General features: G+C 69.0%; 52 protein-coding genes and 5 pseudogenes (1 of these 57 only partly in view). 24 read left to right on the top strand and 33 right to left on the bottom strand.

The window, feature by feature from the left end:
• Window positions 1-23 precede the first annotated feature (23 nt).
• The 4 genes from P3G67_RS26350 (at window position 24) to P3G67_RS26335 (ending at window position 3,271) form a co-directional block, all read left to right on the top strand.
• Complete coding sequence (locus tag P3G67_RS26350) at window positions 24-569, top strand: hypothetical protein (protein ID WP_276095732.1); 546 nt, start codon at window positions 24-26, stop codon at window positions 567-569.
• A gap of 78 nt (window positions 570-647) precedes the next feature.
• The gene (locus tag P3G67_RS26345; protein ID WP_276095763.1) at window positions 648-1,601 is read left to right on the top strand and encodes a serine/threonine-protein kinase; all 954 of its coding nucleotides are present in this window, start codon (window positions 648-650) and stop codon (window positions 1,599-1,601) included.
• Window positions 1,602-1,902: 301 nt separating this feature from the next.
• Window positions 1,903-2,805, top strand: a complete 903-nt coding sequence (locus P3G67_RS26340; RefSeq protein ID WP_276095731.1) for a DUF6777 domain-containing protein — start codon at window positions 1,903-1,905, stop codon at window positions 2,803-2,805.
• A 157-nt stretch (window positions 2,806-2,962) separates the two neighbouring features.
• Window positions 2,963-3,271, top strand: coding sequence for a hypothetical protein (locus P3G67_RS26335; protein WP_276095730.1), 309 nt, complete (start codon window positions 2,963-2,965; stop codon window positions 3,269-3,271).
• Between the two features lie 315 nt (window positions 3,272-3,586).
• On the opposite strand, the gene P3G67_RS26330 is transcribed toward P3G67_RS26335, so the two are convergent.
• From P3G67_RS26330 to P3G67_RS26315, 4 genes and pseudogenes are all read right to left on the bottom strand, one after another.
• Complete coding sequence (locus tag P3G67_RS26330) at window positions 3,587-5,035, bottom strand: multicopper oxidase family protein (protein WP_276095729.1); 1,449 nt, start codon at window positions 5,033-5,035, stop codon at window positions 3,587-3,589.
• 885 nt (window positions 5,036-5,920) lie between these two features.
• A pseudogene (locus tag P3G67_RS26325) lies at window positions 5,921-6,142 on the bottom strand (transposase); the annotation flags it as partial.
• A gap of 430 nt (window positions 6,143-6,572) precedes the next feature.
• Window positions 6,573-6,968 carry a hypothetical protein gene (locus tag P3G67_RS26320; protein ID WP_276095728.1) on the bottom strand — a complete coding sequence of 132 codons (396 nt, stop codon included), beginning with the start codon at window positions 6,966-6,968 and terminating at the stop codon, window positions 6,573-6,575.
• A gap of 324 nt (window positions 6,969-7,292) precedes the next feature.
• The gene (locus tag P3G67_RS26315) at window positions 7,293-7,934 is read right to left on the bottom strand and encodes a carbonic anhydrase (protein WP_276095727.1); all 642 of its coding nucleotides are present in this window, start codon (window positions 7,932-7,934) and stop codon (window positions 7,293-7,295) included.
• Window positions 7,935-8,445: 511 nt separating this feature from the next.
• Between P3G67_RS26315 and P3G67_RS26310 the strand changes: the two genes are divergently transcribed.
• The 7 genes from P3G67_RS26310 to P3G67_RS26280 all read left to right on the top strand — a co-directional run bounded on the left by P3G67_RS26310 (window position 8,446) and on the right by P3G67_RS26280 (window position 15,810).
• Window positions 8,446-8,718 (top strand): acyl carrier protein, encoded by a 273-nt coding sequence (locus P3G67_RS26310; RefSeq protein WP_276095726.1) that lies wholly within the window; start codon window positions 8,446-8,448, stop codon window positions 8,716-8,718.
• A 330-nt stretch (window positions 8,719-9,048) separates the two neighbouring features.
• Window positions 9,049-10,326, top strand: a complete 1,278-nt coding sequence (locus P3G67_RS26305; RefSeq protein WP_276095725.1) for an MATE family efflux transporter — start codon at window positions 9,049-9,051, stop codon at window positions 10,324-10,326.
• 329 nt (window positions 10,327-10,655) lie between these two features.
• Entirely contained in the window at window positions 10,656-11,963 is a 1,308-nt protein-coding gene (locus tag P3G67_RS26300; protein WP_276095762.1) for a preATP grasp domain-containing protein, read from the top strand.
• A gap of 31 nt (window positions 11,964-11,994) precedes the next feature.
• Window positions 11,995-13,281 carry a type III PLP-dependent enzyme gene (locus P3G67_RS26295; RefSeq protein ID WP_276095761.1) on the top strand — a complete coding sequence of 429 codons (1,287 nt, stop codon included), beginning with the start codon at window positions 11,995-11,997 and terminating at the stop codon, window positions 13,279-13,281.
• An 8-nt stretch (window positions 13,282-13,289) separates the two neighbouring features.
• The gene (locus P3G67_RS26290) at window positions 13,290-13,544 is read left to right on the top strand and encodes an acyl carrier protein (protein ID WP_276095724.1); all 255 of its coding nucleotides are present in this window, start codon (window positions 13,290-13,292) and stop codon (window positions 13,542-13,544) included.
• Between the two features lie 98 nt (window positions 13,545-13,642).
• Entirely contained in the window at window positions 13,643-14,506 is an 864-nt protein-coding gene (locus tag P3G67_RS26285; RefSeq protein WP_276095723.1) for an alpha/beta fold hydrolase, read from the top strand.
• 50 nt (window positions 14,507-14,556) lie between these two features.
• A complete protein-coding gene (locus tag P3G67_RS26280; protein WP_276095722.1) occupies window positions 14,557-15,810 on the top strand; it encodes an ATP-grasp domain-containing protein in 1,254 nt (417 codons plus the stop codon).
• Here P3G67_RS26280 and P3G67_RS26275 read toward each other — a convergent pair whose 3' ends face one another.
• The 8 genes from P3G67_RS26275 to P3G67_RS26240 all read right to left on the bottom strand — a co-directional run bounded on the left by P3G67_RS26275 (window position 15,811) and on the right by P3G67_RS26240 (window position 23,630).
• Window positions 15,811-17,517 (bottom strand): amino acid adenylation domain-containing protein, encoded by a 1,707-nt coding sequence (locus tag P3G67_RS26275; RefSeq protein ID WP_276095721.1) that lies wholly within the window; start codon window positions 17,515-17,517, stop codon window positions 15,811-15,813. It abuts the gene before it with no gap.
• A 37-nt stretch (window positions 17,518-17,554) separates the two neighbouring features.
• Complete coding sequence (gene sbnB / locus P3G67_RS26270) at window positions 17,555-18,616, bottom strand: 2,3-diaminopropionate biosynthesis protein SbnB (RefSeq protein WP_391858350.1); 1,062 nt, start codon at window positions 18,614-18,616, stop codon at window positions 17,555-17,557.
• Window positions 18,610-19,596 carry a 2,3-diaminopropionate biosynthesis protein SbnA gene (sbnA, locus tag P3G67_RS26265; protein WP_276095720.1) on the bottom strand — a complete coding sequence of 329 codons (987 nt, stop codon included), beginning with the start codon at window positions 19,594-19,596 and terminating at the stop codon, window positions 18,610-18,612. Before sbnA ends, sbnB begins: the two co-directional genes overlap by 7 nt.
• 101 nt (window positions 19,597-19,697) lie before the next feature.
• Window positions 19,698-19,958, bottom strand: a complete 261-nt coding sequence (locus P3G67_RS26260) for an acyl carrier protein (protein WP_276095719.1) — start codon at window positions 19,956-19,958, stop codon at window positions 19,698-19,700.
• Between the two features lie 69 nt (window positions 19,959-20,027).
• Window positions 20,028-21,176, bottom strand: a complete 1,149-nt coding sequence (locus tag P3G67_RS26255) for an acyl-CoA dehydrogenase family protein (RefSeq protein WP_276095718.1) — start codon at window positions 21,174-21,176, stop codon at window positions 20,028-20,030.
• Window positions 21,173-21,826 (bottom strand): hypothetical protein, encoded by a 654-nt coding sequence (locus tag P3G67_RS26250; RefSeq protein WP_276095717.1) that lies wholly within the window; start codon window positions 21,824-21,826, stop codon window positions 21,173-21,175. The genes P3G67_RS26255 and P3G67_RS26250 overlap by 4 nt, the downstream gene beginning before the upstream one ends.
• Window positions 21,823-22,674, bottom strand: a complete 852-nt coding sequence (locus P3G67_RS26245; RefSeq protein WP_276095716.1) for a hypothetical protein — start codon at window positions 22,672-22,674, stop codon at window positions 21,823-21,825. The genes P3G67_RS26250 and P3G67_RS26245 overlap by 4 nt, the downstream gene beginning before the upstream one ends.
• 20 nt (window positions 22,675-22,694) lie before the next feature.
• Window positions 22,695-23,630, bottom strand: a complete 936-nt coding sequence (locus P3G67_RS26240; RefSeq protein WP_276095715.1) for a 3-oxoacyl-[acyl-carrier-protein] synthase III C-terminal domain-containing protein — start codon at window positions 23,628-23,630, stop codon at window positions 22,695-22,697.
• A gap of 314 nt (window positions 23,631-23,944) precedes the next feature.
• Between P3G67_RS26240 and P3G67_RS26235 the strand changes: the two genes are divergently transcribed.
• On the top strand, window positions 23,945-25,348 hold the full coding sequence (locus P3G67_RS26235; RefSeq protein WP_276095714.1) for an aldehyde dehydrogenase family protein: 1,404 nt from the start codon (window positions 23,945-23,947) through the stop codon (window positions 25,346-25,348).
• 51 nt (window positions 25,349-25,399) lie between these two features.
• Here the strand turns inward: P3G67_RS26235 and P3G67_RS26230 are convergent, their stop codons facing one another.
• Entirely contained in the window at window positions 25,400-26,455 is a 1,056-nt protein-coding gene (locus tag P3G67_RS26230; protein WP_276095713.1) for an alcohol dehydrogenase catalytic domain-containing protein, read from the bottom strand.
• Window positions 26,452-28,350, bottom strand: coding sequence for a cellulase family glycosylhydrolase (locus tag P3G67_RS26225; RefSeq protein WP_276095712.1), 1,899 nt, complete (start codon window positions 28,348-28,350; stop codon window positions 26,452-26,454). Before P3G67_RS26225 ends, P3G67_RS26230 begins: the two co-directional genes overlap by 4 nt.
• Window positions 28,351-28,583: 233 nt before the next feature.
• Here P3G67_RS26225 and P3G67_RS26220 point away from each other — a divergent pair, with 233 nt between their 5' ends.
• Window positions 28,584-29,828 carry an IS110 family transposase gene (locus tag P3G67_RS26220; protein ID WP_276095711.1) on the top strand — a complete coding sequence of 415 codons (1,245 nt, stop codon included), beginning with the start codon at window positions 28,584-28,586 and terminating at the stop codon, window positions 29,826-29,828.
• Window positions 29,829-29,845: 17 nt separating this feature from the next.
• Here P3G67_RS26220 and P3G67_RS26215 read toward each other — a convergent pair whose 3' ends face one another.
• Genes P3G67_RS26215 through P3G67_RS26190 form a run of 6 tightly spaced genes read right to left on the bottom strand, consistent with a single transcriptional unit; the run spans window position 29,846 to window position 36,489 of the window.
• Window positions 29,846-31,045, bottom strand: coding sequence for a DegT/DnrJ/EryC1/StrS family aminotransferase (locus tag P3G67_RS26215; RefSeq protein WP_276095710.1), 1,200 nt, complete (start codon window positions 31,043-31,045; stop codon window positions 29,846-29,848).
• On the bottom strand, window positions 31,032-32,024 hold the full coding sequence (locus tag P3G67_RS26210) for a glycosyltransferase family 4 protein (RefSeq protein WP_276095709.1): 993 nt from the start codon (window positions 32,022-32,024) through the stop codon (window positions 31,032-31,034). Before P3G67_RS26210 ends, P3G67_RS26215 begins: the two co-directional genes overlap by 14 nt.
• Entirely contained in the window at window positions 32,021-32,983 is a 963-nt protein-coding gene (locus P3G67_RS26205; protein ID WP_276095708.1) for an NAD-dependent epimerase/dehydratase family protein, read from the bottom strand. Before P3G67_RS26205 ends, P3G67_RS26210 begins: the two co-directional genes overlap by 4 nt.
• Window positions 32,976-34,280 (bottom strand): nucleotide sugar dehydrogenase, encoded by a 1,305-nt coding sequence (locus P3G67_RS26200; protein WP_276095707.1) that lies wholly within the window; start codon window positions 34,278-34,280, stop codon window positions 32,976-32,978. Before P3G67_RS26200 ends, P3G67_RS26205 begins: the two co-directional genes overlap by 8 nt.
• 23 nt (window positions 34,281-34,303) lie before the next feature.
• Window positions 34,304-35,755 (bottom strand): class I adenylate-forming enzyme family protein, encoded by a 1,452-nt coding sequence (locus P3G67_RS26195; RefSeq protein ID WP_276095706.1) that lies wholly within the window; start codon window positions 35,753-35,755, stop codon window positions 34,304-34,306.
• On the bottom strand, window positions 35,752-36,489 hold the full coding sequence (locus P3G67_RS26190; RefSeq protein WP_276095705.1) for a sugar phosphate nucleotidyltransferase: 738 nt from the start codon (window positions 36,487-36,489) through the stop codon (window positions 35,752-35,754). The genes P3G67_RS26195 and P3G67_RS26190 overlap by 4 nt, the downstream gene beginning before the upstream one ends.
• A gap of 159 nt (window positions 36,490-36,648) precedes the next feature.
• Here P3G67_RS26190 and P3G67_RS26185 point away from each other — a divergent pair, with 159 nt between their 5' ends.
• On the top strand, window positions 36,649-37,326 hold the full coding sequence (locus P3G67_RS26185) for a 4'-phosphopantetheinyl transferase family protein (protein WP_276095704.1): 678 nt from the start codon (window positions 36,649-36,651) through the stop codon (window positions 37,324-37,326).
• Between the two features lie 131 nt (window positions 37,327-37,457).
• Here P3G67_RS26185 and P3G67_RS26180 read toward each other — a convergent pair whose 3' ends face one another.
• Together P3G67_RS26180 and P3G67_RS26175 are read right to left on the bottom strand one after the other, a co-directional pair.
• Window positions 37,458-38,123: a helix-turn-helix transcriptional regulator gene (locus tag P3G67_RS26180; RefSeq protein ID WP_276095703.1), complete on the bottom strand. Its 666-nt coding sequence runs from the start codon at window positions 38,121-38,123 to the stop codon at window positions 37,458-37,460.
• Window positions 38,124-38,172: 49 nt separating this feature from the next.
• A complete protein-coding gene (locus tag P3G67_RS26175) occupies window positions 38,173-38,397 on the bottom strand; it encodes a hypothetical protein (RefSeq protein WP_276095702.1) in 225 nt (74 codons plus the stop codon).
• Window positions 38,398-38,676: 279 nt separating this feature from the next.
• On the opposite strand from P3G67_RS26175, the gene P3G67_RS26170 reads away from it, so the two are divergent.
• From P3G67_RS26170 to P3G67_RS26160, 3 genes are read left to right on the top strand one after another with little or no spacing between them, the layout of a single operon-like run.
• Window positions 38,677-39,099, top strand: coding sequence for a GntR family transcriptional regulator (locus P3G67_RS26170; RefSeq protein ID WP_276095701.1), 423 nt, complete (start codon window positions 38,677-38,679; stop codon window positions 39,097-39,099).
• On the top strand, window positions 39,096-40,094 hold the full coding sequence (locus P3G67_RS26165) for an ABC transporter ATP-binding protein (protein ID WP_276095700.1): 999 nt from the start codon (window positions 39,096-39,098) through the stop codon (window positions 40,092-40,094). Before P3G67_RS26170 ends, P3G67_RS26165 begins: the two co-directional genes overlap by 4 nt.
• Window positions 40,091-41,206 (top strand): hypothetical protein, encoded by a 1,116-nt coding sequence (locus P3G67_RS26160; protein ID WP_276095699.1) that lies wholly within the window; start codon window positions 40,091-40,093, stop codon window positions 41,204-41,206. Before P3G67_RS26165 ends, P3G67_RS26160 begins: the two co-directional genes overlap by 4 nt.
• A gap of 34 nt (window positions 41,207-41,240) precedes the next feature.
• Here the strand turns inward: P3G67_RS26160 and P3G67_RS26155 are convergent, their stop codons facing one another.
• The 5 genes and pseudogenes from P3G67_RS26155 to P3G67_RS36155 all read right to left on the bottom strand — a co-directional run.
• A complete protein-coding gene (locus tag P3G67_RS26155; protein WP_276095698.1) occupies window positions 41,241-42,239 on the bottom strand; it encodes an ABC transporter permease subunit in 999 nt (332 codons plus the stop codon).
• A complete protein-coding gene (locus P3G67_RS35895) occupies window positions 42,236-42,406 on the bottom strand; it encodes a hypothetical protein (RefSeq protein ID WP_313881321.1) in 171 nt (56 codons plus the stop codon). Before P3G67_RS35895 ends, P3G67_RS26155 begins: the two co-directional genes overlap by 4 nt.
• Window positions 42,403-42,897, bottom strand: a complete 495-nt coding sequence (locus P3G67_RS26150; protein ID WP_313881319.1) for a hypothetical protein — start codon at window positions 42,895-42,897, stop codon at window positions 42,403-42,405. The genes P3G67_RS35895 and P3G67_RS26150 overlap by 4 nt, the downstream gene beginning before the upstream one ends.
• A gap of 337 nt (window positions 42,898-43,234) precedes the next feature.
• Window positions 43,235-43,342: pseudogene (locus P3G67_RS36160) on the bottom strand (integrase); the annotation flags it as partial.
• A 35-nt stretch (window positions 43,343-43,377) separates the two neighbouring features.
• A pseudogene (locus tag P3G67_RS36155) lies at window positions 43,378-43,512 on the bottom strand (hypothetical protein); the annotation flags it as partial.
• A gap of 261 nt (window positions 43,513-43,773) precedes the next feature.
• Between P3G67_RS36155 and P3G67_RS26135 the strand changes: the two are divergent.
• The 7 genes and pseudogenes from P3G67_RS26135 to P3G67_RS26110 all read left to right on the top strand — a co-directional run.
• Window positions 43,774-44,640, top strand: a complete 867-nt coding sequence (locus P3G67_RS26135) for a helix-turn-helix domain-containing protein (protein ID WP_276095696.1) — start codon at window positions 43,774-43,776, stop codon at window positions 44,638-44,640.
• Window positions 44,637-45,536, top strand: a complete 900-nt coding sequence (locus P3G67_RS26130) for an aldo/keto reductase (RefSeq protein WP_276095695.1) — start codon at window positions 44,637-44,639, stop codon at window positions 45,534-45,536. Before P3G67_RS26135 ends, P3G67_RS26130 begins: the two co-directional genes overlap by 4 nt.
• 106 nt (window positions 45,537-45,642) lie before the next feature.
• On the top strand, window positions 45,643-46,419 hold the full coding sequence (locus P3G67_RS26125; protein ID WP_276095694.1) for an alpha/beta fold hydrolase: 777 nt from the start codon (window positions 45,643-45,645) through the stop codon (window positions 46,417-46,419).
• 171 nt (window positions 46,420-46,590) lie between these two features.
• Window positions 46,591-46,721 (top strand): annotated as a pseudogene (locus P3G67_RS36150) (IS110 family transposase); the annotation flags it as partial.
• Entirely contained in the window at window positions 46,721-47,029 is a 309-nt protein-coding gene (locus tag P3G67_RS26120) for a hypothetical protein (protein ID WP_391858349.1), read from the top strand. The pseudogene P3G67_RS36150 and the gene P3G67_RS26120, both read left to right, overlap by 1 nt.
• Before the next feature lie 48 nt (window positions 47,030-47,077).
• Complete coding sequence (locus P3G67_RS26115; RefSeq protein ID WP_276095692.1) at window positions 47,078-47,539, top strand: CBS domain-containing protein; 462 nt, start codon at window positions 47,078-47,080, stop codon at window positions 47,537-47,539.
• Between the two features lie 53 nt (window positions 47,540-47,592).
• Window positions 47,593-47,850: pseudogene (locus P3G67_RS26110) on the top strand (cytochrome P450); the annotation flags it as partial.
• Window positions 47,851-47,884: 34 nt separating this feature from the next.
• On the opposite strand, the gene P3G67_RS26105 reads toward P3G67_RS26110, so the two are convergent.
• From P3G67_RS26105 to P3G67_RS26080, 6 genes are all read right to left on the bottom strand, one after another.
• Window positions 47,885-50,230 carry a glycoside hydrolase family 65 protein gene (locus tag P3G67_RS26105; protein WP_276095691.1) on the bottom strand — a complete coding sequence of 782 codons (2,346 nt, stop codon included), beginning with the start codon at window positions 50,228-50,230 and terminating at the stop codon, window positions 47,885-47,887.
• Between the two features lie 102 nt (window positions 50,231-50,332).
• The gene (locus P3G67_RS26100) at window positions 50,333-51,577 is read right to left on the bottom strand and encodes a CaiB/BaiF CoA transferase family protein (RefSeq protein ID WP_276095690.1); all 1,245 of its coding nucleotides are present in this window, start codon (window positions 51,575-51,577) and stop codon (window positions 50,333-50,335) included.
• Between the two features lie 120 nt (window positions 51,578-51,697).
• Window positions 51,698-53,149, bottom strand: coding sequence for an HAD-IB family hydrolase (locus P3G67_RS26095; protein ID WP_276095689.1), 1,452 nt, complete (start codon window positions 53,147-53,149; stop codon window positions 51,698-51,700).
• Complete coding sequence (locus P3G67_RS26090; protein ID WP_276095688.1) at window positions 53,146-55,104, bottom strand: glycerol-3-phosphate 1-O-acyltransferase; 1,959 nt, start codon at window positions 55,102-55,104, stop codon at window positions 53,146-53,148. The genes P3G67_RS26095 and P3G67_RS26090 overlap by 4 nt, the downstream gene beginning before the upstream one ends.
• A complete protein-coding gene (locus P3G67_RS26085; RefSeq protein ID WP_276095687.1) occupies window positions 55,101-56,588 on the bottom strand; it encodes a wax ester/triacylglycerol synthase domain-containing protein in 1,488 nt (495 codons plus the stop codon). Before P3G67_RS26085 ends, P3G67_RS26090 begins: the two co-directional genes overlap by 4 nt.
• Before the next feature lies 1 nt (window position 56,589).
• Window positions 56,590-57,341, bottom strand: the 3' portion of a protein-coding gene (locus tag P3G67_RS26080; RefSeq protein ID WP_276095686.1) for an NAD(P)H-dependent glycerol-3-phosphate dehydrogenase. The gene runs 253 nt beyond the window's last position; 752 of the gene's 1,005 nt are visible here — the last part of the coding sequence; its start codon lies off the right edge, out of view — the gene reads right to left on this strand; it ends in the stop codon at window positions 56,590-56,592.

Here is a 57,341-nt window from a genome sequence, read left to right as displayed (position 1 = left end):
GGAAGAGTAGCGGGAGCACCGCCATGTACGAGAGCGAGTTCCGTCCGACACATGTCACCCCGAGGCACGCCGTACCCGCCTGGGCGGAGACCAGCCGGGGCCAGGAGGCCCCGTCGGCATGGCTCGATCCGCTGCTGCCGGTGCGGGTTACCGACCGCAGGGGCGACTGGTGCCGGATCGAGTGCTCCAACGGATGGATCGCGTGGGTGGACGGTCGCCCCTTGATCTCCATCCCGGACGAACCGCCCACCGCCGGACCCCCGCTCGGCCGTACCAGTGACCCGCGTCCGCTGCTGGCGCGGGTGGACCAAGCGGTCGGGGGCTACCGCCGAAAGCTGGAGGAGCTGATGGCGGGCCGTACGGACGACGCGACCTTCCGGGCCAGCACCAGGGGCGTGCGTCTCGGGGTGGTCCTCAACGGCGACGAGGTGTGGCTGTTCGACGCGGAAACCGACCGCTGGTACTACTGCGACGGACCCGCCCTGGCGACCTTCGCGGCCACCAGTGGACCCTCGGCCGCCGAACCCCCCGCGTCGGACCAGCCCACCCGGCAGGACGGCGGACCGTGATGGCGCCCGGCCACCCGCAGCCGCGAAGGGGCCGCCGTGGCCGATGACCGGGGTCCGACGGCGGAGCGCCCGTCCGGGATGGTCGGGCGGGAGATCGCCGCGTACCGGATAGAGGCCGAGATCGGGCGTGGTGGGATGGCGGCCGTCTACCGGGCCAGGGATCTGCGTCTCGACCGTACGGTGGCACTCAAACTCCTGTCCCCCGGGCTCACGCGCAACGCGGTCTTCCGTGAACGGTTCATCCGCGAGTCACGGCTTGCCGCCGGGCTCGACCATCCGCATATCGTCCCGGTCTTCGAGGCCGGGGAAGCCGACGGGGTCCTCTACATCGCCATGCGGTACGTGCCCGGAGGGGACCTGCGGGCACTGCTCGACCGCCAGGGCCAGCTCTCCGTCGATGCCACCGCGCGCATCGCCGCACAGGTGGCCTCCGCACTGGACACCGCCCATGCCCACGGCCTGGTCCACCGGGATGTCAAGCCGGGCAACATCCTGGTGGGCCAGGGCATCGACACGGACCATCCCGAGCATGTGTACCTCGCCGACTTCGGACTGATGAAGAGGTCACTGTCGCTGACCGGGCTGACCTCGGCCGGACAGTTCGTCGGAACCGTGGACTACGTGGCCCCCGAACAGATCTCAGGCAAGCCAGTGGACGGGCGCTGCGACGTGTACAGCCTGGCGTGCGTGGTGTACGAGGCGCTCGCCGGCACGCCGCCCTTCCGGCGCGATGACGACCTGGCGCAGCTGTGGGCACATCTCAACGAGCCCGCGCCACCGCTGAGTTCACACCGTACGGACCTGTCCACGACGGTCGACGACGTGCTGGCGAAGGGGCTCGCCAAGTCGCCGGACGACCGCTACGGCAGCTGTGTGGCGTTCGTGGCGGCGCTACGGGACGCGGGCGAGGTGGTACAGGAGGTCGTAGCGCACCCCGCGACCCAGGTGGACCACGGCCTGCCGGCGCCCGCGACGCGGCCGCCCATGCCCCCGGCGTGGGCCATGCCGGTGTTCGCGCCACGCGTGCGGTAGCCACCGGCGCCGGACGCCTGCGCCGAGTTGCGGAAGGTACGGAGCACCCGCACACAATGCGGGAAGGGGCGGACACGAAACGTAGACCCTCGACGCCGTACGGGAGGAAGCGCCGGTGAGTTCGCCCCCTCCGTCCGACCGCTCAGGCGGACCCCCGACCGGGCCGCCCGCAGGCCCGCTGTCCGGGCAGCCTTCCGGCCCACGCCCCCCGGGGCCTCCTCCGCCGCCCGCCCCGCCCGGCGGTGGTGGTGCGGGGGGTCGCCCAGGGCCGCCAGGACCGTGGTGGCGGTCGCCCCGGAAGGTGGGGCTGGCGGCCGGTGTCGCGGTGCTGGCCGCGGTGGTGGGGTTGGTGCTCAGCAGTGTGCTGGGGGCATCGCCCCACAAGGAGGTGCTGCTCCAGTCGGCCGCGTCGACCGGCCCCGACCCGTTCACTCCATCGGCGGGCCAGGCTGCCACCGCGACCCCGTCTCCGGCCGCCACCATGCCGTCGCCCACCGCGAACGGCATCCGGGGCGTCCCCGGATCGACCGCGGGGCTGTACGGCGGCTCGATGCACACCTCAAGCTGCGATGTCGGCCGGCTGGTCAGGTTTCTGACCGCGAACCGGGACAAGGAGCGCGCGTGGGCCGGGGTGGAAGGCATCGACGCCGCCGCGGTGCCGTCGTACATCCACTCGCTCACCCCCGTGCTGCTGCGGGCCGACACCCGGGTGACCAACCACGGCTACCGGAACGGGGCCGCCACCAGCTTCCAATCCGTCCTCCAGGCGGGCACCGCCGTCCTGGTCGACGACCGAGGGCTGCCCCGGGTGCGCTGCGCCTGCGGCAACCCGCTCACGCCCCCGGCGCTGGTGGCCAACCCCCGGTACACCGGCCAGGCCTGGCCTTCCTACCAGCCCTCGAACCTCGTCGTGGTCACCGCGGCCCCGCGGCCCATGGTCACGATCATCGTCGTCAACATCCAGGACGGCAGCTGGTTCGAACGGTTCGTCGGCGACAAAGGAGGCCAGGACAAGCCGGTCCCGCCGCCAACCAACCAGCCGTCCGGGTCACCGTCGCCGTCCCCCAGCGCTTCCGCCTCATCCTCGGCCTCCTCGTCGCCGCCCCCTCCGCCATCGACGGCCACCACCTCTCCGAGCAGCGGACCGTCCACCCCGACCACACCTGTGACCAGCCCACCGGCCTCCTCGCCCCCGCCTCCGTAAGCCCGGCCGCTGACGGCGGACCGCGTATCCTGGCACCGTCAACTCATCTCCCGTAAGCGGACGTTGTGGGGGTGCCGAGAAGTTCATTCGTGCAGGTCAGAAAGCAATCGTCCTGTTCACCACCGGCTGTCGGCGTTGCCGGGCATGATGATCTATCGTGCTGCTTCGCTTGGCCCACGTGACGATGACGAACGCCTTCGCCGCGCTGCGGCTGCTGCCGATGAGCGACCGGGACAAGGACATCGAGATCCTGGCGCTGCGGCACCAACTCGCCGAGCTGGAAATCCAGTTCCACGGAACGCGCCCCCGCTTCGTGCCCGCAGACCGGGCCTTCCTGGCCGCACTCCTCCACCCCCTCCTCCAGCAAACACTGCGCAGAATGCGACTGCTGGTGAGACCGGACACCGTGCTGCGCTGGCACCGCAAGCTCCTCGGCCGCCCGCACGCCGAACGCTCACGCCCCTAGCGCATGGGGTGTGTGAGTGCCCGAAACTCGGCCACCGCTGTTGGCCTGGGACTTGCCGTCGGGGGGAGATGGGGCGGGATGCTTACGCATGACTCTACGACTGCTGTACCTGACCCTCCTGAAGGTCATGGAGTGGATTGCGTTGCTGGCGCGATCGGAGGCTTCAAATAACGCCGAGATTCTCGTACTACGACACCAACTCGCCGTGTTGCGTCGTCAGATCGGCCGGCCACGATGGCAAGGTCGTGGCGATCTGGGACTTCAACATCGAGCTGGACTGACGGGATGGACCCGCCCGGTGGCGTCCGTTGCCCCTCAAGGTGAGGCGGATTCGGGTGAGCTGACGCGGTACGGTCGCATCATCTCGTTGTCCTCGTGGTCGAGCATGTGGCAGTGCCACACGTACCGCCCGGCTTGGTCGAATTTCGCCTTGACCCGAGTGACGGCGTGAGGGTACGCGACCGCGGTGTCCTTGAAGCCACTTTCCCACGGCTCGGGAGGCGCGGCCTTTTGCCCGGCAGCCTGCCGTTCGACGACCTGGAACTGCACTTCGTGGATGTGGATCGGGTGGGCATCCCCTGTGGTGTTGTGGATTTCCCAGATCTCCGTCGCGCCCACGGCCGGGTTCTCCGTGATGGGATCACCCCATCCCATGGGGACCGGATTCCCCTTCGGGCCCAGCGTGCCGAGCAGCACTGTGCGCGGCCCGATGCCTGGCAGGACCGCGGAGGCCTTCTCGTTCAAAGAAACCCGCCGGATGCGGCTCGCTGCACCCAATGGCTCGAAAGGGGGGAGCCTGAGGTGCTCAGGCGGTATCGTGGCGTCGGGCGTGGTCAGTGGCTGTACCACGAACTTCATGACCTGCCCGGTAGTGCCAGGATCGGCGGGCTGGAAGTCCTTGCCCGCTACGCCGCCTCCGAACGCCGTGTCAGGGCCCTCGTTGATGAGGTACAGCTCGGTGCCGACCGCGACCGAGGTGAAGTCGACGATGACGTCGGCGCGTTCGGCAGGTGCGGTAAGCATCTGGTCAAGTCGCACGGGTGCTGGTAGGAAGCCTCCTTCGGAGCCGACCTGCCAGAAAGGAAGTGCGGAAGGCGCCGGTCGGGGCGCCAGCGGATCGGTGACGATCTTCAGGATCAAAAAGCGCACGTTACAGCCATTGAGGAACCGGAACCGGTAGCGGCGCGGCTCGACCGGCAGAACCGGCCAGGTTCTGCCGTTGGCCACCATTGTGTTGCCGAAGAACTCCGGATTCGCAATCGGGGAGATGTCGCTGTCCGGAATGTACGGCCCGGTGAACCCGTCGAAGAACGCGCGGCTCGCGGGGAAGAAGAGGCTGCCGTCGGTGTTGAACGACCGGTCCTGGATGACAACGGGTACCTCGTAGTACCTCTTCCCCGGTCGGTCGCCCAGTTTCGGCGCGGGGCCCGGCAGCATGCCCTCCGCAAGGTCCGCTGGGCCGCCGCGCATGAGGTAGAAGCCCGCCAGCCCGGCGTAGACGTTCAGCCGGGTGATCCCCAGGGCGTGGTCGTGGAACCAGAAGGTGGAGGCCCGGTCGCGGTTGGCGTACTGGAACACGGCGCTGCCCTTGCTCCAAGACGTGGCGTAGCGCGTCTCGAACTTGTCCTTGAACTCCTGATAGAAGGATCCAACCTCCGCGTAGTGCACGGGGATATCGGCAGCTGCGGGCAGGTACCACGCCTCGGGGTAGCCGTCGCTCTCCTCCGCGTTATGCCCGCCGTGCAGGTGGGTCACGATCGGCACCGGTCCGGCGTAGGGACCAGGCGTGGCGGCGAAGGCGGGGCGAGAGTCCCGACCCGATATTCCGCCCGCAGGGTTGGCCCAGTGCAGTGTGGGGTCCAACGGCAGCAGGTGGGGTAGGTGGTTGCCCCGGCGGTCGAGCAGTTGGTTCACCCACCTGACCCGCACCGCTCGGCCGAACTCCGCCTCGATGGTGAATGCCGGGTAGCTGAAGGTTCCGTGATGCCGGGTCGAGCCGTATCCCCACACCGTGGTGGCTGGCCTGTCGGGGGGCAGAACCTGCTGCCGGAACTGCCGAACCCCGACCGTGTAATGGTCCAGGCCCTTCCCCTCGTCCCGCTCGTCCCATGGCATCACCGGGGGAATCGGGAGCTGGGTGACGTACTTGTCGATCGTCCTGGGGTCCAGGGTGCCGCCACGGATCGCGGCCCAAACGCGACTGGCGGCAACTTCAGGGGGCAAGAGGAGCGAGCCTGCGCCGATGACCCCGGCCGCTATGAGACGCCGCCTTGAGACCATGTAGGTCCTCCCGCGTATCGCCCCCAAGGAGTGGAGATCCACGGAAGGTTTCCAAGACGCGATGGAACATACTCTCGCGAGCCCCGTCGACCACTCAATCGACGGCTGAAAACCACTCGACTGACGCAACAGCGAGGGCCGTCATGACCACTGCGTCACGCGCCGGTCGAAAACGGATACCTAGCACGTCCCTCATACTCGGGGGCCGGTCGACCACCGGCGCCACGACCAGATGCCAGGCAGAAGCGCAGACCACTGTGCCGAAGACGGTTGACATGCCCGGCGCGCCGCCGATCATCGAGCTGCCGAACTCCGGGGTAAGGCCCTGCGGCTTCCCAGCGCGTCCGGCCGGTGGAACTTCATCCACGAGTACATGCCGTCCGCCGACCAGCGTCTGTGTCGCTCGTAGAGGGTCTTCCGTGGCCCGAAACGCGCAGGTAGATCCCGTCACGGGACGCCCGTCCGCTCGCGGAAGGAGATCCCGTTGATCACCCTGCGATGGCTGGCCCAACGTCCGCCCCGCTGCCCGCTCTTGGGTAGATGCGGCTTCAGTCGAGCCCCCTCGGCATTCGTCAGATCGCCTCGGCCCATGCCCAACACACGGCCACGAGTACCGAACGGCTCAAAGATCCGCCCGACAGACCCTAGGCCCACCACAGAGCAGGGGTGGCGGGTCACCGCCGACCCTGTGACCTCAGCAATAAGCCCCAACCCGCCGGAGGTTCTCGGCTCGAACCCCCCTCGGAGTCCTTGACGACGTCGAAGATCACCCTGTCGCCGGCCGTCGGTCCACGGACGCGGCAGCACCCCTTGACAGCCAAGGAGTCCACGATGGCGTCCGGCTCTCCGTCGTCGTCTCGCGTGATGACGCCATGCCCCTTCTCCGGGCTGAACCACTTCACAGTGCCACTGGGCACTCCCTCTCCCCTCTCAAGAGCAGGATGTGAATCGTGCCGTGCCTTGGACAAGCTGTTTCCGGGCTGCGGCTGCAGGAGATGTCGGCCTGGGTGGTTGCGTGGGGTCAGGGTGCGGGAGGGACGGCGCGGGCCAGGGGTTCCAGGTCTCCGTACAGGGCGGCGTGGAGTGCGGCGGCGAGTTCGCGGGCTCGTTCTTCGCTCCGCACGCCGTGCATCATGAAGTAGATCGGTCCCGTGTAGGCGTCCAGGTCGACCTCGCGGCTTTGGATCAGGCGGGTGATCGCGTCCCGGAGTGCGTCGTTGACGGTGTCGGCGACAGCGTGGCCGGGGCCGGCGGTGAGCGTGTCCGCCTTCACGCTCCACAGTCGGCGTTTTTCGGATTCGATGGCGACGAATACAGCGTTGTGCGCCATGGCGTTGCGGTAGACGTCGTGGAAAGCGTCGGTCCCGGTGGCGTCCGGGATGAGGTGGGCGGGGCAGGGAACCGGCAGTGGTTGCACCGGTGCATTCTGCCAAGAGGTGACGTCAATGCGCGCCCGCGACGCGATGGCGGGTCACCTTGAATGATCATTTCTGCTTCGAACCAGCGGCTTTCGCCTTCTTGCGGCCCCTGACGCGACGCCGGTGCACGGTCAGGGGCCGCTCCGTGAGCGCCATGTCGCCTCCTCCAACGTCACCGCGACGGGCAGGACACGCTGCCGTCAACCGCGTCACGCTGCCGGGGAGGCAGTCTCCACAGCCGGAGCCTGCGGCAGGCACCCCGTTGTTCCTCCGACCGCGGCACATCACGCTGATCAGCCGCGGCCGGGAGCGGTCAGGAGCGGTCAGGATGCGGCGACGACCGCCGCATCGAGGCCACGAGAGGCGACGAGCTGTGCACTGCCGTCGGCCAGGCGGTAGCACAGGCCCACCACGGCAGCCTGGCCGGCGGCGACCTTCTCGGCGAGGACCCGGGAGCGATCCAGCAGCAGGTCGACGGTGTGCCTTATGTGCTCGGCGAGGATCTCCTCGGGCTCGACCTGTCCGGCGGCCCGTGCTGCCAGCACGCTGGGAGTCACCCGTTCGACGACATCCCGGATGTATCCGGCCGGTGTCATGCCGTTCTCCAAAGCGGCGCACGCTGCGCCGACCGCGCCGCACGAGTCGTGGCCGAGGACCACGACCAGCGGGCAGCCCAGGACGTCCACGCCGTACTCGATGCTGCCCAGCACCTCCGGGCCCATGACGTGGCCGGCGGTGCGGACCACGAACAGGTCGCCCAGGCCGCGGTCGAAGATGATCTCGGCCGCCAGCCGGGAGTCGGAGCACCCGAACAGCACGGCGAAGGGCTGCTGGGCCGGTGCGATCTCAGCGCGGCGGGTGGCGTCCTGGTTGGGGTGCTCGGGGGCGCCGGCGACGAAGCGCTGGTTACCGGCCAGCAGCAGCTCGAAGGCGTCGCGCGGCGAGGGGGTCTTGATCTCGGTCATGCCCGCAGCCTAGAACCCGGCGCCAGTCGTGGCACCGCCTGGTCCCGGCACATCGAGCCACGCTGACGGCCTTACACGCCCAGGCCCTCGGCCCAGCAGTCTGAGACAGGGCAATGTGCCTTTCCATCCACAGACCATGAGTGGTTGATCACGCATGGAGTGTGTTGTGTTGCGTCGAATCGCATCGGAACTACGCGAAGTCCCAGGCCGCGCTGGCGGCTCTGGTCGGGGTCCAGTTCACCGTCATGCTGGCCACATCAATCGTGCACATCGCCCTCCCGCAGACCCCTCGCGTTTCGCAGTCCTTGATGTTCATGTTCCGGCGGCTGCCCAGGCGGTGAGGGCGGCCTGGGTTTCTTCGGGTTGTGCCTCTGATGGAGCGGGGCCTGCCCGACCAGGCATGCCTGTCCCAGCATGCCCTTCGGGCGCCCGATGGGCGCTGGTCCGACATAGTGCGCCGCAACAGGATGTCTACCGAGCGCCACCCCGAAGCTCAAGGAAGGGAGACGCCATGAAGGCCGCCCGGGCAGCGGACAGCACCTCCGCCGTGATCGCCCAGGAGATGGGGCACATCCTGTCCAGCGACCCGCCGGAGGGGGACAGGGACTTCTTCCTCTGCGGCGGCGACTCCGTACGGGCCGTGGATCTCATCACCCGTCTCGTCGAGCGGTACGGGGGTTCGACGGACGACGGCGGTACACGGCTCGGCGCCGACCTGTTGCTGGCCCTTTTCGACGATGCCACCCCGCAGGCACTCGCCGCCGTGGTACATGAACACATCTGACGGCTTGACAGGCCGCTGTGATCGACCGGCGAGATCGCGCAGGCAGTACGGACCCGGAAGATCCCCGCACGGGAGCTTCTGGCCGTCATTTCGGGTGGCGAGGGGCCCTGGCGGAGCTGTCAACCACGGTGCGGCGGCTCATGGTGCCCGTGACCGGCGTCCTCCCCGCACGCATGCCGCGCCGCACTGTCCCCCCTGGACATTTCACGTAATTGCTCGATAGCGTCCCAACGTTCCTCTCGAACGAAATACCGGAGAAATTCTACGGAGGCCCGCGTGAGGTTCTCCCGCGACAGCCGCAGGGCAGAAATGCGGCGGACTATTGGCGCGTTGGCGATTCCCATCTTCGCTGCCGAGGCAGTGAATTTTCTGGCGCAGCTCATCGTGGTGGCGATCCTCGGACACATGGGCGGAAACGCCATCTACGTGCGATCGGTGTACCAGCCGGTCGGCTTGATGATGCTGGCGCTCACCGTCGCGTTCTCCGTCACCAATCAGGTCGGCGCCGCGATCAGCAAGGGAGCGGTCCGGCCACGGGATGTCATGGCGTACGCCGTGAGCCTGGCCCGGATCTGGCTCGTTTGCGGCACGGGGTTCTGCGCCGTCCTGGTGGTCACGGCGCCCTGGCTCGCCGACCTGTTCGACGTCGGCTCGAGTGCGCGCGGCACGTTCGTCTCGTTCCTGCGCTGGACCTGTCTGTCCGGCCTGATGGCCATCGGCCCGGAACTCTGTGCGTCCGGTCTGCGGGGGTACGGGCATGCGCGGCGGGCCACCGTGCTCGTCATCTGCACCGCCGTCCTCCAGACCGGGACCGTGGCCTGGCTCGGGTTCGGTGCCGGGCTCGGCGTCGCCGCGGTCCCGATCGCGCAGGCGGCAACCGGGATCATCGGCACCGTCGCCGGGCTCGCCATGCTGCGCGGGACCGCGCTGTGGCATCCGCCGGATCTCAGGTCCTGGCAGCCCGAGGCGTTGTCGGGATTACGTCGCATCGGTCTGCCGGTGGCGGCATCGCTCCTGGTGATAGCCGGCTACAACTTCGCGGTACTGGGGGTGCTCGGGCGGTACGGCCACGAGGTGGTGGCCGGGTTCTCGGCGGCCTCCACGCTGCAGAACCTCGTCCTTCTGCCGGGCACGGTGATCGGCACGGCCACCGCGATCATCATCAACCAGCAGCGCGGGGCGCACGATTGGCGCCACATGGCGGACTCGGTGGGCCGGGGCCTGGAGATCTCGGCGGGGCTCTACGTGCTCATCGCCGTGATGGTGTGGGCGTTCGCCCATCCGATGGCGCACTCGCTCAGCAGCGACTCCCAGGTGTCCGCCTCCGCGCAGTCGTACCTGGGCATCGTGGCGTTCAGCTTCTTCTTCCAGGGGCCGGTGCTGACGGCGCTGACCGTCATGGAGCAGACCGGAGGCGGTCTACGCGTCATCGTCCTGAACGCGGTGTACTTCGGCCTCATCGTGGTCGCCGGTGGCCTTCTCGCCGGGCCCCTGGGCGGCGTGCACGGATTCTACGAAGTGGTGGCCTGGTGCAACGTCATCGGCATCTCGGTGCCGTTCCTGGCAGTGCGCTACGTGCGGCAGATGTCTGCGGCAGGGCTCGCATGAGTGTCCGCCACCTGGAGCTGATGCTGGATCAGGTCTGGTCGGAGCGGCGGTCGACGAGGGGCGCCTCGCCGGGCGGGCCTGGACGGACTTTCCCCGCACCGCGCTCGCCCGCCCCGCGAACCCCCGTGCCCATCGTGTCAAGGCCCGAAGCCCGCCCAGGCACCGTGGACGAAGCTCTGCCCAGGCACCGTGGACGAAGCTCCATACCCGAATCGGTTGATTGTCAAGTCAGAAAGCCTTCGATTATGGTCGATGTCATGCGCCATAAGGCACCCGCCTTTCTGTCCCGACTACGAACGGCGCTCGCAGTGCCGCCTGATTCACCGTTGGTGTTTCTCGGAAACTTCGAGGTGGAGCGGGAATGGGGTAAGGGCGAGCCAGGTCTGCCGAAATTCAACTCGCCATCCTCCGACCTGCTGGTGAACCGCATGGACGAGTTCGCGTTGACTTTGGCCGGGCCGGGCGATCTCGTCATTCTCAAGAAGAAGCCGGACCCCGCCTACGTCGAATATCTCACCGCGCTGGGCCGGCCGGCGCCGCGCACCCTGGTGCCCGTCGAAAGCGAGCCCGCTCGCGATGTCACGGGCGACGCGCTGGCGGACAAGGGCTTGCTGGAGCAACTGGCCGCCCTGCGGGATCAGGGGGCGGTGATCGTCGCACATGGCGTCTCTGAGCGGGTGGAGCGGCTCTCCCAGGAGAGCGGGCTCCCACTGGCCGCGCCCCCGGCGGCCGTCTGCAAGTCCGTCAACAGCAAGGTCTACAGCAGGCGGTTGGCGGAACGGTTGGGACTGCGACAACCGGAGGGATGGTGGTGCGACAGCCTGGAACGCTGGGGCGAGGCGGTGCTGTGGGCCCGTGGCGTGCTGCGCGGTGGCGGCAGGGTCGCCGTGAAGGACGCCTTCGGCGTCTCCGGCAAGGGCATCCTCCAGATCGGTGAGGAGAGTCGGCTCGACCAGTTGGACCGGCTGTTCACCAACCGGCGCAAGGGGCAGGCTGACAGCCGGCTCGGTGTGGTGGTCGAGGAGTGGGTGGCGAAGTCCGGCGATCTCAACTACCAGTTCACGCTGGGCCGCGACGGCTCCGTGCACCTCGACTTCGTCAAGGAGGCCCTGACGCGCAACGGCGTGCACATGGGTCACCTCGTGCCTGCCCGGTTGTCGGCCGACGTCCGCGAAGGGATAGCCGCCGCTGCCATGGACCTGGGAGCGGCGCTGGCGACGGACGGTTACCACGGAGTCGTCGGCGTCGATGCCATGCTTGACCCCGAGGGGGGCCTCTATCCCCTCACGGAGATCAACGCACGCAACAACATGTCCACTTACCAGGAGCCTCTCCTGGAGCTGCTCCACTCCCCCGGCGCCACCGCCCTCGCCCGGTACTACCCCGTCGTGCGGCGCCGGCCCGCGTCCTTCGCCGAGCTGCGCGCGCTCCTCGGCGACGCGCTGCTCACCTCCCCGGGTGACGGGTGCGGAGTGGTGGTCAACAACTTCGCGACGGTCAACTCGGGGATCGCCGCAGGTGGCGCCGGGCGGTTGTACGGCATCCTGCTCGGCCCCGACGCGGAGACGGTGAGCGCGCTGGACAAGCAGGTGACGGAGCTGCTGGCCCAGTGGCGGGAGGACGGAGCACATGAGTGAGACGCCGGATGCGGCGGAAACCCCGTACCAGATGAGCACGACGCTGGGGACGGCCGACGGCTTCCAACTCCCGAGTCTTCCCGCCTCCGAGTTGGCCCAACAGTACGGGACCCCGCTCTTCGTCTACGAGGCGGATGTGCTGACCGCGCAGTACCAGGGCCTCAGATCTCGACTCGACGACTCGGTCGAGATCTTCTACTCGCTGAAGGCCAACCCGAACGTCGCTGTCTGCCAGTTGTTGTACCGGCTCGGAGCCGGCGCGGAGGTCTCCTCGCTGGCGGAGCTGGCCATCGCGCAGCGGGCCGGGGTGGCGGCCGATCGCACCATATTCCTCGGGCCCGGCAAGAGCGAGGCGGAACTCTCGGCCTGCGCCCGCGGCGAGGTCGGCCTCCTCATCGCCGAGTCCCTCGCCGAGCTCGACCACTACGACGAACTGGTGGCCGCCGCAGGGCGCAACGCGCATGTGCTGCTGCGGGTGAATCCCGAGTTCTCGGTCAAGGGCGCCGGCCTGACCATGGGCGGCAAGCCGCGGCAGTTCGGCATCGACGAGGCGGAACTGCTGGCCTGCGGGCCGGTGGCCGGGCGATGGCCACATCTGCGCGTCGTCGGCATCCAGGCGTACATGGGCACCCGCATTCTGACGGAGTCCGTCGTGGCGGCCAACACCGAGCGCATCCTGGCACTGAGCGAGCGGATCACCGAGCGGCTCGGCTGCCCGCTGGACGTCGTCGACATCGGCGGTGGGCTCGGCGTGGCCTACTTCGACGGGGAGCGGGACCTCGACCCGACCGTACTGACCGACGAGGTCAACGCGATCGTGAGGGCGTTTCACGCACGTCATCCCGACACCCGCGTGCTGATGGAACTCGGCCGGTACCTGACCGCGACGGCGGGCACCTACATCGTGACGGTGCGGTACGTGAAGGAGTCCTTCGGCGAGCCGTTCGCGATCGCCGACGGCGGTACCAACCACCACATGGCCGCGGTGGGCACCGGCTCGTTCGCACGCCGGAACTTCCCCGTCGCCCTGCTGAACCGCGCGGCTCCGCTGGACAACCGTCCCTGGAACGTGTCAGGGCCGCTGTGCACGCCCAACGACCTGCTGGTCAAGAAGGCCGCGTTGCCCCGGCTACGGCCGGGAGACCTCGTGGGCATCGCGAGATCGGGTGCCTACGGACCGTCCGCCTCCCCGGGGCTGTTTCTCAGCCACGGGTTCCCGGCGGAAGTCATGGTGCTCGACGGCACCCCCCACCTCGTGCGACTACGCGACGGCGTCGACGACCTGGTGAGCAAGCAACTGACGATCGAGGATTTCTAGGAGCAGCAATGACACAGGACGTGCGGAATATACAGGACAGGGACCTTATCAACGTGCTGGAACAGGTCCTCGCCACGGATCTGCCGGACGCCACCGGGGAGACGAAGCTGTTCGAGGAACTGAGCCTCGACTCCACGGCCGTTCTGGAGGTGCTCATGGCGATCGAAGAGGAACTGGGTGTCTCCTTCGATCCGGATTCGCTCGAACCGGAACACCTCATCTCCGTCAGCGCGCTCACCGAGTTCATCCGCTCTCAGAGCTGACGCCGGACCGTCCCGTGCGGGAGCCACCTCCGGCGGCCCGGCCCGGGGCTGACGTCGCGCGGCACCATGGAGATCACCTCGTACTGACGGGAAGCAGGATGGACCACTATGTGACGGTCTCCGACGGATGCTGGCTGTGGACGGCGTCCGAAGGCACGGGCGCGCCGATCATCTTCGTGCACGGTGGTCCAGGCTTGTGGGACATGTTCGGCGAACTGGCGGGGACACTGTCCTCGGCGTTCACCACCCACCGCTGGGATCAGCGTGGGTGCGGCCGCTCCCCGTGGCCGGGCCCGTACAGCCTGGACCGGACCCTGGCCGACCTGGACGAACTGCGCCAGCACCTCGGGCATGAGCGGGTCACCCTGATCGGCCACTCCTGGGGCGCGAACCTGGCGCTGCGCTACGCCTTGGCCCACCCGGAACGCGTGGCCCGTCTCGTCTACCTGTCCGGCACCGGCCTCGGGCGCCCGCAGAGCACCAACTGGCGCCTGATGCGCGAGACCATGGCCCCCTACCTGGACCGCATCGACAGTGTGCTGCGGTCCGCCCAGTCGTCGGAGCGCGACCGGCAACTGCTGCTGTGGCGCCTGTCGTTCGGCTTCGCCGACCGGGAGGCCGGACAGGTCCTCGCCGCCCGGTTGACCGACCCGTGCTTCGCGCTGAACCGGGACTACGCCGGCGCCCTGGCCAGCCAGACGGCGGAGTTCACCGAGGAGCAAGGGGTGCTCGCTTGCTCCGCGTTGCGGGTGCCCACGCTGGTGCTGCACGGCACGCACGACGGCCAGCCCCCCGCGGTGACCGACAGTCTGGTGGCGGCGCTGCCGCTGGTGCGCCGGGTGCTGATCGACAACGCCGGGCACTATCCGTGGCTGGAACAGCCGTCGGCGACCGAGAAGGCCCTGTGGTCCTTTCTGACGGAAACTGCTCCGTCCGACTCCTCCGCGACCGAGCCCGCCTGACCGCGGGGCGGCGCACCCCTCTTCTACGCCCGTCCCGGGAGCGAGATTCATTGTCCACTCAGCGCAAACCCCGACTCGGCATCCTCTATGACGGCGGGTCAGCCAGCCCGGTCGACATCTACAAAGCGAGCCGAAAGCTCTGCGAACCGGTCTTCGTGGTCGACCGAGACCCGGCGGCCCCGGGCACCGTCACGGTTCCCGACGACTTCCTCGACATCGCGGACGCCGACCCCGCGAGCGCGGCCCAGGCCCTGCGGGACCTGGGGATCGAACACATCATCACCTTCAGTGATCGCCAGCTGGTGCGCACCGCGCAGATCGCCGCCGAGGCCGGCTTCCGGTTCCTGTCGGTGGCGGCGGCCACCGCGTGCCGGGACAAGCTCGTGCAGCGGCGGACCCTGGCCGAGGCCGCCGTCGACGCGGTGAGTTCGCGCGCCCTGGACGATCTGGCGGAGCTGCCCTCGCTGGCGAAGGACATAGGACTGCCCGTGGTCGTCAAACCTCGCCAGGGTGCGGGCAGCGTCGACACCGTGCGCATCGACACCGTGGCCCAGGCGGAGCAGTGGAGCGCTGAGCAGGCCGATCGCATCAAGACGGTGCACGGCGCGTTCGACGAGTTCGTGGTGGAGGAGTTGCTGGAGGGCGACAGCACGTACGCGGGGCCCGGCTTCGGCGACTTCCTGTCGGTGGAATCGGTGGTGGAAGGCACGGGCATCCGTCACCTTTGCGTCACGGGGAAGTTCCCGCTCACCCCGCCGTTCCGGGAGTGCGGCCTGCTCGTGCCCAGCACGGTGAGCGCCGACACCGAGCAGCAGTGCCGAGAACTGGCCGAGGCGGCGATTCAAGCGCTCGGCATCGACCTCGGCATCGTCCACACCGAGTTGAAGCTGACGGCCACGGGTCCCAGGGTGATCGAGGTGAACGGTCGGCCTCCCGGCTATATGACGGAGCTCCTCCGCCGGGCGACGGGAGGGCAGTACGACATGACTGCCACCGCCTTGCGTATGGCGCTGGGCCTGCCGGCTGGTGAGATGCCGACGCTCCTCGACCAGGTCACGTACGTCTACTTCGTCCAACCGCCGCAGTACGCCACGCGGCTCGCCTCGATCGCCGGGCCGGACGCGGTCGCCCCGATCCCCAACGTGCGCCGGTATCAGCCGTACGTGCAGGCGGGGTCGCCGATCGACTGGCGGTGGGGCACCAGCGGGCACGTCGGACTGCTTCTCGGTGAGGCGGCCGACCACCAGGCCGTCCTCACCGACATCGAGTCCGCCCTACAGGCACTGGAGATCACGTACGAGTAGTCACAGCGCGTCCTCACTGTCAGCACCGGCCGCCGACAGCGTGGCGAGGGCGCGGAAGTCGGTTTTGCCGTTCGCCGTCACGGGCAGGGCCGAGTGGGTGTGCCAGCGACGCGGAACCAACGCCGACGGTAGCTGTGTACGGAGGAACGAGAGCAGTTCCGCCGCGGCGGGCGCCCCGCCCTGCCGCGGCACCACGTGTCCCACCAGTTGTCGCCCGTCGCCGTCGGCCGTGTCGACCGCGATCACCGCGCAGTCGACGATCGCATCGTGCCGCCGCAGTGCCGCCTCGATCTCCCCCAGTTCCATGCGGACCCCGGAGACCTTGACCTGGCGGTCCAGCCGACCGACGTAGCGCAGCAGCCCGTCGGCGACGGTCACCACGTCGCCGCTGCGGTACAGTCGGCCGGAGGGTGAAGCGGGATCGAGGGTGTCGCGGAAGAAGGCCGACCTGGTGGCGCGTTCGTCATCGAGGTAGCCGCAGCCAGGCGGAAGTCCACCGACGAACAGTTCCCCGTTCTCGCCCGGCCGGGCGGCGCGCCACCCGTCGCCGTCGGCGACCAGCACGTACAGCACGGTGTTGATGACAGGTGAACCCACCGGCAGCCGGGCGTCGCTGAGGTCGTCCTTCACCACCACGTGGTGGGTCACGTCGTCCGAAGTCTCGGTGAATCCATAGGCGTTGACCACCATCGCCCCGGGGAACCGGGCCAGCAGGCGGCCGGCCAGCTGCGGGGTGAGTTCCTCGCCGGTGGACACGAGGCAGCGTAGCCGCGACAGGTTCCTGTCCGGGCGGTCCTCGGCCTCGTTCGCGAGCCATTCCAGAACGGTCGGCACCAACTCCACCACCGTGACGTCCCGTTCCTGAAGGTACCTGACCAGGGGCCGGGGGAAGGCCGTCTCGCCTTCGTTGAGCGCCACGATCCGCCCACCGACCAGGAGGGGCGCGAGCATCTGCCAGATGGCGATGTCGAAGGTGAGCGGCGCGGTGAGTCCGACGCGGTCAGCGGGGCCAAGGCCCAAGTCCAGTACCTTTGCCCACAGGTGGTTGATCATGCCCTGGTGGTCGACCAGGGCGCCCTTGGGGACACCGGTGGTGCCGGAGGTGTAGTACACGTACCTGGGCTCACCGGGATCCTCGCACCGGCCGCGCAGGTCGACCGGGTGGTCACCAGTGGGCAGTTCGGCCGGGTTCGGCAGGTCCAGCACGGGCACGCCGACTGCGTCGGCCGCGGCGGCCAGGCCGTCGGACTTCGCATCCCGGTGGTAGGAGACCAGGTGACACGCACGGCTCTGGCGCAGTACACGGGCCAACCGGTCGTGCGGCCATGCCGCGTCCACCGGCAGATAGGTGAGCGCCATGCTCTCCAGCGCCAGGAGTAGGACGACCGACTCCGCGCCCCGTGGTCCGGCGGCGGCGATAACAGCTCCCGGACGGCACTCCATGGTGGTCAGGACGTCGCGGACCGCGGCCACCCGGCGCTCCAGTTCCCGGTAGGTGGCGCTTCCGCTCCGGTCTGTCACAGCCACGGCGTCGGGCGTGTGCTGCGCCCAGTGCGCCACGTGGCCGACAACGGTCCGCGACACGTCGACAGGGCGCTCCCGGCGCAGGCTCGAAGCGACCGCGAGCTGTGCCTCCGCCGTGGAGATCGGCAGCGCCCCCAGAGCGGGGACGAGCCGACGTGCGTCGACCCCGAATTCCTCGACCACGTGGTGTCCTTCGCTCATATCGTGCTGCACTCTCACGTCAGGCCTCTTCTGTCTCGGGCCGGGTGACGGTACCGTGGGTCTCCAGTTCGCTGAAGAAGCCGTCGATCGTGGACAACTCACCGGCCGACAGGCACTCCTGGTACACGAACGAGCCCAGTACCAGGTCCAGCACGCCCAGGCCGAAGGGCGAGAACAGCACCGTCCTGTCGGTCGACGGCGTGACCTCGCCGGTCAGCGCGTCGTACAGCGTTCCGTCGAGGAAGTCCCGCCCACCGGTGCGCTGTTCGGTCAGGTGCACCGAAGTGTCGGCTTTCAGGCAGTGTTCGACGTCATCGACGAAGTTCGCAGCGCAGAGCACCACTTCGGGTGACACATCCCGCAGGGAGACGTGCAGCACCAGCGGGGCATGGGCGAACCACTTGGGGTCATCGACGTGCGGGGTACCGGCGGTCGTCGCGAAAACGATGACGTCGCTGGCGCGGATGATGTCCTCGGCACTGGTGAACGCCTCGATCGGGATCCGACTGGTCTGCCGCAACTGCATGCTGAACCCGCGGACGCGGTCCGCCGAGGTGTCGTACACACCGATGCGTTCGAACGGCCAGTCAGCGGCGGCCAGGTACGTGTGGATGTACTTCGCGATCAGCCCGGTACCGACGAAACCGACCCGGCCGAGCCGGGACCGGCCACGCGTCAGAGTGACCGCGGCCAGGGCGGCGGATGCCGCCGTACGGCTCGCGCTGATGACCGAGCCCTCGAGGCAGGCGTAGGGGTAGCCGGTGTCGAGGTCGTTGAGCAGCAGGACGGCGGAGGCCCGGGGCAGGCCCACGCCGATGTTGTCCGGGAAGCTGGAGATCCACTTGAGTCCTGCGGTCCTCACATCGCCGCCCACTGCGGCGGGCAGCGCGATGATGCGCTCCTTCGGGCGGTCCGGGAACCGTAGGAAATAGGAGGGCGGGTTCACCGTGTCACCGGACCCATGCTGCCGGTAGGCGGACTCGACCAGGTCGATGACCTCACGTTCCCGCCCGGCGAGAACCCGTTGAACGAAGCGGCCGGGTACCACGGCGAACGAAGGGGATGCGGAATGGTTCAGCACCAGCGGTTACCTTCCTCAGGTAGGGGGCCCAGCGCCTGCTCGCCGAAGTGGTCGAGAACCCACGGGTCGTCATAGATCGTCGCGACGTACCGGTCTCCCAGGTCGGGGGCGAGGGTCACCGACGTCAGCCGGCGCTCCGGATCGTTGCGGGCCAGCCAGTCCAGCGAGCCGCTCAGGACCGTGCCGCTGGACCCCCCGAGCAGGAACCCGTGGCGGGCCAGCATCCGGCAGGTCCTGATGGTGTCGACCTCGGTGACGTGGACCACCTCGTCGATCACCGTCCGGTCGACGAGCGGTGGGCGTACCCCGGCTCCCAGGCCGGGGATGAAACGAGGTGCCGCGGGCAGCCCGAAGGTCACCGAGCCCACGGCGTCCACCGCGACGACCCGCGCCGGTAGGGCGTTGTCGCGGAAGTAGCGCGAGCAGCCCATGATGGTGCCACCGGTGCCGACACCGATGAAGAGCACGTCCAGGTCGGGAAAGCGCTTCACGATCTCCGGAGCCGTCGTCTCGTAGTGTGCCCGCCAGTTCGCCTCATTGACGTACTGGTTCAGCCAGAGGTGACGTGGGTCCTCGGCGCACAGGGCGCGCACGTAGTCCTGCCTGCTGCGAAGATAGCCACCCGTGGGATGCGCGTCGTCGACCACCGTCACCACGGTCCCGAGGGCGCGCATGATCTGCACGGACGCCTCGTTGCACCGCGGGTCGGTGACACAGATGAACCGCAGCCCCTTGCTCGCGGCGACCACGCTGAGCGCGATTCCGAGGTTTCCGGAGGAGGACTCCACCAGGATGGAGTCCTCCTTGAGCAGGCCGTCCCGCCCAGCCGCCGCGACCATGGAGACGGCTGCGCGGAGCTTGATCGACCCGCCGAAGTTGAAGCCCTCGCATTTGACGTACAGCTGGCGCCCCAGGGTCTGCTGGAGATCGATGTACACCTCGGATTCGATGAGTTCTGGCGCGGTGGATATCACGGGCATCCCACAATTTCCCCTTCTGGCAGAGCGACTCGGCTGTCCCCCACCGGGACGTCGACCCGGACGGACGGTCGACGGACGCGGGCGTCCCGGGCCGGGCACGGTCAGTCGGCGACTGGTGCCGCGAAGAGCTGGAACGCCTCCCACAGCGAGTCGACCGTCTGGAACGTCGACTCGTGCAGGGCCTCTTCTGGCAGTTCCTTGCCGAACGTGTCCTCCAGCTCCGCCAACAGGCGGACCGTGCCCAGGGAGTCCAGGCCCAGGTCCTCCAGGACGCTGCCACCGCTCAGTGGCGCCTCGCCAACCTGCGGAAGGTGGCGACGGACAAGGGCTATATACGCAGCGTAATCTGACGACGCATTCATATTGCTTCCTAACCGCACGTGTGGTGCCACACCACAGTGATCGCTTGAATCGAGCCCGGCGGACACCCCCTAGGGCCGGGGCACGGCGCTGAAGACGCTCATCCGCTGGATGGCGCCTGCGCCTTCCATGAACTCGATGCCGCGGGCGTCCCGCAGCAGCTTCTCCAGATACGGGTGGTCCAGGAGCCCTCCGGGCCCGAAGCACCGGGCCGCGTACCGCGTCGCCTCCTCGGCCAGCGCCGCCGCCCGCACCTTCGCCGCTGAGCTCAGCTCCCCCTTCGACGGGTCGAGGTCGGCCTCGGCCGCGGCGCGCAAGGTGAGCCGGCGCACCGACTGGATCTCCAGCCTCAGCCGCTCCAAGCCGTCCCGCAGGGGCGCCGGCAGCCCGGGCCGGTGCTCCGCGACATAGTCGTGTGCGGCCTGCGCGACGCCCACGCCCATGGCGGCTACAACCGGACGCAGCAGGTTGAAGGTACGCAGCCAGCCCCACAACCCGCCCCGGGTAGCGGGCATATGGGAGCCCAGAACCCGCTCCGGCGCGATCGGCACGGAGTCGAAGGTGAGCTCGCTCAGCTGGGCACCCCGCAGCCCCAGAGTGGGCACCGGGACCGCCGAGAAGCCCGGGTCGCCTGCGTTGACGAGCACTGCGGTCGCCGACAGCGGTCCGCCGCGGCCTCGCTTGGCGAAGGCCACGCCGACCTGGGCGCGCGTCCCGTTGCCGATGTACCGCTTGGTGCCGTCCAGCCTGAACTCGTCCGTGTCGGGGTCCCGGGTCAGGCGGGTCCGCATCCCGCTGGCGTCCGAACCGCCCCGTGGCTCGGACAGCGCGAAGAAGGCCCACGTGGGCTCCGAGACCACCCGGCTGAAGAACCACTCCTGCTGATGCTCGTCACCGAGCATCGCGACGGCCGCGCCGGCCATCGGCGCTCCCGGCGCAGCGAGCAGGAAACCGAGGTCGCCGCGAGCGGCCTCCATCATGAACACCACCCGTTCCAGGGTGGTCATCAGGTGGAACCGGTACCGGCCCACCACAAGCGGCTCGGTCTGGTAGGCAGGCGGCACCTGAAGGGCACCCAGCTTGAGCACGAGCGGCACGTCGAGCCGCCGGTGGATAGCCGACGGGTCGCCGTCCAGCTCCAGGCCGAACGGACGGATCGCGGTGGCGAATTCCGCCGCCAGTCCCCTCAGCGCCATCAGCCGGTCGTCCAACGTGATCACTGTTCGCCCCTCAGGTACAGGTGGGAGAGAAGCTCGGAGAGATGGACGGTGCGGCCCGGCCCCTCCGCGGTGAAGCCGTACGCACCGGCAAGCCTCAGCAGCACGCGGTCGACCTCGGTGATCCGGTCGTGGAGCAGGCGGAGATCGTCTGGCTCGGCGTCAGCCGCGGCCAGCAGGGTTTCGTTCTCCCGCTGCCCGATGACGGCGTCGGCCAGCGCACCCTTCACCAGTTGATGGTCCAGCAGGGTTCCGTCGCCGCTCGTGCGCCCGCCCAGGTGGACGACGACTGCCCGCAACAGCCCCTGGGACCAGGCGTGGCGCAGCCTGCCCAGCTCGGCAAGGCATCCGGCATCGGGCTCGGCGCCGCCCGCCAGGCCGGAGCTGAGGGCGACGACGTCGTCCAGCGCCGGCAGGTCGAAGACCGTCTCGCTGTCCTGGTTCCGGGGCAGCCGTCGCCCGTCCACCACGAGGTGGCTCACCGAGTCGAGGGTGTCCGCGGGCACCAGAGCGTGCCCGCCCGGCCCGACCAGAGCGGCGCCGGGTCCGGCCATGCGCAGATGGAAGGCGGCCAGGGCTCCCACCGCGGGCCCCTCCTGCGGCACCGCGGTATCTCCCGTGCCCGTCGTTCCAGGCCGAAGTTCCGTGGTCATCGCGGCGCTCCCATGTCGAACCCGCAGACGCTGAGGTATTTCAGACGTGCGTCGTAGTCGGCGAGGACCACCCGCTCCGACTGCACCTTCTGTGCGGTGGCGCGGTACTTGGCCAGTGCGGCCCAGGGCCCGGTGCACGGCAGACCGCCGGGCACCGGTACGAGGTCCGCGGCCACATCGGCCTTCGCCCAGTAGGGTGCGAGCTCTGGTCGGCAGATGGCGGTCACCCGGTCGGCCTGCCCGGCGGCCGCGCTGAGGTGTCCCACGATCTCGCTCGTCGGCACGCCCACGTGCTGGCTGATCTCCGGCACGCCGAGCCTCCCGTCACCCTCGAGAACCAGTGCCACGGCGGAGTCGCACAACGGCCGTATGTCGTCCGGCATCGGCGGCCCCGACAGGACCCTGGCCTGGTCCATGACGACCACGAGCGCTCGCCCGTTGGCGCCCGGTGGCAGGGTGTGTGCGGCTAGCCGCAGGGCGGTGAACGTGGCGGCCGCACCCTGGTCGGAGACGGCGAAAACGGTGCCGATGCCGCCGAGGGCATGCTCGATGTACGGCATGGGGAAGCCCGGTTCCGCGTCCGGTGTCGCGTTGGCCAGGACCGCTGCGTCGAGCCCCTGCACCAGCGGCCCCAGTCGCTCCAGCACGGTCTCGATCATGTCGTGGAAGGTGGTGCGGCCCGCAGTGAGGTACGTGTCGTCCCAAGGCAGCCCGAACAGCCGCCACAGATCTCTGAAGTACGTGTAGTCCAGTTCGTGGAAGCGCCCGCCCTGGCCGAATACCAAATGATCGACGTGGGCTAGGCGCAGTCCTGCCCTGGCGGTGTCGGGCTGCGGTCCGATGTACAACGTGGCTCGTCCCTTCCGGCTCAGTGCTCGAAGACCATGGCGGAGAACGTGGCGCCGAGACCGACCGCGGTCATGACGTATCGGTCACCGGGCTTGAGCCGTCCGGTGTCCCGGGCGGAGCAGTAGTTGATGAAGGCGTCGGCGCCGAAGCAGTGGCCGACCACGGGCAGGTTGTCCATGAAGATGCGGTCCTTCTGGTTGAGCTGAAGGGCTCGCAACACCTTGAGCCAGGAAAGCCGGTTCACGTGGTGCGGCAGGATCAGATCGATGTCCGCGGGCCGCATACCGGCACGGTCGAGCGCGCATGAGATCACCTCGCTCAGCCCGTCCGCGTAGTCAGCCGCCCATCGTTCGTGGTCCTCCGCGGTCATCCGGGAACCACGGTGGAATTCGCCCCGGATGCGGGAGGCGAAACCCAGCAGCCGATCGCGGCCCGCCCCCGCGCGGACCAGAACGGCCGCCACACCCTCGCCCATCACGGCGGTGATGCCCAGCACATGGGCGTCCGTGGTGAAGGTCTTCTCGCCCACGAAGACCAGGGCCAACGCGTCCGGGTCACCGTCCTCGGCCAGCATCCGCCCGGCGAGTTCCACGGACATGAGGGCGGAGGCGCAGGCCTGCTGGTTGAGCGAGAACGCCAACGCGTTCCTCAGCCCCAGGGCCTCGCACGCCTCATGCAGGGGATTGAGCGGATACGGAGCCGCGACCGGCATGGTCCTCGCTTGCAGCACATACCGCACGCGGCGTTCCTGGCCGATGAGTTCCTTCAACTGGCGGCCAGCGGCGATGAGTTGTCCGGCCATGCCCAAGTCGGGGTCTGTCCGGATCTCGGAAAAGCCATAGTACTGCTTATATATTTTCACCTCGCGGTCGCTGAGTCCGTATGCCTGCAAAAAATCGGCTATCGATTCGCTGCGCGCGGGCAGATAGCCCGATATTTCAACGAGCGATGTCAAGGTGACCTCCCGACACGGGCATGCAGTCACCAAGCATCCGAAGGTCACTCGTGGGCTGGAAGCGTCCCCCGGGCGCCCGAAGCACCTGCCTGTTCGGGCAGGTACGAAGAGACCGGCGGCATTGACGATGCGACTCACCAGGCGAAACTCGGTCGAGCGGAGATCCCGCGGGGCACCGCGGGACTCACGCCGACGCACACCTCGCCCGGCTTCTGGTACACAGGTACGGTTATCGGTTCGCGGGCCCTGATGGCGTTCTTCCGCCGATCGCGCCTCGCAGGGAGCGTATTCCGGCGAAGTGGAAACGAGGGTTGATGACCATTCCCATGACTGCAGGCGGGCGGCCGCTCACCATCGGACAGACGATTCCCGTGGTCGATCCGGCCACCGGAAAGGTCGCGGCCCAGGCTCCCGCATGCTCCGCGGAGCAGCTCGCGTCCACGGTCCGGGCCGCCGTTTCGGCTTTTGCGCCGTGGGCCGCACGGCCCCTGGAGGAGCGCGCGGAATATTTGCGCAGATGCAGCGAGTTGCTCGGCGAGCACACCGACGAGATCGCCGAACTCCTCACCACGGAGCAGGGAAAACCCCTCGCCCAGGCCCGGGCAGAAGCGAATCTCTCGGCTTCCTGGTTCGCGGACACGGCCGCGCTACGCCTGAGCGCGGAGTCGCTCGTGGACGAAGACGCGACGTCAGTCATGATGCGACGCACACCACTTGGCGTGGTCGCGGCGATCGCGCCTTTCAACTTCCCCCTCATTCTGTCCGCCTGCAAAATCGCGCCCGCTCTGCTTGCGGGAAACACCGTGGTGGTGAAGCCCTCGCCCCTCACTCCGCTCGCCACACTGCGAATGGTGCAGGTCTTGGCGGAGGTGCTGCCTGGCGGAGTACTGAACGCCGTTTCCGGGCGCCCGGAACTCGGCCCCGCACTGACGGGGCATCCGGAGATCGCCTTGATCTCCTTCACCGGTTCCATTCCTGTGGGACGCGCCATTGCCGCGTCCGCCGGGCTCCGGCGGGTGGTCCTGGAACTGGGAGGCAACGACCCGGCCATCGTGCTTCCCGGGGCCGACCCGGAAATCGTCGCACCGGAACTCTTCGCCCGCTCCATGGTGAACAGCGGCCAGTTCTGTGCGGCGATCAAACGGGTCTACGTGCCGCGCCGGCAGCATGACGAGTTGGCGGAGAGGCTGGGCGAGCTCGCCCGCCGGGCGCGTATGGGCGATGGCCACGATCCGCTGACCGAATACGGCCCGTTGACCTCCGAGGCCCAGGTGTCGCGGGTGGCGGCCATGGTGGAGGAGGCCGTCTCGGGCGGGGCCCGGGTGGTAGCGCAGAGCGGCGCCCCCCTCGACACCGGCTTCTTCTTCCCAGCGACGGTCGTCAGCGACCTGCCGCCGGCGACCCGGCTGGAGCGGGAGGAGCAGTTCGCGCCGGTCATCCCGGTGCTCGCCTACGACGACCCCGCTGAGGCGGTCCACAGCGCCAACGCCACCGAGTACGGACTGGGCGCGTCGCTATGGGGCGACCCGGAGCTTGCCGAGGACCTCGCGAGCGGCATCGACGCCGGCACGGTGTGGATCAACACCCACGGGGACCTGCGACATGACGTACCGTTCGGCGGGAGCCGGAACTCGGGGCTGGGTGTGGAGTACGGCTACTGGGGACTGCTGGAGTACACCCGGATAGCAGTCACCCACCGGGCCAGGACAGCCCGCTGACGCGGGCGGCGGTGGCTGGTCCGCAGCCGCCCCGTCCGCTCCGGGGCATGGTCAGCGGCCGGTGGCCGTCGGCGGCGAGTCGGTCGTGGTCAGGACCACCTTGGTGGCCTCGCGGGCGTCGAAGAGGGCATACGCCTCAGCGGCCGACGACAGTGGGAGGCGGTGGCTGATCACCATGGTGGGGTCGATCAGCCCGGCGCGGATCAGGGCGAGTACCGGTTCGCGGACCACCAGCGGATCGCCGACGACGAAGCGCAGCGTGGCCTCCTTCGCGAAGGCGGTGTTCGAAGGAAAAGGTGCGGCGTCAGCGTGGTGTACGCCGATCGCCGCGACGGTCCCCTTCGGGGCCACCGCGTCGATGGCTCCGCGCAATGCGGAAGGACTGCCGACAGCCTCGATGACGGCGTGTGCGCCCCACCCGTCGGTGAGCTCCCGGGCCGCCTGGGAGAGTTGGTGCGGCTCGACGACCCGGCCGACCGGGCTGTTCCGGCGACGTGGGTCAGGGTCGGCCAGCACCACCTCAGCCGCCCCCGCGACCCTTGCGCAGGCCGCCGCGAGAACACCGACCGGGCCGGCCCCCACCACCGCGACCGTGTCCCCCGGCCGTATCCCGGCGGCTCGGACTCCCGCGTACGCGGTGCTCAGGATGTCCCCGACGAAGAGCGCCTGCTCGTCGGAGACGTCCTCGGGCGTGGGGTGGAGGACGACATCGGCGAACGGGACGCGGACGTACTCGGCTTGGCCACCGTCAACTGCCGCCCCCACCAGGGTGGAAGAGCCGAAGAGTCCCGCCGAGGCACAGTGGTAGTGCATCCCGCGCGCGCAGGCGGCGCAGCGTCCGCAGGCGATGACGTCGGAGGCGAAGACCCGCTGACCGACCACATAGGGCACCTGCTCACCGGTTTCGACGACAGTACCGGCGAATTCGTGCCCGAGGACGGTCCCCGCCTCGAACTGCGGCAACTCCCCGCGGTACGGGTGGAGATCGGTGCCGCACACCGCGGTGGCGGTCACCTTGACGATCGCGTCACGCGGCCCGGCGAGAGCGGGGATCGGACGGTCCTCGATGGCTATCGTCGCGGGTCCGCGGTAGACGACCGCCTTCACGAGATCGCCCCCTCGACGCGGACCGGGGCGTTGGCCGAGACGGTTTCCCGCCCCGGCCCGCGGGCCGGGGCGCGCGTGGTGTCGTGCGGGAGCACGGTCCAGTCCTTGGGATTCAGCGAGACGCGATGGCAGGCGGCCACCAGCCGGATGTCAGAGGTGACCGGGCGGTCGCCGTGGTTGATCACGACGGTGCCGCTCCGGCCCCAAACGACTTCGAGGTCGGGTTCCGAGCAGGTGACGCCGGGGCGCACCCCGGCCAACTCGGCCAGTCGCAGGTAGAACTTGTGCCAGGCGGTCGCCGTGAGCGAGCCCGGTCGGCGGAACTGCGACTCCACCGGCAGATTGGTGAAGACGACACGGCCACGGCCGACGCGTTGGACCGCCATCGCGGGTGATCCGTCCGGGTAGACGGCCAGGACGTCGCCGGTGGTGACGGCCATCGACGTGGGCTTCATGACGTCGTGGTGCCACATGACGGGCCATCGCAGGTCGCCCCAGCACAGGGCCTGTTTGCCCCGGTCGTCTAGTTGGTAGTCGGTGATCTCGGCGCCGACCATGTCCGCGCCGGGCAGGCCGTGCAGATGGTCGCCGAGGGACAGGTAGACGGTGGCCCCGCCTTCCGCGTACCGCCGCAACGCGTCCAGGTCGTCCAGCGTCAGTTGTGCGGGTGCCGGGCAGATCACCAGGTCGACGCCGGTCCGCGGAGTATCGCCGACTGTCGCCGCCACCACCTCGAAGTCCAGGTGGGCGCGCTTCAACAACAGGTAGGAGTGGAAGGTGGGGACGGTGCTCCCGGCCGCGTCCAGGTAGGAGTCGCCCTGCCCGCGCATCCGCCGAGGCAGGAACAGCGCGACGGGTGCCGGCGGACGGTCGATCGACAGTGCCGCCGCCTCGTCGAGCACGCGCCGGTACACGGCCATCGCGGGTTTCGCAGTGCCGTCCAGCGTGTGCAGCCCCGCGAAACGCTCGGCAGGGCGCTCGCGGTACGGCTCTGCAGTCGAGGCGATGTCCTGCCAGCACCAGACGAACAGGCCGTTGGCGCCCGCCGCCAGCGCGGAAGCGGCCGCGGCTCCCAGATAGCTCGCGGCGGTTCCGGAGCTGACGCCGTAACTGCCCAACTCGTCGAGCAGCGCTGGGCGGTAGGCCGAAGCCACGCTGACTAGGAAGGCCGGGAGACTGGTGGCCTTGTACGACAGGGTTGACTCGATGCCGCCGGGGGTCCACGGTGGGAATCCGTGCACGCCGGCCAGGTCGAGCTCCGCCTGGTTGTCGCAGCCGTACGGGCCGTTGCCGAAGACGGCCGAAGAGTCGTTCGCCTGTAGGACCAGTGCGTCCGGCGACTCGTCGCGGATCGCTGCGGCAAGTCGGCCCTGCCACGATGCCACCTGGTCAGGGGTCAGGGTCGCCGCCCCGGCCGGATCGATGTTCCACAGCTCGTCGCCGAGATCGTAGGCCAGCACGTTGTCGTGTCCGCGAAGGGTGCGGGCGACGGCGCGGACGTAAGCGTCCTCGGCGGCCAGCATGGCTGGATCCCGCCAGATGCTGCGGCCTTCGCGCCACGGGAGGTCCAGGCGCTGCCCGTTCATCCAGATCGTCAACAGCGAGAGGACGCAGGCGAGTCCAGCCTCCCCGGCCGCGGCGACGGCGGCCTCCAGCCGGGCCAGGACGGCGTGGGACACCGTCTGCTCATCGGGCATGAAGTCGCGCCAGAACAGGAAGAACCGCACGGAGTTCAGCCCCGCGGCAGCCATCCGGTGGAAATCGTCGCGCACCGCCGACTCGTTCCAGTCGCTCCACCAACGGCAACCGGCGTCCGAAGGGTGGTAGTCGACGCCGAACGCCACGAAGGGCGCTCCGTCGCGGCGCAGCCGGCCCCCCGACACGGTGAAGGTCACTGGTGGACCCTTTCTGTTGCGGGCCCCAGTTGGGCGCTCGTGGTTAGATGCCGGTGAGAGCCGGGGTGACGGCCCGTGGTGGTCGCCCTTTCAGGGCCCGCATGACACTGCCGCCCCCGGCTCTTCCGGAGCTGTCGACCGGCAACAGAGGGACGCGCCACAGAGCGCCAGTCAGTGACCGCCCGGTGATCAGCTTCGTCACCGGCCTGTCGCTGATAGGCACGAGGAGAGCTGTGGCACTTCCCGAGAGCGAGCACTATGTCGGCATCGACTGGGGATCGGCCGAGCACGCGGTCTGCGTGTTGGACGAGTCCGGCCGGGCCCGCGCCGAGTTCACGATCGCCCATACCGCGGTCGGCTTTGCCGAACTGGCCCGCAGGCTGGTGAAGTTCGGCGAGGCGGAGAACATGCCCGTGGCGATCGAGCGACCGGACGGGCGCCTGGTGGACGTGCTGCTGGAGGCCGGACACCCGGTGGTGCCGGTGAAGTCCAATGCCATCAAGGCATGGCGGGACGCCGAGGTCCTCTCCGGCGCGAAGTCCGACCCGGGTGACGCGCTGGTCATCGCCGAGTACCTGCGGCTGCGGCACCACAAGCTCAGCGCCGCCCGCCCGTTCTCCCCGCAGACCAAGGCCCTGCGCACGGTAGTCCGCACCCGCGATGACCTGGTCCGGCTGCGGGTGATGGCCACCAACATGCTCAGCTCGCTGCTGGATGTCTTCTGGCCCGGCGCCAAGCACGTCTTCGCCGACGTCGAATCGCCGATCGCGCTGGACTTCCTCACCCGCTACCCGACCCCGGCCTCCGCCGCGAAGCTGGGCGAGAAGCGCATGGCCGCTTTCTGCATCAAGCACGGCTACTGCGGACGTCGCAGCCCGCTCCAGCTGCTGGAACGCCTGCGGGCGGCACCGCCCGGCGTGACCAGCGATCCGGAGACCGACGCCGGACGCGACGCCGTGATCGCCCTGGTCACCGTGCTGCGCACGCTCGGGGCGGTCAGGAAGGACCTCGACCGGTCGGTCGACGCCCACCTCGCCCAGCATCCCGACGGGCATACCTTCGCCTCGCTGCCGAGGGCCGGACGCGTCAACGCCGCGCAGATCCTGGCCGAGTGGGGCGACTCGCGCACCGCTTACGACGGCCCGGACGCCATCGCCGCCTTCGCCGGTGTCGCCCCGGTCACCAAGGCGTCCGGGCGCCATCGGAGCGTGTCCTACCGCTGGGCATGCAACAAGCGCCTGCGTACAGCCATGACCAACTTCGCGCACAACAGCCGTTTCGACAGCCCCTGGGCCGCCGACATCTACCAGCGCGCCCGCAAACGGGGCATGGATCATCCTCAGGCGGTCCGCGTCCTGGCTCGCGCCTGGATCCGCGTGATCTACCGATGCTGGCTCAACTACGAGCCCTACGACCCCGCCAAACACGGCGGAGCCTCGCGCTTCACAACCTCCCCACCGCCCACTCAAGCGGCGTGAGGTTGACACAGGGGGTGTCATGCGCCGGCCTCTTCCGCCGCGAGGGCCTCGGCGAGCCGGTCCGCCACGTACCCGGCGTCCGACGTATCGAGCTTGGCGTGCAGCGGCAGGGAGAGCAGGCGGTCCGCAACGGCCTCTGTGTGCGGCAGGTGTTCCAGCCCGACCGTGGCCTCGCGCAGGCCGTGCGCCTCGGGCGCGCCGTGGCGGTAGTACGTCATCAGGTGCGTCGGCGGGTAGTGCACGGAGGTCGGCACGCCGACCGAGCGCAGCCGGTTTCTGACCCGGTCCCGGTGGTGGCCGCGTGGCAGCAGGACCGGGAGCAGGTGGTGGGCCGCGGAGTCGTCCGCGCGGCTGGCGAACGGCACTTCGAGCTCCGCGATGCCGACGAGGGCGCGGTGATAGGTCGACACGAGGTCGCGGCGCCGTGCCCGATCCTTGTCGAGCTTGGCGAGTTGGACCCGGCCGATGGCCGCGGCCAGTTCGGTGGGGCGGTAGTTGAGGCCGGCCGAGGCGATGTCGTAGCCGGCCGAGCCGGACGCCGTTCGGCTTCGGGACGAGCCGTCGATGCAGTGCGAGCGCATGCTCCGTACCCGGGCGAGTACCGCGGGCTGCTTGGCGAGGACCATTCCTCCCTCGCCAGTGGTCATGTTCTTGGTCGCGAAGAAACTGAAGCACCCGATGTCGCCGATGGTGCCGAGCATGCCGCCGGGCCGGGAGACCAGCGGGGCGTGCGCGGCGTCCTCGATGACGCGCAGACCGTGCCGCCGTGCCAGGGCCACGAACTCCTCGATGTGCGCCGGATGACCGCCGTAGTGCATCACGACGATGGCCCTGGTCCGAGGGGTGATGAGCCGTTCGACATCGGATACGGAGACGGTCAGGTCCGCCACTGACTCGATGTCGGCGAACACCGGAACGACGCCGTGCAGCGCGCAGACCGCCGCAGCCGAGACGAAGCTGAGGGAGGGCATGATCACCTCGTCGCCGGACCGCAGGTCCAGCGCCAGGACGGCCAGGTGCAGCGCGGCCGTGCCGCTGCTGACGAATACGGCGTCCGCCGATCCCGCGGCCGCGGCGAACTCCTCCTCGAACGCACGGACTTCGCGGTCCGCGGACAGCCACCCGGACCGGAGGACGGCGGACACGGCGGCGGCCTCCTCCTCGCCGATCGTGTTGTCCGCGAACGCCACGTCGCGTCTGGTGTCATCGGGTGCCATGGAACATCGCCTCCGGTGTGCGTGGGATCGCATGCGTGATCACATCGGCAACGCGGGACCAGGTCATCTCGGTGTGCACGCGCCGCAGGCCCGCCGCGCCGAGCCGCTCCCGCGACCGCGAGTCGGTGAACAACCGGATCAGCGCGGCCGCTACCGCGGTCGGCTCGGGGTCGACGATCAGGCCGTCGACCCCGTCCCGGACGACCCCGTGCGCGCCCGGGAAGGCACCGCTGACCACTGGGCGCCCGCATGCCCACGCCTCGACGAACACCAGCGGGAACACGTCCGCGCTGGTCGGCAGGCACACCACGGACGCGGCAGCGAGGGCGTCGTGCTTGGTCTGGCCGTCGACCAGACCGAGGTCGCAAACGTTCGGATGGTCCCACGGCGGGGCGTCCCCCTGGGGCCCGGCCACCACGAAGGTCGTGTCCGGGTGCTCGCGCCAGACCGCCGTCGCGGCGTCGCGCAGCACGTCGTATCCCTTGGTGGGTATCCGGCGGCCCAGGAACAGCGCCATGTCCCCCGTGATGCCGTGACGTTCGCGGAAGCCCGCGGGGTCGGCGACGCCGACCAGGTCAGGGGCCTGCGGAATCAGACGGAGGCGGTCGGGCTCGACGCCGCGGTCGCGCAGCATGGCCGCTTCGTGGTCGGTCAGCGCGAAGACGCGGTCGGCGGCGCGGCAGAGCATCGCGCCCACCGCCGCGTCAGGCCAGAGCTGGGGCGTGGATGCGGGGGTGAGCAGGAACGGTGTGCCCGTGTCGGTCGCGTACCGGTGGGCCATCACGACCGGTTCGGGCGTGGCGAGGTCGTAGGCGTGGACCACGTCCGGCGGTGTGGCGGGCCAGTCGGCCGAGGTCTCCACGAGGAACACCTCGTGGCCGGCTGCGGTCAACGCCTCGGCGGTGCGCACCGCCATGGTCTCCGAGCCGCAGGTTCGTCCAGGGCCACAACGGTGCGAGACGGTGGCGATGCGGCTCACCGGGACTCCGCCCGGTACCAGTCCAGCATCTCCCGCAGCCCCTGTTCCAGCGGCACGGTCTCACGCCTGCCGAGGGCGCCGTGCAACACGGCGACGTCCGGGAGCCGGCGCTCGGGGGAGCCGCTGGGCGAATCGAGGATCTCCACCTGCGGGGAGACACCCGCGAGTTCGAACAGCAGCCGGGCGAGGTCGACGATCTGGATTTCGCGGGTGTTGTCGCCGATGTTGGCGACCACCGGCTCGTCACCGGGCAACCGGGTCAGCGCCCGGGTGGCCGCCACCGCGTCGTCGACATGGCAGAAGGCACGGGACTGGTAGGCGCCGTAGATGCGGAAGGGGTCCTCACCTTGCTGAATCCGCCCGATGAACTGGGGGATCACGTGCGAGTGGCCCATACGGGGGCCGTACACGTTGAAGTAGCGGCCGATCCGCACCCGTGTCTGCCCCGCCCTGTACCACAACATGCTCTCGGCGACCGCCTTGCTCAGCGCGTAGCTGGCACGCGTCGAACGCGGCTGGGCCAGTACGAAGGGAACGTCCTCGGGGGTGGGGAATGGCGCCAGGCCCGACTGCGCGGCGCCGTCCGCGAACTCGCTGGTGGAGCTGAGGAAGACAGTGTCGGGACCGGCCTTGTCGCACCAGTCGAGGAGGTTGCTGGCAGCCAGCACGTTGGTGCGCAGCACCCGCTGCGGGCTGTCGGCGGTGCGCTGCACGCCGACCACCGCCGCGAGGTGGTAGACGGTGTCCACGTGCCGGGGAAGCAGCCCAGGTGGGATCGGCTGCGTCAGGTCGTGGCGAACGAGCGTGGCCCGCCGCGCGAGCCGCGCCAGGGTCTCGTCCTGCCTGCCGCGCGAGAAGTCGTCGAGCAGCGTGACCTCGACGCCCTCTTCCAGCAGCCTGCGGGCGAGATGCGCGCCGATGAAGCCGGCTCCGCCAGTGATGAGTGCGTGCTCAGCCACGGCCCAACCTCAAGTACTCGACGCCGGCGGTGCTGGCTAGCGAGTGCTGCCACATGCCCCACATGTCGAACACGACGGGGGACGAGGCCAGCAGTCCGGCCACATCGGGTCTGTCGTAGCCGGGATGGTCCGACAGGAGCAGCACGGCGTCCGCCTTGCTGAGGCCGTCTGCGAGTTCGGACGGCTCGAAGCCCATGGCGGCGATCCGGTCGTCGCCGACCACGAAGTCGTGCCCGATCAGGCGGGCGACTCGGCCGGCGAGGATCGCCTGGGTCGGTGTCGCGGCTGAGCCGCGGACGTCGTCGGTCTCGGGTGTGCCTTTGTAGGCGATGCCGCAGATCATGACGGTGGCCTCGGCGAGGTCGCGCCCGCGCGCGGCCAGCGCCCTGAGAACCCGGTGCACGGCGTGCTCGGGAACGCGTTCGTTCAGCGCGCGGGCCGAGGCCACCATGTCGGCCTGGTGCCCGGCCCGGCGGGCTGCCGCAAGCAGCATGTAAGGGTCCTTCACCAGGCAGCTGCCACCGACGAACCCCGGCCGGGAGATGTCCGGACGGGGATAGCGGAGGTTGGCGGAGGCGATCACCTCGTTCGCGTCCAGCCCGAGCCCCTCTGCGATCATGGCGACCTCGTTGCCGAAGCCGTAGATCACGTCGGTGTGCGCGTTGCACACCAGCTTGGCCATCTCGGCGGCTTCCATGCTGGAGACCGTGATCTGGTCCGGCATGACTGGGGCGAGCAGTTGGCGGGCGGCGGCCGTGGAGCGCTCGTCGAGACCGCCGATGATCTGCGGTAGGGAACGTATCTCGGCCAGCGCGGTGCCCTGGATGGTGCGTTCGGGGCAGAAGGCGAGCAGCGGCGCGGGCTGGTGCGCGGTGAGCCGGGGCAGTACGACGTCGCGGCACGTGCCGACGGGCACCGTGCTGCGGATGATCACCGGACAGTTCTCGTCGACGAGATGCGCGAACATGTCGACGGCGGCCCGCAGATGGGCCAGGTTGGCCTGGTGGGTCTTCGGCTCGGGCGGGGTGCCGACACACACGATCACCGCTCCGGGCCGCGCGTCGGGCAGCGCGTCGACCACGCTGAACCGGTCGACGGTGTCGGCCAGGAGCTCGGGCAGCCCCGGTTCCCGGAAGAGGGGGGCGCCGGCCTGGATCGCGGCCCGTACCGTGGGGTCGTTGTCGATGCCGACCACCCGGGAGCCGGCGGTGGCAAGGGCGGCCGCCAGCGGCAGCCCCACGTATCCCAGACCGATGACCGCGGTATAACCGTCATCCGTGTGTCGTTCGGTGACCACGGTGGTCCTCGCTTTCCTAGTTCTCAGGGCGTCTCAGGCAAACGGGATGGAGCAGCGGATGGCAGTTCCGCGAGCAGCCGGGAGAGGTCGACCTTGCCCAGTGCCGAGCGGGGCAGCCGGGTCACGAAGTGCACCCGCGGCACCTCGTAGCGGGCGAGCCTGTCCCGGCAGTGGGCGGTAATCCGCGCGGCGTCTTCGGCCGGGGCCACAACGGCGGCGTGTACCTCCTGCTCACCGGAAGGACTGTCCAGCGCGAACACGTGTACGTCCCGCACCGCCGGATGCGCGAGCACGATGCGCCCTACGCGCGCCGGGTTGACCTTGCGGCCACCGACGTTGATGAACGTGTCCTTACGCCCCGTCAGGTACAGGACGCCTTCGTCGATCCGCGCCAGGTCACCGATGGCGTAGCCGTCGGCCGCGCCGGACGGTGTCACACCACCGGGTTCGAGGTAGCCGGTGAACATTGTCGAGGTCGTGACCACCAGCCCCTCCGGGCGGGCCTGCCAGGTGACACCGGGGGCGGCGATGCCGACGGCCTGTGCGGGCCACGGCTCGGCCCGGGGTGGCTGGAAGGCGATGATGCCGGTCTCGGTGCTTCCGTACACCTGGCTGACCCGCAGCCCGAGGGTCCGCTCGGCCGCGTCGGCAAGGTCCGCGGACAGCGGGCCGCCGGAGGAAAGCGCAAGTCGTAACTGGTGGTCCGGGGGCGGCGGCGCGGCGGCCAGGAGCCGGTAGACCAGGGGCGTGCCGAGCATCACGGTGACGCCGTCCGCGAGGGCACTGTGGACCGCGGTGAGGCTGAACGTGTCGAGCAGGACGATGCCCGCGCCGGACAGCAAACCGGCCACGACTCCCCCGACCATGCCGAAGGAGTGCGCCTGAGGCACCGTCAGGAGGATCCGGTCGACCGGCTGGTAGTCGAAGATCTCTTGGTAGATGGCGCCGCCCCGGCCGATCGACGCGGCTGTGTGGCGCACGATGCGCGGCTCGCCCGTGGACCCGGAGGTCAACTGGTGGACGGTCGCCGTGCCCGCGGTGGCGGGCCTGGACGTCTCCTCCTGCGGGCCCGACAGCAGATCGGCGTAGCTGTACCGGGCGAACGGCAGGTCCGCGGACGCGCTGCCCGTGGGGTGACCGGCATCGTCACACATGATCAGCGCGCCCACGTCCACCTGTCGCAGGACCGAACGGGGGTCGCCCAGGTGCGAGTTGTCCCGCTCAACGCAGATCACGTCCGCGCCGGCGCGGAGCAGTCCGAGTAGTACCGCGACGGCGTGGGCGGAGTTGTCCAGGACGAGGAGGACACGAGCATGCTCCCGCGGCAACCGCACGCCGCTCGCCGCCTTCTGCACCAGGGTGACGAGCTGACGCCAGGAGGTGTCGGTCCACGCCCCCCGGGAGAAAGCGCGCACGGCCACCGCGTCCGGTCGTTCCGCCGCATGCCGCTCCATGGCGACCAGCAGGTCGTTCATGTCCCTTCGCCCGTGATGCCGACGGGTTCCGGCGCGAGAAAGGCGTGGGGATCCGCGAGGTACTCGTTCCGTGCGGCCTGGTAGCTGTCCGGCGTGCCGATGTCGTGCCACCGTTCGGTGAACGGGTACGTGCCTACGGAGCTGCCCCGCTCGAGGAGGGCCCGTATAAGCGATGGCATATCGGCCGGTTCGTCGGCGGGGATCGACGAGTGCACCTCTGGATTCACCACGTAGATGCCGGCGGAGACATCGAACGACAGGGTCGGCTTCTCGCGGATGGCCCGTACGGTGCCCTGGTCCGCCACGTCCAGCACGCCGAAGGGCACGGCGATTTCACGGCGCTTGGTGGCGATCGTGAGCGTCCGGTCGCTCTCCCGGTGCGTCCGGTAAAGGCGAGCGAAGTCCAGCGAGGTGAGGATGTCGCAGTTCACGACGAGCGCCGGCACGCTCCAGTCGGGCACGAGGCGCAGCGGACCCGCCGTGCCCAACAGACCTGGGTCACGGCAGTAGTCGACACGCAGCCCGAACTGCTCACCGTTGGTGATTTCACGCTCGATCGCATGGCCGAGGTGTGAAACGCAGAGGGTGACCCGAGTGGCACCCGCCTGACGCAGTTGCAGGAGATTGATCTCCAACAACGGGCGATCGCCAAACCGCATCAGAGCTTTGGGGGTGTTGGCGGTCAGGGCCCCCAGCCGGGTGCCCTTGCCGCCAGCGATGACAATCGCGTGCATGTCCCTCCGATCCGGTGGGCCTGCTGATCTTCGGGATCAATCTCACGCCGTCGCTTCCCGGCATCCAACCACCAGGAGTTCGATCGAACGGCCTGGACAAATTGCCAGGGCCGAACCGGTCGATTGCCCATGCTCGGGCGGGGATCTAACGTGGCCGAAATGACGGCTGCCGACCATGTCGAAATCTGGACCATCGCCCTGCGTCCGGCAGCGGCTGCCTTCCCCCGGCTCACGGCTCTGCTGGATGACAGGGAACGAGCACGGTGCGAGCGGCTGCTCGACCCGGTGAGCCGCAGCCGGTACACGATGACTCACGCCGCAGCCCGGCTGATACTCGCCGACCTGTTGAACGTCCCACCCGAGCAGGTGCGTTGGCGCTTCGGGCCGCGCGGCAAACCCGAGTTGGCCGGCCTGGCGGACAGGCGGCACGTCAGCCTGAGCCATTCGGGCGGCCTGGCGCTGCTGGCGGTCGCCGATCGCGAGGTCGGCGTGGACATCGAGCGGATCACCGGCCGATGGGACCTCAAGCCCCCGGTCCGGCTCTTCCCCGCCGCAGAGGCGGCCGCCGTCAGGGCGGCGCCCCCGGCTGCCCGCGCCCGGCTCTTCGTGCGCCTGTTCACGCGTAAGGAAGCGTGTGTGAAGGCCGCCGGTGCCAACCTCCTGCCGCACGGCATCCGACTCCCCACCCTGGGCGAGGCACCCCTGCTGGTCTCCGGTCCGCAGGGAGCGGGTTGGCGGGTGCGGGACCTCTCCGTCGCCCCCGGCTACGGCAGCGCCGTCGCGCTCTGCGGACCCGGTGGCTTCACGGTCGGCCTACGCCGGTGGTCCTTCGGATAACCGCACCTTTCGGCGTCCTTGCGGAACCCTCCAAACACCCGGCCGCACGCACAGCCGACCGCCGTCGAGCGGGCCCAGGTGACGGCGGCCGCGTGCGCTCTTCCAGCGACCGAGTACGCGCCGGGACGCGCTCACACCAGGCCCTCGTTCATCGCCATGATCACTGCCGTGGTGCGGTTGGGCGCACCCAACTTGAGCAGTATGGCCCCCACCAATCGCTTCACTCCGTGCGCGGAGATCCCTAGCGACTTGGCGATCTGCTTGTTGCTGTAGCCCTGGGCCAGCAGGCTGAGGGTCTCCTTCTCCCTGCTCGTGAACGCGACGGAATGCCCGTTGCACTGGCGCAGTTTCCCTCGACTCGCCGCCAGCAGTTCGCGGGCCAGACCGGCGGGCATGGGCATCTCGCCCAGAACGGCACGCCGCAACGTGTCGTCCAGTGTGGGCACGGTGGTCTCAGCCAGCGAAATGACGCCGTCGCAGGGCAGGTCGCCGGGGAGCGATATGTCCCTGCTGTGGATGTCCTCTCCGATGAGCAAAACGAGCGGCCGACTGCCTCCGCACGTCAAGTCGTTGGCCGCAATGCGTTTCCACTCGGGCAGTGTGGCGATTATCAGGCGCGCGGGGTCATGGTCACGCTCCGGCCACACGGAGGGCAACTCGCGTTGACCCACGATGGTTACGCGTGAGATTTGCGTCAGCAGTGAGGTGAGCCCCCGCAACAACACCTCAGTCTCCACGAGAATGGCAACGTCGAGCTGTACGGCTGCCTTGAGGTGACTGGAGCTTTGCACATTCATGTCCTTTGGTCCTACTGGTGTGTTCGGGCCGGATCGAAGAACTTGGCTTTCACCGCGACGCAGGCTTGCGCGACATGACGATTCCGTTCTCCTCGGAGACGGTCCGATAGCCGAAGTCGCGGTAGGCGGCGAGCATGCGCGAGGTCTCGCCCTTGACGCACGGCGACTTGATGGTCGGGTCCCTGCGCTCGACGACGACCCAGGCGGGCAGTTGCCGGGGCAGGTTGGCCGGAGAGGTTCCCGCGACGCCGGATCCCTGGCAGACCAGACTCACCGCGGACGCGATCGGTCAACAGTGGAGCGAGCCGGTTGGTCAGGGCGGCCGTGCCCACGTCCGGGCTCCGGTCGAGGAGCCGAGCTGGGGCGCCGAGTGCGCCCCCATATCCGATCAGATCGCCCACCACTTCCCCACTTCCACTAGGTATCTAGTTGAATAGTGGCCATGGCCCTGCTGATGTTGTCAAGCGGCGCCGGACCTACGGACGCGACAGCGGACTAGAGTTCACTAGATGACTAGGGAAAATGGGCGGGCAGAGCAGACGAAAGGGGCGTGATGGAGTACCTCATCGACCGGCACAGCGGAGTCGCCACCTATCTGCAGATCGTCGAGCAGACGAAGCGGGCGCTGCGGCTGGGATTCCTGCACCCCGGGGAACAGCTCCCCACCGCCCGCGAGGTGGTCGAGGCAACCGCCGTCAACCCCAACACCGTGCTGAAGGCGTACCGCGAGCTCGAACGCGAAGGACTGGTGGAGAGCCGCCGCGGGGTCGGCACGTTCGTGCGGCAATCGCTCGGCAAGCCGCAGGCGACCGCGGACTCGGCCCTGCACGCCGAACTGACGGACTGGATGCGGCGAGCACGTGCGGCAGGGCTCGACCGGGAGGACGCGGCAGCGCTCATCGCCTCCGCGCTGGACAGCTGGTTCCCCGTCACGCCCGCCACCGCGGCGGGACACCGGGCGGGGGACGCTGGATGAGCGAGGCGTCCCACGCCGCCGAGGACTCGTTCGGTCACCCGCCCGGGACGCCGACGCCGCTTACCTCGTACGACGGCGTCCCGGCCCTGGAAGCCATCGGGCTGGGCAGGTTGTACCGTCGCCGTCGCGCGCTGTGGGACTGCTCGTTCCGGATACCCACGGGGCGCATCTGCGGCCTCGTGGGACCCAACGGCGCGGGCAAGAGCACGCTCATGGCGCTGGCGGCGGGTCTGATCCGGCCGACAAGCGGAAGCATCACGGTCCTTGGTGAGCCTCCCGGCACCCCGTCGTCGCGTCGGCGCGTCGCCTACCTGGCGCAGGACAAGCCGCTCTACCCGCGTCTCACCGTCGCAGAGACCCTGCGGCTGGGCCGGGAACTCAACCCGGGATGGCGCCAGTCGACCGCCGAGCACGTGGTGCGTCAGGGCGACTTACCCCTGACCGCACGCGTCGGCTCCCTGTCCGGCGGCCAGCGCACCCGGGTCGCGCTCGCGCTGGCTCTGGCCAAGCAACCGGAACTGCTGCTGCTCGACGAGCCGATGTCCGACGTCGACCCTGTCTCCCGGCGTCAGCTCACCGGTGCCCTGATGGCCGAGGCCGCCGAACACGGCACCACCGTGCTCATCTCCTCTCATGTGCTGCGTGAACTGGAAGGCATCTGCGACTTCGTGCTCCTCCTCGGCGCGGGCAGGACGCTGCTGGCCGGTGAGGTGGACGAGATACTCGACCGTCACCGGCTGCTGGTGGGGACACACGACGCCGAGGATCCGCTGCCTGAGCCGGAACTGCACGACGCGGTGGAGGTGCGGCGGTCAGGGCGACAGCTGACCGCCCTGGTGCGCCCGCTGGTCGGGGTCGCCGACGGGTGGGAGGTGGCGGCGCCATCCCTGGAGGACGTCCTCATGTCCTACCTGCGCTCACCCGAGGCGCCCCCTTTAATCACCGCAAGTGCACGCGCGGCCACCATCCGCGACACAGCGAGGAGGGGTCGGTGAGCCTCAGTGCACTGAGCTCGTCCGGCGGCGGATTCGGCGGTTGGGCGCGGCGGCTCTGGCGCGGCTGCGGCGCCCGGCTGTCGGGCGTGGTCTGGGTGAGCGCTCGCCAGGGCCGGACGGTCTTCGGTGCAACCCTGGCGACGCTCACCGTGGTCTGCGGCTGGCTGACCTATCAGGGCCACGAGGTCAGCTCCTACGTGACCGCACACCACCTTCAGGGCTGCACCATCGGCTACGAGCCCTGGCGTTGCGAAGGGACTTCGGCTGCGGTCTCGGCTTTGGACGACGCCTACGGCAGCACCGTGGAGAGCACCGGTCTCGTGCTGATAGCGCTACCGCCCGCGCTGGGGCTCTTCTGCGGGGCGCCCCTGCTGGCGAAGGAACTCGAAAGTGGCACATACCAGTTTGCATGGAGTCAGTCGATCTCCCGCACTCGCTGGCTGGCCGGGCGGCTGGGCGTGCTGTTCGCCGTCACCCTGGTAGGCGCCACCATCCTGGCGGTGGTCTCTACCTGGTGGGTGAACACCGTCCTCGGCCGGTTCCCGGCCTACTACCACTGGTACACGGGGATGTCCCGATCGACCTCCGGACCAGTCGTGGTGGGCTTCTGTCTACTCGGGGTCGCGCTGGGCGCGGCCATCGGCCTGCTCGTGCGGCGGACGGTGACTTCCATCGCGGTGACCGCGGTCGTCATGAGCGGCTTGCGGGTGCTGATCGACCGGCTACGGTTGGCGTTCGTGCGGCCGGAGACGATCAGCGCGCCGGTACATCTCGTAGCGGTCGGCCCGGAGTCACCGACCGGACTGTCCGCACTCCTCGCCCCGGCGCTGCCCCCCGACGCCACCTTGGTGGACAACGGCTTCCTGACCGCGGGCGGACTACGTATCCCGCAACCGACCGACATGAACAGCACGAGCGGCAGCGACCAGCTGTCCTGCCCATCGAACGAGCCGTTGTGCCTGGCCCACCAGCACGAGGTCGTCCGGGCCTACGCCGACATCCACTCTGCCGCTGCCAACTGGCCCATGATGGTCACGGAAACCGCGATGTGCCTGGTCCTGACGATGCTGCTCACCGCGTTCTGCTTCGTCTGGATCCGCCGCGTGCCCTGACGGCCGGGCTCCGGCCCGTGGGTCGGCGCCACAGTCAGACGAGCCGTTGGCGGCTGCGCAGGAGGACGAACGCCATGACGGCGCAGGCCATCGCCAGCAGTACCGCCGCCCCGGACCACTGCACCGTGAACATCCGTGAGAGCGGGAGGTATTCCACTGACCAGCCGACGACGTGGTCCTTGGCCAGGCAGGCGGCGTGGGCCTTGCCTGGCGGTTCGGAAGTACAGGTGCTCCAACCTATGGTCCTGCCCGAGCTGGTCAGGAAGGACTGGTCGGTCAGGTACGCCCCGGGCGGCAGCCGCAGGGTGGGCGCTGCAACGCCGTCGTGAGTGGTCACCGTGGCCACAGTGCCGAGGCTGAGCCGGAAGTAGCCCCACAGGAATTGCACGACGACGGCGAGGCCGAAGGTAACCACCATGGCCATCAGCACCCGACGCAGCAGCATGCCGATCGCGACGCCCGCGACCACGGTGAACAGCGTCAGCGAAGTGGGCATCGGGCCGGTGCTGTCAATCACCGGATCGTCGGCCCACGATAGGACCGGGGTCGCCTTGACCGGTCCACACCACCAGCCGAACGCAAGGGAGAGGACCATGGTGCAGACCACCACCACGCAAAGGGTGATGCCGAGTTTGGCGGAGAGCCAGCGGACACGGCTCACGGACTGAGAGGTGACGAGCTTCACCGTGCCGTTCTCCAGGTCGCCCGCGAGCAGCGGCGCACCCACGAAGACGCCAAGCAGGCCGGGGACGAGAGCGACGGCGTAGCCGCTCTGGTGCAACGACTGGATGTGCGGTGTGAAGCCCTGGATCCAGTCGTCCGACTTCGGATGAGGCCAGCTGTACAGGTCGAGGTACTCCATCATCCGGGCTCGTTGGAAAGCGATCCAGGCGACGCCCGCAGCGGTGGCGGCGATCATCGTCCAGAACGTCGCCCGGTGCTGACGCCAGATGAGCCAGGTCACGCCCCGCAGTCGCAGGCCACGGGCCGCCCGGAGGGAAGCGGTTGTCGTGCTGCCGGTCCGGATGGTCATGCCGCCACCACCCTTGCGCCGCTCGGGTCGGCGACCCGGGCGCTCCAGGTCAACAGGGTCGGCGCCTCCGCGGAGCGCAGATATGCGAGGACCGGCTCCTTCAGGTTGGGTGTGCCCGTCTGCCAGTCACCGCCGATCGGCCCTTCACGATGCACGACTGCGGTCAACTGCCGTGCGCTGGTGCGCCCTTCGACGGCGGCATGACGACCGAGCTCGGCGAGGATGCCTTCGTCGGTCCGAAGGCCGGTGAGTAGAGATTCGTCCAGCAGGAGCAGGCCCGGGCGCTTGCCGAAGGCGACCGCGAAGGCGACCCGGGTACGCTGCCCCCTGACAGGGCGCCGACCTTCGCGTTGAACAGCACGTTGCCCGCCCGGACGAACTCCTCGGCGGCCCGCTGGTCCCAGCCCGGGGTCAACTCGCGGCCGAGGCGCAGCGTCTCCTCCACGGTGAAGCGGCGGAAGTGCGGCTTTCCCTGGTTGAGGAAAGTGGTGCGGCGGTCGGCCGCCGCCGACTCGGGCGCCGCGCCTGAGACCCGAACCGCACCGACGGTCGGCTCCAGCAGGTTGGTCGTGAGTCTCCAGCAACGTTGTCCTCCCAGCCCCGTTGAGGCCGACCAGCCCGCAGGTCCGGCCGGCAGGCCCCTGGCGACCCGTTCCATCGCTCACTGTGCTCCTCTTTCCCCGAGGTCATGTCCGCCACCCCCATTCAACTGCTTCATTAGTGCAATAGGGAGGTTCTTTCAACCTGGGGTTTTCGTGGGCAAGTTGGACGGCTGCGCAACGGACAAAGCTCCTGGCAGATGGGTTCTCGACCAAGATCACCCCTGTCGGCCCGGAGCTTCGGTGCTTGTCCACCCGTCGTCGATCGATCTGTCCAGCCGCACCCTGCGTACCTGACCGGGCAGCTCCGTGCCCGGCACCGCGAGATCGGAACACGCTGGCGCAGACTGCCGGTTGGCCGTCAAGCCATGCTCGCCCTGGCCCTATGCCGTTCGGAAACCGAGGGCTTTGCGGCGGGGTCGGGATGACGGTTGTGTCGTTGCCAGCGAAGACGGCGCCGAAGGCGGCGGTGAACTTCGCGTCGCGGTCGCGGATGAGGAACCGGCCATGGACAGAGTGCGGACGCAACCGACACGGTCGGGTGCTTGTACGTCCGACAGGACACAATCGGCGACGGCCGGCTGCCAGATGGCCAGGCCACCGAAGTCGCGGACCACGCACCACACCTTGGCGACCTGGGCCGGGACGACAGCGCTGGCGAATGCTCCGGGCATGAAGGAACTCCGGTTCCGAGGTCGAGGAAGCTGTCACGCTGCCGTGACGGCTTCCTTGACGTGCCCGGGATGAGGACGGCAGAGACGACATCGGAGTGCGTCGGCAGCGCGGTGACTGGAGACAGCACCGACGCTACGAGCGCGGGCCGCGGGCGTGGGAGGGTGTGCTGCGGCTATCCGTGGATGCGTGCTCGGCTGTCATGTTCGGATGGGTGCAGCGCACCCACGCCCCGGCGTCCGTCCGCGATTAGCGTGGCTGTCATGGAAAGCGTGAACGAACTCGGCGACTACCTGCGAGCCCGCCGGGCGGCGGTCGCGCCAGCCGATGTCGGCCTGCCCGACGACGGGTCGCGGCGGGTGCCGGGGCTGCGGCGGGATGAAGTGGCGCTGCTGGCCGGGATGAGCACGGACTACTACATCCGGCTGGAGCAGGGCCGTGAGCGGCACCCGTCCGAGCAGGTGCTGCGGGCGATCGCCGGGGCCCTGCGGCTGAGCGACGCGGCGGCCACCCATCTCTTCCGGTTGGGCCTGTCCGTCTTCGAGACGGCGGCTGCCACGACCAGCGTCGCTCCGCAGTTGCTGCGGCTGATGGACGGCATGCGTGAAGTGCCGGCCTTCGTGGTCGGGGCGGCGCAGGACGTGCTGGCGGCCAACGCGATGGCGCGGGAGCTGTACGGAGGTTTCGCCCGGTACGACAACCTGCTGCGAATGATCTTCCTCGATCCCTTCGCGCGCGAGTTCTACGCCGACTGGGACCACGCCGCGCGGATCGCGGTGGGCAACCTGCGGGCGTCCTCCTCGCAGTTCCCGCAGGACGAGCGGATCGAGCGGGTCGTCGGCGAACTGAGCATGCGCAGCCCCGCGTTCGCGGGCCTGTGGGCGCACTACGAGGTCCGTCCCCGTACGCACGAAGACAAGCACTTGCGGCACCCACAGGTGGGTGAGATGCGTCTGCACTTCGAGGCACTCGCCGTCACCAGCGCCCCCGGACAGCACCTGTCCGTGTACAGCGCGGAACCCGGCAGCGCCAGCGCCGACGCCCTGGTCCTGCTCGGCCAGCTGTCCGAGCAGGAAGTGGTCCTGACGGACCACGCCACGCCCGCAGAAGAAGGAGAACCCCGATCATGACTGCGTCGCTCTCCGACGCCGCCGGCACCTTCGAGATCGCGGGCAAGAAGGTCGCCCGTCTCGGTTTCGGCGCCATGCGCCTGACCGGACTCGGGGTGTGGGGTGAGCCCGACGACCGTCAGGAGTGCGTGCGTGTGGTGCGCCGCGCCGTCGAACTCGGCGTACAGCTGATCGACACCGCGGACTCCTACGGCCCGTATGTGAGCGAGGAGATCATCCGGGAGGCGATCCATCCCTACCGCGACGACGTGCTGATCGCGACCAAGGCCGGGCTGACCCGCAACGGACCCGACGTGATCAGAACCGACGAGGGACTGGTGCGCCTCGGTCCAGCCGCGTGGCCGCCGGTGGGCCGCCCCGAATACCTGCGCCAGCAGGCCCTGATGAGTCTGCGCCGACTCGGCGTGGATCACATCGACCTGTTCCAGTTGCACCGCATCGATCCGAAGGTCCCGTTGGAGGACCAGGTCGGCGAACTGAAGAGGCTCCAGGACGAGGGCAAGATCGTCGCGATCGGACTGTCCCAGGTCACTGTCGACCAGATCCAGCAGGCCCGCACGATCGTGGAAATAGCCACCGTGCAGAACCGCTACAACCTCACCGACCGCAGCTCCGCTGACGTCCTGGAGTACTGCACCCGCCACGGCATCGGCTTCATTCCCTGGGCACCGGTAGCCGCGGGCGAGCTGGCCCGCCCCGGCGGCCCGGTCGACCGGATCGCGACCGCCCACCACGCCGGCCCGTCGCAGGTGGCGCTGGCCTGGCTGCTGGCCCGCTCCGGCGTCGTCCTGCCCATCCCCGGGACCTCCAAGGTCGCGCACCTTGAGGAGAACCTGGCGGCGGCGTCCCTGAGGCTGAGCGACGCGGAGGCCGACGAACTGACTGCCGCAGCGTGACAGCCGCCCCAGGAAGGCAGATCTCCTGCTCCTTCACACCGTGAGCCGGCTGTTTCCCCGCCTCCTTCTCCCCCTCCCTGTCCCCACCGAAGAAAAGACGCTTGCCATGCTGCTGCCCTCCGACGAAGCGGGCCGAGGCCGCCCCGTCGTCCTGCTGCACGCCCGACCCACCGACCGCACCATGTGGGGCGCCCACCTTCCCCTGCTCGCCGATGCGGGCCTGCGGGCTATCGCCCTGGACCTGCCCGGCCACGGCGACGCGCTCGTGCCCGCCGACCGCGAGGTATCCCCCTGGACGGACGTACTCGACACCCTCGACCACCTCGGGGCCGACCGCTTCGTCCTAGCCGGGAACTCCCTCGGTGCCCTGGTGGCACTCCAGGCCACCGTCACAGCGCCCGAGCGGGTCGAAGGCTTGGTGCTCGTCGGGTATCGGCCCCACGACCAGCCAGCCTCTCCCCGTCTGCAAGCCGCCTGGAACGCCGAAAGAACGGCGCTCGCCGCCGGCGACCTCGACGCAGCCGTGACAGCCGGCGTCGAAGCGTGGACCTCGGCCGGCGCGACCGACGACGTACGCGCGCACGCGGCCCGCATGCTCCGCGGCCAACTCACCGAACAACTCGCACACGGCGAGCCGTCTCAGGCGGCGGACCCGCTCGTAGAGGGAACGGCGGGGCTGCGCACGCTGACCGTCCCCGCCTTGGTCGGTGTCGGTGAACACGACATGCCCGACTTCTTCGAGGGTGGCGAAGGACTGGCCCGGGACCTGGGCGCAGGCGAAACCGTGGTCATCCCCGCCGCGGGGCACCTCGCGCCGCTGGAACAGCCCTCTGCGTTCTGCACCCTGCTACTGGACTTCGTCCGCCATCTCCCGGAGCAGTAACGCTGAACCGCGCACTCCGAGGTGGAACCCCCTCTGCCGAAGGACCAGGTGGCCCCACCATCCCAGGACCCTCTCGGCAGGCCGGGAGGCTCGATGCGGTCTGTGCCGGGTAAGTGAGGAGGTCCACTGAGCAGGCGTGGGGACATCCCCGAGCAGGGAGTGGCCGCTTTGAGCTTTCCGGGTCTCGCCTCGCTGACAGGCGCCCGAGTCCTGGCGGAAATCGGCGATGACCGGGCCCGATTCGCCCAAGGCCCGGCGCATCCACATCCTCGGCATCACCGCCCAACCCACGGGCGAGTGGGTGGCCCAACTTGCCCGAAACCTGCTGATGGACCTGGGAGACAGAGCCGGGTGCTTCCGGTTCCTCATCCGTGATCGCGACGCCACGTTCACCGCCACCTTCGACGCCGTCTTCGCCTGCAACGACACAACTGTCATCCCGACCCCACCGCAGAGCCCACGATCGAACGCATTCGCCGAACGGTGGACAGGCACAGCACGCGCCGAATGCACCGACCGACTCCTCATCACCGGCGAACGACACCTGCGCACTGTCCTCGGCGATTACACCGAGCACCGCGGCGCCCGGACCGTTCTCTGCGTGCAATGATCGTTACCATTGCGAATGGTCACCTGTGTGCGGAGAAGGGGTCGATCAATGGCAGCAGACCGGACCAACAACTCCCACCAGCCGCAGACGCTCGCGCAGCTCACCGCAGTGGACCTAGTGGGCCCAGTCAGCGCGACCATCCGAGACGACGCGACGCTGTGGGAGGCGTTGGAGCGCTTCTTGCTCCACCACACCCGGCACCTGGCCGTAGTGGACTCGTACGGCCGTCATCGCGGGGTCCTGTCGGACGGGAACCTACTGCTGGACGAGTCTCTCGACGTCCCATCCCTACGGCATCGCCGGGTCAGCGACGTGAACTGGCTGGACCGGCCCACGGTGGGACCGGACACGGGGATCACCAGGATCGCGGAGCTGCTCACTCTGTATGAGTGTGACGCCCTGCCGGTCATCGACCACCACGGACAGATGCTCGGTGTTGTCACGCGCGCCGACGTTGTTCGAGCCCTCGCCGATCACGGCCCCCTGGCTCCAATTGAACAGCGGTGTTGAGCCTGTGGCGCTTGGGGCTTGCCAGTAGAAGGATCTGAAAGGAACCGCGATGACGGCGGCCGTCACCCTTCGCCGACCCCGACCGTTTCGTTCCGGAGCGTCCCGACAACCAGCACCTGGGCTTCGGCAGCGGTGTGCACTACTGCTTCGGCGCCCCCCTTGCTCGCTTGGAGACACAGATCGCGCTCACCGAACTCGTGCACCGGCTTGACAATCCGCGCCTGGTCGAGGATCCACCTCCGTACCGCCGAAGCGCGGTTCTCCGAGGGCCCCGGCGTCTCGATATCGCCTTCGACGGCCTCAGGGGATAGCCCCGCCTCGGATCGCCCACTGTGACGTGCCGTGTCAGCGCGGGCGCTCAGGGCGGCGCCCTGGGGGTTGGGAGGGCTCTGGCAAGGCGGTCGGCGGTTTGAGGGGACGGCTTTCCACGGTGCCGCGGGAGACGGTCACGATCTGTCCGTAGTGCTGGATCTTGATCGGTTCTCCCTCTGCCAAGGTGTATGAGGCGTGGGAGCCGGTGATCTCAACGCGCAGGCATCGCTGCCGGACGTGCACGGAGAAGGCGAGGCGGTTGAGTTTCTCAGGCAGCCGGGGGGTGAAGTGCAGGGTGCCGGCGCGCCAGCGGACGCCGCCGAATCCGCATACCAGGGTGATCCAGCTCCCGGCGAGCGAGGCGATGTGCAGGCCGTCCCGGGTGTTGTTCTCCAGGTCCGCCAGGTCCATCAACGCTGCCTCGCCCAGGTAGTCGTAGGCCAGTCGCAGATGGCCGACCTCGGCCGCCAGGGCGGCCTGGACGCAGGCGGACAGGGAGGAGTCACGGACCGTCAGCGGTTCGTAGTAGGCGAAGTTACGGGCCTTTTGTTCCTCGTCGAAGGCGTCGCTGAAGATGTACATGGCCAGCACCAGGTCCGCTTGCTTGATCACCTGTTTGCGGTACAGGTCGAAGTACGGGAAGTGCTGCATCAGCGGGTAGTCGTCGGGACCGGTGTCAGCGAAGTTCCACGCCTGGAGGTCGGTGAAGCCCCGGGACTGCTCGTGCACTCCCAGTGCGTGGTTGTACGGCAGGGTCATCGCGTTCGCGGCATCTCGCCATACCCTGGTCTCCTCTTCGTCAACGCCAAGTGCTGCCCCCTGTTGCAGGTGGCGTTCGGCTGTGTCGGCGGCGGCGCGTAGGTTCGCCTGGGCCTGGATGTTGGTGTAGAGGCTGTCGTTGGCGAGCGCACTGTACTCGTCGGGCCCGGTTACGCCGTTGATGTGGAAGCCGCCGTGCGGGTCGTAGTGGCCCAGGGAGAGCCACAGCCGGGCCGTCTCCACCAGGAGCTCCACACCCGTCGCTCGCTCGAACTCCTCGTCACCGGTGATCGAGACGTAACGGACCACGGCATTTGCGATGTCGGCGTTGACGTGGAAGGCGGCGGTTCCCGCTGGCCAGTAGCCGGAGCACTCGGCGCCGTCGATGGTCCGCCACGGGAACGCGGCGCCCTTCAGGCCGAGTTGCCGGGCGCGGGCACGCGCGGCGGGCAGGGTGAGCTGGCGCCAGCGCAGTGCCTCGGCGACGCAGCGTGGATAGGTGAAGGTGAGCATCGGTAGGACGAAGATCTCCGTGTCCCAGAACGCGTGCCCGTCGTAGCCGGAGCCGGTCAGGCCCTTGGCTGGGATCGCGCGATGTTCGGCCCGGGCGGCGGCCTGCAACACGTGGAAGAGCGCGAAGCGGACGGCCTGCTGGATCTCCGGGTCGCCGTCGACCTCGACGTCCGCGTGGTTCCAGAAGTCGTCCAGGAACTCGCGCTGTTGGCGGACCAGTCCTTGCGAACCGGCGCTGCGCGCTCCGGCGAGTGCGGCGTCTACTTGATCACGGAGGGCTGGCAGGGAGCGCGTTGCCGACCAACCGTAGGAGACCAGCTTCTCCAGCCGGAGGGTCTCGCCGGGCTTGAGGGTACTGATGACGGTGAGCCGGGCGACATCGTCGATGCTCTCGCTGAAGGTCTGGGTGTTCGCCGGTCCCTGCACCATGTGTTCGGCGGCAGCGGCGATCAGCAGGCCGCTGCGGGCGGTTCGGTGCACCAAGCACAGTTGCATGCCGCGGGTGGCGTTCTCTTCCGGCCGCAACGGGGATTCCAGTGCAGCGGCGACCCGCGGGTCGCCGCTTAGATGAGGCACAGGCTCGTTCGCGACGAGTTCGGACTGGACGACGAGTTGTACCTCGTCGTCCAGCGGTTCCACCTCGTAGGCGATCGCAGCGATGGCCCGATGGGTGAAGGAGATCAGACGGGTGGAGCGGACGCGGATGGTCTTGCCCGTCGGCGAGGTCCACTCGCACATCCGGTGCAACAGTCCGCTTCGCAGATCGAGCACCCGCTCGTGGGCGTGGAGCTGCCCGTACCGCAGGTCCAACTGCTCGTCGTCGACCATGACGCGGATGAGCTTGCCGTCGGTGACGTTGATGACCGTCTGCCCGGACTCCGGGTACCCGTAGCCAGCCTCCGCGTACGGCAGTGGATGCAGTTCGTGGACGCCGTTGAGATAGCACCCCGGCAGGCCGTGCGGCTCGCCCTCCTCGAGGTTGCCTCGCCATCCTATGTATCCGTTGGACAACGCGAACAGCGATTCGCTCTGCGCCAGGACGTCCCAGTGGAGAGTGGTCTCGCGCAGGCACCAGGGCTCGACCACGTAGGCGGAATGGTTGATCATGTTCGGTCCTCCGGCAACCGAGCCCGGTCCTTGCGGCCATCTCGACACGAAGTGGCATCGCTGATGCCTGTCAGGCGCGAGGCGATGGCCGGCTGAGTTTCGTCAGGGGTGGTCCGTTTCAGCGCGGTGCGGCGGGATCGCTCCCGCGCGGCGCAGGTTCTCGATTCCGGTTGCGTCGAAGCCGAGATCGCGGAGAACGGACTCGGTGTGTTCGCCCAGGCCCGGGGCGGGACGCGGGCTGACTTTCGGTTCCTGCTCCAGCCGCACGGGACTGTCTATGGTCAGGTGCGCCCCGCCGCTGCCGTCATCGATGGGAACGAGGATCCGGTTGGCGATGAGCTGGGGGTCTTCGGCGCATTCTTCGAGCGTCTGGACCGTTCCGTAGGTGATGTCGGCGGCGTCGAGCAACGCACGCCAGTCGGCGAGGGGTCGGGTGGCGAACGTCTTGTCCAGCAGGGCGGCGATCTCGGCCGCGTGGGCGCGGCGGCTCGGGGTGTCGGCGTAGTGTGGGTTCTGCGCCGCCTCGGGGTGGCCGATGGCTTTGAGGAACAAGGGAACCTGCTTGTCCTCGTTGACGAAGGCCAACAGCAGCCAGCGGTCGTCTGCGGTGCGATACGCGTGGGCGAGCGCGTTGGGCGGGTTCAGGCGGTCGATGGGGCGGGGGTCCTCCGCGCCGTCGAGCACGGCCTGGAGCCACACACCTTCCGCCCATGCGCCTTCGGCGATGAGGGAAGCGGTCACGTGTGCGCCCTCGCCGGTCTTCTCGCGGCGGTACAGCGCCGTGACGATCCCGGCGTACAAGGTGATCGACGTGGCGTGGTCGCCAGAGCCCGCCACGTTGAGCGCTGGAGGTGCGCCACGCTGGCGGGTCACGTCCATCAGGCCGGTCCGTGCCCAGTACGCGGTCGCGTCGAAGCCGGGCAGGTGTGCGTCCGGTCCGGTTTCACCGAAGCCGGTGACGTCCGCGTAGATCAGCCGGGGGTTGAGGGGGGCGAGATCTGCGTACTCCAGGCCCAGCTTGGCCCGTGTTGGTGGCGGAAAGTTCGTCACCAACACGTCGGCCCACCGCACCAGTTGCTCGACCACGGCTCGCGCCTGTGGGCACTTGAGGTTCAGCTCGATGCTGCGTTTGTTGCGATTGGTCAGCTGCCATGCGTAATTGCTGCCTTCGACCTTCGGATTGGGCGGCATACGGCTGAAGGCCCGGTAGGTGTCCCCGGCGTGTGGTGGTTCAACCTTGACGACGTCGGCTCCGAAGTCACCGAGGACGGTGGCCGCAGCGGGGGCGGCGATGAAGCTGGCGATATCGACGACGTGCACTCCCTCGAACAAGGGCGTGTTCCCCATGGGTGCCTCCTCCTTCCTGGTTTTCGACGTTGCGCTCGTGAACTTCCCTCCGTACGGAGGGAGTCGGGGCCGCGAACCGACCGTCTGCGGCCACGTGGCCGGGAACGCGCACTCATTTCCTCAAGGGGCATGGGAGATCTCTCCTGGCCAGTCGGCCAGCGTGTCGAGGAAGCGCTGGCGGACGTATGCGACGTGGTCGTTGAGGTCGTCGGGGTTCCAGCCTGACGTCGGGACGGGCTCCAGTACCGCGACGTCCACGGTGCCGGGGTGCAGCCAAACCGAGTTGCGCCACATGAGCTCACCGGTGTTGCGGATGACGATCGGTACGATGGGCACGCCCGCTTGTAGGGCGATGTGGAATCCGCCCTTTTTGAACGGGGCGAGCGTCGAGGTGGGAGAGCGGGTGCCCTCCGGCGCGATGGCGATGGAGATGCCCTCGCGTAGCTTGCTGACCGCTGGCTGCAGGGCTTCTTTGGCGTGCTGGGTGTGTGCCCGGTCGACGTAGACGATGTCCATGACCCAGCCGATGGGGGCGAATCGTGGGTCGCGGGCCAGTTCCTTCTTCGCGATCCCGGTGCAGTCGCGGCGAAGGAGGTCGCCGACCACCAGCATGTCCAGGCTGCTTTGGTGGTTGAACATGAACACCGCCGGGCGATGGCTCCACAGGTTGTTCTCACCGGTGACCTTGAGTGTTATGCCGCCGAGGGCCAGGGCGAGGCCGCAGCCCGCTGCGGTGGGAACGTTGGCGCCGGCCTGCCGGTTGCGGTTGAGCAGTCCGATGGCGGCTCCCAGCGTCGCCGATGTGCTCAAGGCGGTGAGTGCCGCACCGGTGCGCAGGGCCGCGGTGAGCGTGAGACCGCGGCGGGGTGGTTCGAGCCGGGCAATCGGCCAGCCGCGCATGTGTGCGATGTCAGCGAGTCCTGGCTCGGGGTTCAGCGGCCGTGGGTGGCCGACCGCTTTGAGCATCGGGACATCCTCGGTGCCGTTGCTGTAGGCGAAGCTGTCGGACAGGTGGATGCCCTCTTGTTGGGCGTAGTCGGTGATCGCCCGCGCCTTGCCGGGGCCCCAGAGGATGTCGCCGTCCACATCGCCGGTGAGCGTCCCGGCCCGCACCTTCGGGCGCGTGCACAGCACGGTGTCGAAACCCATGTCGGTGGCGACGGGGTCGGCCTGGAACGGTGTCGCGGACGTCGCCATCACGATCCGGTGCCCGGCCTTGCGGTGCGCGTGGACCAACTGGCGCGCCTGCGGATAGATCCGGCTGGCGATATCCTGGCGGAACAGCCGCTCGCCGAGTTCGCTGAGCTCGTCCTCCGTACGCCCGGCCAGCGCCTCGAAGGCCACGCCGATGAGCTTGTCGAGGGGAGCCTGCCGGAACCGCATGTCCAGCGCGGCCAGCGCCAAACGGTTGAACTGCCCCGGGGTGATGTCGGCATGGCTCAACTGGTCGCGGTAGACGGTCTTCACCGTGTAGCCCTGGACGATCGTTCCGTCGAGATCGAAGACGGCAGCCGTCGACGGACCCGGTGGCGCATCGGCGATGGACGCGAGGAGCGCGGCGACGCTGGTCATGGCTGCCCCCCGACTGCCGGCGACGGTGGGGGCACCGCGCTGATGTCCCTCAGCGCAAGCGAACGAGAGCTGTGCACCCGGCTCACGAGCGTCTCCAACTCGCGTGCGAACGCGGCCCGGAGCTCCGCGACCCGCTCGCCGCCTGGCTCGACCAGTCCGCGGTGGCGGGCGAGTCGCAGCCCGGTGGAGAACAGCTCGACGGACAGTGATTCACCGCTGCTGATGCGATGTTGCAAGAGCAACTGACGCCCGACAGCAAGGCATTCGTTCAAGAACGGCTTTTCTTCGACCGGCTCGTGTGACGAGCGAGCGGCGAGCCGGTCGGCGACGACGAGGTACGCCTCCAGATACGACGCCAGAATCCGGTGGGCCAGGTGTGGCCGGGCCCGTTCCAGCAACTCGACGGCAGCCCGCGGTGACCGCAACCGCTCGGCCCACCGCTCGTCGATGACAGCGAGTTCCGATCGGATCTCGTTACGGAAGGTCCGCTTGTCGCTGAAGAAGAACTCGAACTTCAGCAACTCCCGCAGTCGCAGCGCCTCTTTCCAGCCATCCGCAACGGGGGCCTGGTAGTGCTCCTCAGCCGCGGCCTGAAGCACCAGCTCCGCCACAGCCCGGTTGACCAGGAAGTGGATGATGTTGTTCCGGTAGAAAGCGGCGACCAGATCCTGGCCCTCGGCGACCTGGTACACCGGTTCGGTGCCCCTGTCGTAACGGGTGATCGCCCCACTGGAGATCAGCACCTCCAGCACGCGTGTGACGCCGTCGGCATCCCGTAGAGGCAGTCCGCCGGTGCTGGGCAGGTCACGGCGCAGGACATAGCGGAGTAGCGGACCGAGCTCGGCTTCGATCTCCGCGACCGACAGGGCCCGGCCTTCCAGGCCCAGCAGGCACAGCGCGACAAGTCCCGTCGCCGTGACCGGGGTGACGGAATCGATGCGATGCATGACCTCGATTCCCAGCTTCTGAACGGCGAGGCGTCGCTGCGCCGGAGGACGCGCGGGCCAGTCGCCTCCCACCTCGCCCGCGAGCGACAGCGGCTCACCGAAGGCCAGGTGCACCTGACCACGCTGCCTGCCCTGGGCTCGGAGATACCGCACCATCCAGGACAGGCTCTCAGGCTTCTTCGTCCCCCCGCGCGCCTCCGCCTCCATGGCGCCGACCTCGTACAGCTGGTCATAGATGATGGAGACCGGTACGAGATAGACGTCGTCCACACCACCGTCGCAGAACGCCTCGGTCAGGTAGGTCAGCAGACCGTAGCGGGGAGGCCGCAGCTTGCCCGTACGGCTGCGACCGCCCTCGACGTACCACTCGAGGTTGGCGCCCTTCCGCAACAGGTAGCCGAAGTACTCGCGCAGCACCCACTTGTAGACCTCGTCCCCGGCGAGACTGCGGCGGATGAACACATATCCGCTGCGCCGGGCCAGTGGGCCCAGCGGCCAGAAGGACAGGTTGATCCCGGACAGGACGTGGTTCGGCGGGAAGCCGTTTTGCAGCAGCGCCGGGCGCAGCACCAGTGGATCGAGATAGGAACGGTGGCTGGGGAGGAAAACCAGGGGGTGGTGCTGACCGAGCCGCCGCACTTCGTCCAGGCGCGCAGGAGCGATGTCGATCCTGTAGGCGCGAGCGACGTAGGAGCCGAACCGTCCCCAGCTGTCGACGGCAAGCCTGTTCTGACTGGCCACCATCTCCCGCAGGTACGCACGGGCACGTCGGGCGACGGCGGCGGGCGGAAGGTCCAGCCTGGAGGCCAGTTCCCGAAGCCCACAGCGGTATCGGGCGCTTCTGGTGACGTCCTCGCACACCAAGGACGGAAAATTGCCCTGCTCGGTGAGCATGGAATGTTCGGCGCGGTCGCGCACCCGCGCGGCGCGCTTGCGCAGGACACCCGGAAGCGCTCCAGGCTTGAGTCCGGCCAGACGGCCTCGTAGCTCACCCGGACCGATGATCACGAGGATTCCTCCCATGCCTTCCGCCAGGCGGTAAGGCTTCGGGGCGCGGTCCCGCCGCCTAGGCGAAGCACCTCGTCCAAACCCGCCTGCATGCAGTGCAGGAACAGGTCAGGCTCGGTGACCGCGGCCGGGTCCGCGTTGATCCCGATGCAGCACACGCCGCAGTGCGAGGCCAGTACGACCATGACCGCACACCCGGGTAGCGGCCCGAAGGGGAACATGCGCTCGATGCGGGCTCCGGCGACGTAGACGGGCACCGGTATTCCCCGGAAGTTGCTGGCTTGCAGGTCAAGGCGGGTGGACTGGCTGGCGTACCAGTCGGTGAACAGCGGCGTTGGAATCCTGCTCAGCGCGGGCGCGAGCATCTGGAGGGCGTCGAGCGCCGGCTCGTGGCGCACCGACAGGATGATTTCGCGGATGGCTGCGATCCGCTCGGCCGGATCTTCGATGTCGACCGGGGCCGCGAAGCGCGCACCGGAGAAGCGGTTGCCGCCCATAGGGTTGCCCCCGGTACGCATGCTCACCGGCATCGCCATCGGTACTTGCCCGATGGGGCAGCCCAATGCCTCGTGATATCGGCGGAAGCCGCCCAGGAGCGCTGCGACGTAGGCGTCGTTGAGTGAACCGCCGCCTGCCTTGCCTGCCCGTTTGAGGGCGTCCACCGTGGTCTCCAGTACCGAGAACCGGTAGGACAGGCTGCGGCCGCGCAGCAGCGGCGACGGCGGGCAGGTGGGCGGGGCCAGCAGGTGGTTCAGCGAGCGCAGCCAGCGGATGGCGGCTGCCGCGCTGGCCGGGTGGGTGGCGAGGGCCAGCGTCCTGGGCGCGCGCAGCGCCGTGGCCACCAGTCGGGTGGGCGCGGCACGCGCGCCCCTGGTCACCTGCTCGCTCAGCGCACCCCACGGCCCAATCGGCTCGCCCGCGGGCGGCTCGCACTGCCACTTGTGGGGGTTGTGCCTGCGTCGACGACTGTGCAGCAGAGCCAGCATCTGCATGCCGCCGAGCCCGTCGGTGAGGCTGTGATGCGTCTTGATCAGGTAGACGGCCGGTCCCCCTTGCATGCCTTCGACGAGCAATGCCTGCCACGGCGGGCGAGCCGGGTCGAAGGGCTCGCTGACGACTGCCTGGCACACCTGCAGAGCCTGATCGAATGTCGCTGGTGACGGCAGGTGCTGCCGCCGCACATGGAAGCTCAGGTCGAAGTTGGGGTCCACCGCCCAGACCGGGTTGCCCAGGTGCAGGGGCGTGTCAACGACCCGCATCCGGGCCCGGGGCAGTACCCGGGTGGCCCACTCGTGCGCGGCCAGGAACCGGTCCCAGTCCGGAGTGCGGTCGAGGACTTCCACCGCGGCCACCGGCGACCGCAGCCGAGGGTCGGCCTCCAAGCGCCACATCGTGGCCTCGAAGTCCGTCATCGTTCGCTCGATGCCCCACTCGAGCGGCATGCCGGTCTCCACCGCGCTGGCCGGCAGGTCGATCGCGCCCATGTCAGCCGGCCTCGCTTTCTGTCGCGGGCTTGACGTGCAGCAGCCCGCGGAAGGCTTCTTGGGGAGTCCTTCCCTCGTTCACCACGGCATTGATCTCCCGGATGATGGGAGCGTCCACACCGAGCTTCTCCGCGAGCTCATGCGATGCCCGCGAGGCGCGCACGCCTTCCGTCACCATGTGCGAGCCGTGAGTCGCCTCTTCCACCGTCTTGCCCCGGGCGATCTGCATCCCGAGACTGCGGTTGCGGCTGAGCGGGCTGATGCTGGTCGCGATGGCGTCACCGAGGCCGGTCAGCCCGGCGCAGGTGGCCGGGTTCCCGCCCATGGCGACCCCCAGGCGGGTCATCTCGGCCACCCCACGGCAGATGACCATGGCCCGGGTGTTGTCGCCGGTTCCCAGCCCGTCCGCCATCCCCGCGGCGATCGCGACGACGTTCTTCACGGCCCCTCCGACCTCCACACCGATCACGTCGGTGGCCGTGTACACCCGGAACAGTCTGGTCCGCATCAGGCCCTGCAGGCGCTGTGCAACGGAAAGGTCGGGCATGGCGATGACGGCCGCCGCCGCCAGGCCGGTAAGGACTTCCACCGCCAGGTTCGGACCGGACAGGACACCTGCGGGGTGACCGGGAAGCTCCTCCGCGATCACCTCGCTCATCCGCTTGTTGGTGCCCTCCTCGAACCCCTTCGCGGCACTCACCACAGGGACCCATGGACGAACGTGGGGCGCCAGTTCCGCCAGGACCTGCCGGA

Source organism: Streptomyces silvisoli (assembly GCF_029269905.1).
Classification (GTDB): domain Bacteria; phylum Actinomycetota; class Actinomycetes; order Streptomycetales; family Streptomycetaceae; genus Streptantibioticus_A; species Streptantibioticus_A silvisoli_A.
Note: the sequence above shows the minus strand (reverse complement) of the source record. Positions and strands in the feature narration are given on the sequence as shown.

Coding starts and splice junctions, on each gene's coding strand:
- P3G67_RS26350 (WP_276095732.1), top strand. CDS start 24: ATGTACGAGAGCGAGTTCCGTCCGACACATGTCACCCCGAGGCACGCC.
- P3G67_RS26345 (WP_276095763.1), top strand. CDS start 648: ATGGTCGGGCGGGAGATCGCCGCGTACCGGATAGAGGCCGAGATCGGG.
- P3G67_RS26315 (WP_276095727.1), bottom strand. CDS start 7,934: ATGACCGAGATCAAGACCCCCTCGCCGCGCGACGCCTTCGAGCTGCTG.
- P3G67_RS26310 (WP_276095726.1), top strand. CDS start 8,446: ATGAAGGCCGCCCGGGCAGCGGACAGCACCTCCGCCGTGATCGCCCAG.
- P3G67_RS26295 (WP_276095761.1), top strand. CDS start 11,995: ATGAGCACGACGCTGGGGACGGCCGACGGCTTCCAACTCCCGAGTCTT.
- P3G67_RS26290 (WP_276095724.1), top strand. CDS start 13,290: ATGACACAGGACGTGCGGAATATACAGGACAGGGACCTTATCAACGTG.
- P3G67_RS26285 (WP_276095723.1), top strand. CDS start 13,643: ATGGACCACTATGTGACGGTCTCCGACGGATGCTGGCTGTGGACGGCG.
- sbnA (WP_276095720.1), bottom strand. CDS start 19,596: ATGCCCGTGATATCCACCGCGCCAGAACTCATCGAATCCGAGGTGTAC.
- P3G67_RS26260 (WP_276095719.1), bottom strand. CDS start 19,958: ATGAATGCGTCGTCAGATTACGCTGCGTATATAGCCCTTGTCCGTCGC.
- P3G67_RS26250 (WP_276095717.1), bottom strand. CDS start 21,826: ATGACCACGGAACTTCGGCCTGGAACGACGGGCACGGGAGATACCGCG.
- P3G67_RS26235 (WP_276095714.1), top strand. CDS start 23,945: ATGACCATTCCCATGACTGCAGGCGGGCGGCCGCTCACCATCGGACAG.
- P3G67_RS26215 (WP_276095710.1), bottom strand. CDS start 31,045: ATGGCACCCGATGACACCAGACGCGACGTGGCGTTCGCGGACAACACG.
- P3G67_RS26195 (WP_276095706.1), bottom strand. CDS start 35,755: ATGAACGACCTGCTGGTCGCCATGGAGCGGCATGCGGCGGAACGACCG.
- P3G67_RS26190 (WP_276095705.1), bottom strand. CDS start 36,489: ATGCACGCGATTGTCATCGCTGGCGGCAAGGGCACCCGGCTGGGGGCC.
- P3G67_RS26185 (WP_276095704.1), top strand. CDS start 36,649: ATGACGGCTGCCGACCATGTCGAAATCTGGACCATCGCCCTGCGTCCG.
- P3G67_RS26180 (WP_276095703.1), bottom strand. CDS start 38,123: ATGAATGTGCAAAGCTCCAGTCACCTCAAGGCAGCCGTACAGCTCGAC.
- P3G67_RS26170 (WP_276095701.1), top strand. CDS start 38,677: ATGGAGTACCTCATCGACCGGCACAGCGGAGTCGCCACCTATCTGCAG.
- P3G67_RS26165 (WP_276095700.1), top strand. CDS start 39,096: ATGAGCGAGGCGTCCCACGCCGCCGAGGACTCGTTCGGTCACCCGCCC.
- P3G67_RS26155 (WP_276095698.1), bottom strand. CDS start 42,239: ATGACCATCCGGACCGGCAGCACGACAACCGCTTCCCTCCGGGCGGCC.
- P3G67_RS26150 (WP_313881319.1), bottom strand. CDS start 42,897: ATGGAACGGGTCGCCAGGGGCCTGCCGGCCGGACCTGCGGGCTGGTCG.
- P3G67_RS26135 (WP_276095696.1), top strand. CDS start 43,774: ATGGAAAGCGTGAACGAACTCGGCGACTACCTGCGAGCCCGCCGGGCG.
- P3G67_RS26130 (WP_276095695.1), top strand. CDS start 44,637: ATGACTGCGTCGCTCTCCGACGCCGCCGGCACCTTCGAGATCGCGGGC.
- P3G67_RS26125 (WP_276095694.1), top strand. CDS start 45,643: ATGCTGCTGCCCTCCGACGAAGCGGGCCGAGGCCGCCCCGTCGTCCTG.
- P3G67_RS26115 (WP_276095692.1), top strand. CDS start 47,078: ATGGCAGCAGACCGGACCAACAACTCCCACCAGCCGCAGACGCTCGCG.
- P3G67_RS26105 (WP_276095691.1), bottom strand. CDS start 50,230: ATGATCAACCATTCCGCCTACGTGGTCGAGCCCTGGTGCCTGCGCGAG.
- P3G67_RS26100 (WP_276095690.1), bottom strand. CDS start 51,577: ATGGGGAACACGCCCTTGTTCGAGGGAGTGCACGTCGTCGATATCGCC.
- P3G67_RS26095 (WP_276095689.1), bottom strand. CDS start 53,149: ATGACCAGCGTCGCCGCGCTCCTCGCGTCCATCGCCGATGCGCCACCG.
- P3G67_RS26085 (WP_276095687.1), bottom strand. CDS start 56,588: ATGGGCGCGATCGACCTGCCGGCCAGCGCGGTGGAGACCGGCATGCCG.